This is a genomic window from Pelotomaculum propionicicum (genome assembly GCF_004369225.1).
Lineage (GTDB): Bacteria > Bacillota > Desulfotomaculia > Desulfotomaculales > Pelotomaculaceae > Pelotomaculum_B > Pelotomaculum_B propionicicum.
This window is the reverse complement of sequence record NZ_QFFZ01000010.1, coordinates 1-57,671: the sequence shown is the minus strand read 5'-3', so window position 1 is coordinate 57,671 and position 57,671 is coordinate 1. Positions and strand designations below refer to the sequence as shown.

General features: G+C 51.3%; 56 protein-coding genes, 1 pseudogene and 3 riboswitches (1 of these 60 running past the window's edge). Of the genes and pseudogenes, 34 read left to right on the top strand and 23 right to left on the bottom strand.

All coding sequences use genetic code 11. The features are described 5' to 3' along the window. From Pmgp_RS06625 to Pmgp_RS06610, 4 genes are all read left to right on the top strand, one after another. Positions 1-3,286: the 3' portion of an acyl-CoA dehydratase activase gene (locus tag Pmgp_RS06625; protein ID WP_134213189.1), read on the top strand. It extends 1,082 nt beyond the left edge of the window; only the last 3,286 of its 4,368 coding nucleotides appear in the window; its start codon lies beyond the left edge, outside the window; the stop codon is at positions 3,284-3,286. Between the two features lie 33 nt (positions 3,287-3,319). Next, on the top strand, positions 3,320-4,111 hold the full coding sequence (locus Pmgp_RS06620) for an enoyl-CoA hydratase/isomerase family protein (protein WP_134213188.1): 792 nt from the start codon (positions 3,320-3,322) through the stop codon (positions 4,109-4,111). 77 nt (positions 4,112-4,188) lie between these two features. Further along, the gene (locus Pmgp_RS06615) at positions 4,189-5,097 is read left to right on the top strand and encodes a PLP-dependent cysteine synthase family protein (protein ID WP_134213187.1); all 909 of its coding nucleotides are present in this window, start codon (positions 4,189-4,191) and stop codon (positions 5,095-5,097) included. A gap of 264 nt (positions 5,098-5,361) precedes the next feature. Next, positions 5,362-5,556: a hypothetical protein gene (locus tag Pmgp_RS06610; RefSeq protein ID WP_134213186.1), complete on the top strand. Its 195-nt coding sequence runs from the start codon at positions 5,362-5,364 to the stop codon at positions 5,554-5,556. 81 nt (positions 5,557-5,637) lie between these two features. Here Pmgp_RS06610 and Pmgp_RS06605 read toward each other — a convergent pair whose 3' ends face one another. Beyond that, positions 5,638-5,889: a DUF1540 domain-containing protein gene (locus Pmgp_RS06605; protein ID WP_134213185.1), complete on the bottom strand. Its 252-nt coding sequence runs from the start codon at positions 5,887-5,889 to the stop codon at positions 5,638-5,640. Between the two features lie 131 nt (positions 5,890-6,020). On the opposite strand from Pmgp_RS06605, the gene Pmgp_RS06600 reads away from it, so the two are divergent. After that, complete coding sequence (locus Pmgp_RS06600) at positions 6,021-7,244, top strand: M48 family metallopeptidase (RefSeq protein ID WP_134213184.1); 1,224 nt, start codon at positions 6,021-6,023, stop codon at positions 7,242-7,244. 486 nt (positions 7,245-7,730) lie between these two features. On the opposite strand, the gene Pmgp_RS06590 is transcribed toward Pmgp_RS06600, so the two are convergent. Then, positions 7,731-8,024, bottom strand: a complete 294-nt coding sequence (locus Pmgp_RS06590; RefSeq protein WP_134213182.1) for an AbrB/MazE/SpoVT family DNA-binding domain-containing protein — start codon at positions 8,022-8,024, stop codon at positions 7,731-7,733. Between the two features lie 191 nt (positions 8,025-8,215). On the opposite strand from Pmgp_RS06590, the pseudogene Pmgp_RS06585 reads away from it, so the two are divergent. From Pmgp_RS06585 to Pmgp_RS06570, 4 genes and pseudogenes are all read left to right on the top strand, one after another. Next, positions 8,216-8,371, top strand: a pseudogene (locus Pmgp_RS06585) (NAD-dependent epimerase/dehydratase family protein); the annotation flags it as partial. 53 nt (positions 8,372-8,424) lie between these two features. Beyond that, positions 8,425-9,246, top strand: coding sequence for a DUF3788 domain-containing protein (locus Pmgp_RS20670; RefSeq protein ID WP_345789129.1), 822 nt, complete (start codon positions 8,425-8,427; stop codon positions 9,244-9,246). Between the two features lie 214 nt (positions 9,247-9,460). Then, positions 9,461-10,159: a methyltransferase family protein gene (locus Pmgp_RS06575; protein WP_134213180.1), complete on the top strand. Its 699-nt coding sequence runs from the start codon at positions 9,461-9,463 to the stop codon at positions 10,157-10,159. A gap of 25 nt (positions 10,160-10,184) precedes the next feature. Further along, positions 10,185-11,042 carry a DUF6544 family protein gene (locus Pmgp_RS06570; RefSeq protein WP_134213179.1) on the top strand — a complete coding sequence of 286 codons (858 nt, stop codon included), beginning with the start codon at positions 10,185-10,187 and terminating at the stop codon, positions 11,040-11,042. Positions 11,043-11,192: 150 nt separating this feature from the next. Here Pmgp_RS06570 and Pmgp_RS06565 read toward each other — a convergent pair whose 3' ends face one another. Then, complete coding sequence (locus Pmgp_RS06565; protein WP_134213178.1) at positions 11,193-11,630, bottom strand: DUF4912 domain-containing protein; 438 nt, start codon at positions 11,628-11,630, stop codon at positions 11,193-11,195. Between the two features lie 271 nt (positions 11,631-11,901). On the opposite strand from Pmgp_RS06565, the gene Pmgp_RS06560 reads away from it, so the two are divergent. Together Pmgp_RS06560 and Pmgp_RS06555 are read left to right on the top strand one after the other, a co-directional pair. Then, entirely contained in the window at positions 11,902-13,299 is a 1,398-nt protein-coding gene (locus Pmgp_RS06560) for an MFS transporter (RefSeq protein ID WP_134213177.1), read from the top strand. 89 nt (positions 13,300-13,388) lie between these two features. Then, positions 13,389-13,562, top strand: coding sequence for an IclR family transcriptional regulator domain-containing protein (locus Pmgp_RS06555; protein WP_134213176.1), 174 nt, complete (start codon positions 13,389-13,391; stop codon positions 13,560-13,562). A gap of 334 nt (positions 13,563-13,896) precedes the next feature. On the opposite strand, the gene Pmgp_RS06550 is transcribed toward Pmgp_RS06555, so the two are convergent. From Pmgp_RS06550 to Pmgp_RS06475, 16 genes are all read right to left on the bottom strand, one after another. After that, positions 13,897-15,255, bottom strand: coding sequence for a cobyrinic acid a,c-diamide synthase CobB (locus Pmgp_RS06550; protein WP_134213175.1), 1,359 nt, complete (start codon positions 15,253-15,255; stop codon positions 13,897-13,899). Between the two features lie 31 nt (positions 15,256-15,286). Next, the gene (locus Pmgp_RS06545) at positions 15,287-16,021 is read right to left on the bottom strand and encodes an ABC transporter permease (RefSeq protein WP_134213174.1); all 735 of its coding nucleotides are present in this window, start codon (positions 16,019-16,021) and stop codon (positions 15,287-15,289) included. Continuing rightward, positions 16,022-16,861: an ABC transporter ATP-binding protein gene (locus Pmgp_RS06540; protein ID WP_134213212.1), complete on the bottom strand. Its 840-nt coding sequence runs from the start codon at positions 16,859-16,861 to the stop codon at positions 16,022-16,024. Further along, a complete protein-coding gene (gene cobI, locus Pmgp_RS06535) occupies positions 16,854-17,576 on the bottom strand; it encodes a precorrin-2 C(20)-methyltransferase (RefSeq protein WP_134213173.1) in 723 nt (240 codons plus the stop codon). The genes Pmgp_RS06540 and cobI (Pmgp_RS06535) overlap by 8 nt, the downstream gene beginning before the upstream one ends. Positions 17,577-17,594: 18 nt before the next feature. Continuing rightward, positions 17,595-18,539 (bottom strand): ABC transporter substrate-binding protein, encoded by a 945-nt coding sequence (locus tag Pmgp_RS06530; protein WP_134213172.1) that lies wholly within the window; start codon positions 18,537-18,539, stop codon positions 17,595-17,597. A 15-nt stretch (positions 18,540-18,554) separates the two neighbouring features. Then, a complete protein-coding gene (locus tag Pmgp_RS06525; RefSeq protein WP_205077963.1) occupies positions 18,555-19,349 on the bottom strand; it encodes an ABC transporter ATP-binding protein in 795 nt (264 codons plus the stop codon). A 9-nt stretch (positions 19,350-19,358) separates the two neighbouring features. Continuing rightward, complete coding sequence (locus Pmgp_RS06520; protein ID WP_134213171.1) at positions 19,359-20,426, bottom strand: FecCD family ABC transporter permease; 1,068 nt, start codon at positions 20,424-20,426, stop codon at positions 19,359-19,361. Positions 20,427-20,439: 13 nt separating this feature from the next. Beyond that, positions 20,440-21,687: a sirohydrochlorin cobaltochelatase gene (locus tag Pmgp_RS06515; RefSeq protein WP_192902822.1), complete on the bottom strand. Its 1,248-nt coding sequence runs from the start codon at positions 21,685-21,687 to the stop codon at positions 20,440-20,442. Between the two features lie 107 nt (positions 21,688-21,794). Beyond that, positions 21,795-22,048: riboswitch (cobalamin riboswitch) on the bottom strand. A gap of 128 nt (positions 22,049-22,176) precedes the next feature. Continuing rightward, positions 22,177-22,953: a precorrin-6A reductase gene (cobK, locus tag Pmgp_RS06510; protein WP_134213170.1), complete on the bottom strand. Its 777-nt coding sequence runs from the start codon at positions 22,951-22,953 to the stop codon at positions 22,177-22,179. Then, positions 22,950-23,669, bottom strand: a complete 720-nt coding sequence (cobJ, locus tag Pmgp_RS06505) for a precorrin-3B C(17)-methyltransferase (protein ID WP_192902829.1) — start codon at positions 23,667-23,669, stop codon at positions 22,950-22,952. Before cobJ ends, cobK begins: the two co-directional genes overlap by 4 nt. Then, positions 23,636-24,433, bottom strand: a complete 798-nt coding sequence (locus Pmgp_RS06500) for a cobalamin biosynthesis protein (RefSeq protein ID WP_134213168.1) — start codon at positions 24,431-24,433, stop codon at positions 23,636-23,638. The genes cobJ and Pmgp_RS06500 overlap by 34 nt, the downstream gene beginning before the upstream one ends. Beyond that, positions 24,420-25,163: a precorrin-4 C(11)-methyltransferase gene (gene cobM / locus Pmgp_RS06495; protein ID WP_134213167.1), complete on the bottom strand. Its 744-nt coding sequence runs from the start codon at positions 25,161-25,163 to the stop codon at positions 24,420-24,422. Before cobM ends, Pmgp_RS06500 begins: the two co-directional genes overlap by 14 nt. Then, positions 25,160-25,882 carry a precorrin-2 C(20)-methyltransferase gene (gene cobI / locus Pmgp_RS06490; RefSeq protein ID WP_192902821.1) on the bottom strand — a complete coding sequence of 241 codons (723 nt, stop codon included), beginning with the start codon at positions 25,880-25,882 and terminating at the stop codon, positions 25,160-25,162. Before cobI (Pmgp_RS06490) ends, cobM begins: the two co-directional genes overlap by 4 nt. Next, positions 25,879-26,502 carry a precorrin-6y C5,15-methyltransferase (decarboxylating) subunit CbiE gene (gene cbiE, locus Pmgp_RS06485; protein WP_134213165.1) on the bottom strand — a complete coding sequence of 208 codons (624 nt, stop codon included), beginning with the start codon at positions 26,500-26,502 and terminating at the stop codon, positions 25,879-25,881. The genes cobI (Pmgp_RS06490) and cbiE overlap by 4 nt, the downstream gene beginning before the upstream one ends. A 7-nt stretch (positions 26,503-26,509) precedes the next feature. Continuing rightward, positions 26,510-27,580 (bottom strand): cobalt-precorrin-5B (C(1))-methyltransferase CbiD, encoded by a 1,071-nt coding sequence (gene cbiD / locus Pmgp_RS06480; RefSeq protein ID WP_134213164.1) that lies wholly within the window; start codon positions 27,578-27,580, stop codon positions 26,510-26,512. Further along, positions 27,581-28,207, bottom strand: coding sequence for a precorrin-8X methylmutase (locus Pmgp_RS06475; protein ID WP_134213163.1), 627 nt, complete (start codon positions 28,205-28,207; stop codon positions 27,581-27,583). A gap of 117 nt (positions 28,208-28,324) precedes the next feature. Next, a riboswitch (cobalamin riboswitch) is annotated at positions 28,325-28,520 on the bottom strand. Positions 28,521-28,683: 163 nt separating this feature from the next. On the opposite strand from Pmgp_RS06475, the gene Pmgp_RS06470 reads away from it, so the two are divergent. From Pmgp_RS06470 to ade, 8 genes are all read left to right on the top strand, one after another. Then, positions 28,684-29,640, top strand: coding sequence for a thiamine pyrophosphate-dependent dehydrogenase E1 component subunit alpha (locus Pmgp_RS06470; protein WP_134213162.1), 957 nt, complete (start codon positions 28,684-28,686; stop codon positions 29,638-29,640). Between the two features lie 16 nt (positions 29,641-29,656). Further along, complete coding sequence (locus Pmgp_RS06465; RefSeq protein ID WP_134213161.1) at positions 29,657-30,637, top strand: alpha-ketoacid dehydrogenase subunit beta; 981 nt, start codon at positions 29,657-29,659, stop codon at positions 30,635-30,637. A gap of 93 nt (positions 30,638-30,730) precedes the next feature. Further along, positions 30,731-30,835, top strand: a riboswitch (TPP riboswitch). Positions 30,836-30,999: 164 nt separating this feature from the next. Then, entirely contained in the window at positions 31,000-31,284 is a 285-nt protein-coding gene (locus Pmgp_RS06460) for a thiamine-binding protein (RefSeq protein WP_427910016.1), read from the top strand. Beyond that, complete coding sequence (locus tag Pmgp_RS06455; RefSeq protein ID WP_134213160.1) at positions 31,259-32,026, top strand: ABC transporter permease; 768 nt, start codon at positions 31,259-31,261, stop codon at positions 32,024-32,026. The genes Pmgp_RS06460 and Pmgp_RS06455 overlap by 26 nt, the downstream gene beginning before the upstream one ends. A 42-nt stretch (positions 32,027-32,068) precedes the next feature. Continuing rightward, the gene (locus Pmgp_RS06450) at positions 32,069-33,067 is read left to right on the top strand and encodes an ABC transporter substrate-binding protein (RefSeq protein ID WP_134213159.1); all 999 of its coding nucleotides are present in this window, start codon (positions 32,069-32,071) and stop codon (positions 33,065-33,067) included. Positions 33,068-33,073: 6 nt separating this feature from the next. Then, on the top strand, positions 33,074-33,814 hold the full coding sequence (locus Pmgp_RS06445) for an ABC transporter ATP-binding protein (protein ID WP_192902820.1): 741 nt from the start codon (positions 33,074-33,076) through the stop codon (positions 33,812-33,814). A 54-nt stretch (positions 33,815-33,868) separates the two neighbouring features. Beyond that, the gene (locus tag Pmgp_RS06440) at positions 33,869-34,513 is read left to right on the top strand and encodes a thiamine diphosphokinase (protein ID WP_134213157.1); all 645 of its coding nucleotides are present in this window, start codon (positions 33,869-33,871) and stop codon (positions 34,511-34,513) included. Between the two features lie 98 nt (positions 34,514-34,611). Beyond that, positions 34,612-36,321 carry an adenine deaminase gene (ade, locus tag Pmgp_RS06435; protein ID WP_134213209.1) on the top strand — a complete coding sequence of 570 codons (1,710 nt, stop codon included), beginning with the start codon at positions 34,612-34,614 and terminating at the stop codon, positions 36,319-36,321. Positions 36,322-36,366: 45 nt separating this feature from the next. Here ade and Pmgp_RS06430 read toward each other — a convergent pair whose 3' ends face one another. The 3 genes from Pmgp_RS06430 to Pmgp_RS06420 all read right to left on the bottom strand — a co-directional run bounded on the left by Pmgp_RS06430 (position 36,367) and on the right by Pmgp_RS06420 (position 40,312). Next, on the bottom strand, positions 36,367-38,676 hold the full coding sequence (locus Pmgp_RS06430) for a copper amine oxidase N-terminal domain-containing protein (RefSeq protein ID WP_192902819.1): 2,310 nt from the start codon (positions 38,674-38,676) through the stop codon (positions 36,367-36,369). 140 nt (positions 38,677-38,816) lie between these two features. After that, positions 38,817-39,302, bottom strand: a complete 486-nt coding sequence (locus Pmgp_RS06425) for a hypothetical protein (protein WP_134213155.1) — start codon at positions 39,300-39,302, stop codon at positions 38,817-38,819. Positions 39,303-39,481: 179 nt separating this feature from the next. Next, positions 39,482-40,312, bottom strand: a complete 831-nt coding sequence (locus Pmgp_RS06420; RefSeq protein ID WP_134213154.1) for an SIR2 family NAD-dependent protein deacylase — start codon at positions 40,310-40,312, stop codon at positions 39,482-39,484. Between the two features lie 189 nt (positions 40,313-40,501). Between Pmgp_RS06420 and Pmgp_RS06415 the strand changes: the two genes are divergently transcribed. From Pmgp_RS06415 to Pmgp_RS06400, 4 genes are read left to right on the top strand one after another with little or no spacing between them, the layout of a single operon-like run. Beyond that, a complete protein-coding gene (locus tag Pmgp_RS06415) occupies positions 40,502-41,485 on the top strand; it encodes an ABC transporter substrate-binding protein (RefSeq protein ID WP_134213153.1) in 984 nt (327 codons plus the stop codon). Continuing rightward, positions 41,460-42,212, top strand: coding sequence for an ABC transporter permease (locus Pmgp_RS06410; RefSeq protein ID WP_134213152.1), 753 nt, complete (start codon positions 41,460-41,462; stop codon positions 42,210-42,212). Before Pmgp_RS06415 ends, Pmgp_RS06410 begins: the two co-directional genes overlap by 26 nt. Before the next feature lie 4 nt (positions 42,213-42,216). Beyond that, positions 42,217-42,951, top strand: coding sequence for an ABC transporter ATP-binding protein (locus Pmgp_RS06405; protein WP_134213151.1), 735 nt, complete (start codon positions 42,217-42,219; stop codon positions 42,949-42,951). Positions 42,952-42,984: 33 nt separating this feature from the next. Continuing rightward, the gene (locus tag Pmgp_RS06400) at positions 42,985-43,308 is read left to right on the top strand and encodes a cupin domain-containing protein (protein WP_134213150.1); all 324 of its coding nucleotides are present in this window, start codon (positions 42,985-42,987) and stop codon (positions 43,306-43,308) included. A gap of 15 nt (positions 43,309-43,323) precedes the next feature. Here Pmgp_RS06400 and Pmgp_RS06395 read toward each other — a convergent pair whose 3' ends face one another. Then, positions 43,324-43,746 carry a gamma-glutamylcyclotransferase family protein gene (locus Pmgp_RS06395; protein ID WP_134213149.1) on the bottom strand — a complete coding sequence of 141 codons (423 nt, stop codon included), beginning with the start codon at positions 43,744-43,746 and terminating at the stop codon, positions 43,324-43,326. A 219-nt stretch (positions 43,747-43,965) separates the two neighbouring features. On the opposite strand from Pmgp_RS06395, the gene Pmgp_RS06390 reads away from it, so the two are divergent. The 11 genes from Pmgp_RS06390 to Pmgp_RS06330 all read left to right on the top strand — a co-directional run. Then, a complete protein-coding gene (locus Pmgp_RS06390; RefSeq protein ID WP_134213148.1) occupies positions 43,966-44,766 on the top strand; it encodes a GGDEF domain-containing protein in 801 nt (266 codons plus the stop codon). 436 nt (positions 44,767-45,202) lie between these two features. Continuing rightward, positions 45,203-45,541, top strand: coding sequence for a DUF763 domain-containing protein (locus tag Pmgp_RS20215; protein ID WP_243119751.1), 339 nt, complete (start codon positions 45,203-45,205; stop codon positions 45,539-45,541). Next, positions 45,520-46,011 (top strand): rubrerythrin family protein, encoded by a 492-nt coding sequence (locus Pmgp_RS06375; protein ID WP_134213146.1) that lies wholly within the window; start codon positions 45,520-45,522, stop codon positions 46,009-46,011. Before Pmgp_RS20215 ends, Pmgp_RS06375 begins: the two co-directional genes overlap by 22 nt. A gap of 218 nt (positions 46,012-46,229) precedes the next feature. Beyond that, positions 46,230-48,164: a PAS domain-containing sensor histidine kinase gene (locus tag Pmgp_RS06370; protein ID WP_134213145.1), complete on the top strand. Its 1,935-nt coding sequence runs from the start codon at positions 46,230-46,232 to the stop codon at positions 48,162-48,164. A gap of 19 nt (positions 48,165-48,183) precedes the next feature. Next, entirely contained in the window at positions 48,184-49,638 is a 1,455-nt protein-coding gene (locus Pmgp_RS06365) for a sigma-54-dependent transcriptional regulator (protein ID WP_134213144.1), read from the top strand. Positions 49,639-50,277: 639 nt separating this feature from the next. Beyond that, positions 50,278-50,748 carry a response regulator gene (locus tag Pmgp_RS06355; protein ID WP_134213142.1) on the top strand — a complete coding sequence of 157 codons (471 nt, stop codon included), beginning with the start codon at positions 50,278-50,280 and terminating at the stop codon, positions 50,746-50,748. A gap of 95 nt (positions 50,749-50,843) precedes the next feature. Beyond that, the gene (locus tag Pmgp_RS06350; RefSeq protein ID WP_134213141.1) at positions 50,844-53,141 is read left to right on the top strand and encodes a chemotaxis protein CheA; all 2,298 of its coding nucleotides are present in this window, start codon (positions 50,844-50,846) and stop codon (positions 53,139-53,141) included. Positions 53,142-53,311: 170 nt separating this feature from the next. Further along, the gene (locus tag Pmgp_RS06345) at positions 53,312-53,818 is read left to right on the top strand and encodes a chemotaxis protein CheW (protein ID WP_192902818.1); all 507 of its coding nucleotides are present in this window, start codon (positions 53,312-53,314) and stop codon (positions 53,816-53,818) included. Positions 53,819-53,859: 41 nt separating this feature from the next. Beyond that, complete coding sequence (locus Pmgp_RS06340; protein WP_134213140.1) at positions 53,860-54,474, top strand: CheR family methyltransferase; 615 nt, start codon at positions 53,860-53,862, stop codon at positions 54,472-54,474. Beyond that, on the top strand, positions 54,471-55,070 hold the full coding sequence (locus tag Pmgp_RS06335) for an MBL fold metallo-hydrolase (RefSeq protein ID WP_134213139.1): 600 nt from the start codon (positions 54,471-54,473) through the stop codon (positions 55,068-55,070). The genes Pmgp_RS06340 and Pmgp_RS06335 overlap by 4 nt, the downstream gene beginning before the upstream one ends. Positions 55,071-55,096: 26 nt before the next feature. After that, the coding region (locus Pmgp_RS06330) for a PAS domain-containing protein (RefSeq protein ID WP_134213138.1) at positions 55,097-57,671 on the top strand (2,575 nt) is incomplete at its 3' end.

The window sequence follows — 57,671 nt, the reverse complement described above, 5'->3', positions numbered from 1 at the left end:
TGTGACCGGGTCCGGCAGGCAGATCGCCGGCCTGCACGCCCTGACTCCGGCGGTGATAAATGAGATTATCGCCCACGCGGCTGCCGCAGTCTATTTCGATCCCCTGGTGGACACCATTTTTGAAATTGGGGGGCAGGATGCCAAGTACACTTATATAACTAACGGAGTGGCCTCCGACTACGCCATGAACGAGGCCTGCTCCGCGGGAACAGGTTCTTTTCTGGAAGAGGCCGCGCGGGAGTCTCTTTATATCAGCACTGAAGAAATAGGGGACATCGCCCTGACCAGCGACAGGCCTCTTAACTTCAGCGACCAGTGCGCAGCTTTTATCAGCAGCGATATTAAAAGCGCCATCCAGGAAGGGGCTGAAGTGCGTGACCTGGCCGCGGGGCTGGTCTACTCTATCTGCCTGAATTACATTAACAGGGTCAAGGGGAACCGGGCAGTGGGGCGGAAGGTTTTCATGCAGGGAGGGGTTTGCTACAACAAAGCCGTACCGGCGGCGATGGCCGCGCTGACCGGCAAGGACATCATTGTGCCGCCGGAGCCGGGGCTTATGGGTGCTTTCGGGGTGGCGCTGGAAGTGAAGAACAAGCTCGCGCTGGGGCTGCTGAAGCCCGCGTCGTATGATCTGGAAGAGCTGGCGGCGCGTGATATTTCTTACGGTGAGCCTTTTACCTGCGCCGGGGGCAAAGAAAAGTGCGACCGTAAATGCTCTATCAACAGGATTAAAATACTGGGGAAGTTTTACCCGTTTGGCGGCGCCTGCAACAAATACGTCAACCTGGTCAGGGAGCAAAAGGAGCCCGATCTTGAGAAGTTTGACCTGGTCAACCTGCGGGAAAGACTGGTGTTTAAAAAATTCGGGACTGAAAGGGGCAAGCGCCTGCTGCCGCCCAATCACAAAACTGTGGCGCTGAACAATTCCCTGCTGACAAACACGCTTTTTCCCCTTTACTATAACTTTTTTACCGCCCTGGGCTTTGACCTGCTGCTGGGCGAGGATATTGACGCGGTCGGCGTGGAGAGAAGAGGCGCGGAATTCTGTTATCCCGTCGAGATCGCGCACGGTTCGCTGATGGGTTTACTCAAGAAAAATCCCGATGTCTTTTTCCTGCCGCACGTTGGCTCGCTCCCTGTGGAGAAGGGTATTGACACCAGTGTCACCTGCCCTTTTGTCCAGTCTGAACCATACTACCTGCAGACGGCCTTTGATGAGTTGAAAGGCAAGCTGCTGCTGACGCCGGTGTTTAATTTCGCCGGTGGTTACGAGCAGGAGCAGGGCAGTTTTGTTAATATCGGCAGGCAGTTGGGGGTTAGCGCGAAAGCGGCGAAAGAAGCTTTCAGCCTGGCCGTACAGGCCCAAAGGGATTTTCATGACGAGTGCAAAAGAATTGGCCTGGCGTTTTTAGAGGATCTTGCCAAGCATCCGGAGGAAACTGCTGTGGCGCTTTTTGGGCGGCCGTATAACGCCTTTACTAAGAAAGCCAACATGGGCATCCCGCAGAAGTTTGCTACCAGGGGCTACCGGATTATTCCCTATGATTTTTTACCCTACGGGGATGAGGATACTTTTGAAAATATGTTCTGGGCGCAGGGTCAGATGAACCTTAAAGCAGCCAGGTTTGTCAGCCGCCACCCGCAGCTTTTTGCCACCTACATCACAAATTTCAGCTGTGGCCCGGACTCCTTTATTGTCAGCTTCTTCAGGGACATTATGGGCGATAAGCCTTCTCTGACCCTGGAACTGGACAGCCACTCGGCGGATGCCGGCCTGGATACACGGGTGGAGGCTTTCCTCGATGTTGTCAAAAGCTATATTGAAACCGGCAGGAGAGAAAAGGCCGCCGGGCAGGAAAAATTTAAGCCGGCATCGGTGGTTACTGACGGCGACAAAACCTGGGTGGTGGACTCTGGGGGGAAAAGGTACTCCTTAAATAACCCCAGAGTGCATGTGCTCATGCCGTCGATGGGGGACCTCGGCTCAAAGCTGCTGGCCGCTTCCCTAAGACATTTCGGCATCAACACCACAGCAGTGCCCGCCCCCGCGTCCAGGGAGCTGAAAATCGGTAAAGGCTACGCTTCCTGCAAGGAATGCCTGCCGCTGATTCTAACCGTGGGCAGCCTGTTTGACTACCTTGAAAAGAGGGAGAACGGGGATGAGCTTCTGGTCTACTTTATGCCCACATCCTCCGGGCCCTGCAGGTTTGGGCAGTACAACGTGCTTATTAAAAGCCTGATTGAGAAGATGAAGCTGAAGGATGTGACCCAAATCTCGCTGACCTGTGAGAACAGCTATGCGGGACTGGGCACAGGCTTTACCATAAGAGCCTGGCAGGCTGTGATTATCGGTGATGTGCTTGAGGAAATCTACAGCGCCATCCTCACAATCGCCAGGGATAAAGACAGTGCCCTCGGTGTTTTCAATGATGTTTGCGCCAGGATCATCCGCAGTGTGGAAAAAGACGATTGGAAAGGACTCAAGGAAAACCTCAGGGAAGCCGCGCGTACTTTGCAGACCATCAAAAAGGAACGGCCTCTGGCACAAACACCCAAGGCGGCTCTGGTCGGAGAGATCTACGTGCGCAGGGACGGGTTTTCCAGACAGTACCTGGTTGAAAGACTGGCTGGCAGGGGCATCATGGTCAAGACCGCGCCTATAGCGGAGTGGGTGTACTTTTGTGATTACCTGATGAAAAATAATCTTAATGCCGGCAGCAATAAAAAAGGTTTTATCGGCAGCTACATTGAACAATTTTTCAAAAATATGTATGAAAGGACTATAAAAGGGATATTCTCGCACTCCGGCCTGTATGAGGCGCACATGGTTGATGTGGAGAAAATGATCGATAATGTTTCAGCCCTGATCTCGCCGAAGCTAACGGTGGAAACAATACTGACCGCCGGCGCGGCAGTCACGGAAGTGGTCGAAGAGGTAGCCGGGGTTATTTCAATCGGCCCGTTTGGCTGTATGCCCAGCAGAATCGCTGAAGCAGTGCTTAACGCTAAAATGAGCGAAACAAAAATAGCCACTGCCGGAGACAGAGAGCTGGTGGCCAGGGTGATGCAGCGCTGCCCGTCACTGCCGTTTCTGGCCGTTGAAACAGACGGCAACGCTTTTCCCCAGGTTATTGAAGCCAAACTGGAGATATTCTGCCTCCAGGTGAAAAGGCTGCACGACCGGATCCAGGAAGTAAAAGCAAAAGGCGCGTATGGAAAAGTTGCCGGAGCCGAAAGGATAGGGGAGTGCCAGGGCATATTAAACAACCTGCGCAAAGCCAGGTAGAGCAGAGATTATAAAAAGGGAGAGGGTGATCAGTTGTCTTTTAAAGATATTCTTTTTACCAGGCAGGACGCTGTCGCTACTATTACCATGAACCGTCCGGCCAATTTCAACGCTCTGAATCTCAGCCTGTCCGAGGAACTGAACGCTGCGCTGGAAATGTGCGGCAGGGACCATGAGATCAGGGTGGTTGTGCTTACCGGCAGCGGCAAAGCTTTCTGCTCCGGCGGTGATATCAAGTATTTTGAGCAGTTTGCCGGCTCGCAGCCGGACGAGCCTGTCTACCGCCTGCTGGACCCCCTGCACCGCGTCGTTCTGAACATCCGCCAGATGCCCAAGCCGGTGCTGGCCAGCATCAACGGAGCGGTCGGCGGCGCCGGCATGTCGCTGGCGCTTTCCTGCGACCTGCGCATCTGTTCCTCCCAGGTCAAGTTTAAACAGGCTTATACCAGCCTGGGCCTGGCGCCTGACGTCGGCTGGTGCCTCTGGACAGGTTTGCTGGCGGGTTTCAGTAAGGCCTGTGAGATGATTTTCCTCGACCCGGTTTATGACGCCGGGCAGGCCATGGCTATGAACCTTGTGCACAAAGTTGTGGAGCCGGAAGCCCTGGCGGAGGAGACGCGCCAGTGGGCTGAGCGTCTGGCTGCAGGGGCTACGCGCTCTTATGCCGTAGCCAAGGCCGGATTGAACCACGCGCTGCTCACATTATTGGAGCGCCAGCTTGAGGTCGAGCGCCAGGGTGTGCTGGAAGCTGCGCGTTCCGGTGACTATCAGGAGGGATTGAGCGCTTTTTTGGCCAAGCGCAAACCGGCTTTTAAAGGGGTTTAGGTTAATTTTTCTGGAGCCTGGTGAAAAAATACGATATAATAACCGTATTAACTGACCAGACTACTGGAGGAGAAAACATGGATATATTTTCTGCCATTGGCAACACACCGCTCGTGGAATTAAAGAATCTCACCAACGGGAGCAAGGTAAGGGTTTTCGGCAAGCTTGAAGGAAATAACCCGGGTGGCTCAATCAAGGACCGTCCCGCCTACTATATGATTAAAAAAGCCGAGGAGTCCGGCGAGCTGGTTAAAGGCAAGGTCATACTGGAGCCGACCTCCGGCAACACCGGGATTGCCATAGCGATGATAGGCGCGGCCAAAGGGTATGCTGTGAAACTGGTTATGCCGGGCTGTGTAAGCACGGAGAGAAGCCGCATTCTGGAAGCTTTCGGAGCGGAGGTAGTCCTCACTCCTGCGTGTGAAGGGACAGACGGCTCGATCAGGGAAGCGCACCGGATTATTGAAGAAGAGCCGGAAAAGTATTATATGCCCAACCAGTTTACGAATATAAACAACACCCTTTCTCACTACGAGACCACCGGTCCGGAGATCTTTGCGCAGACCGAAGGGGAGATCGACGTTTTTGTCGCGGGAATGGGCACAACCGGGACGCTGATGGGGACAGGCCTCTTCCTGAAAGAAAAAAAACCGCAGATAAAAATCATCGGGGTCGAGCCTTGCAGAGGACATGCCATCCAGGGGCTGAAAAATATGGAGGAAGCGATAGTCCCGAAAATCTACCACCCGGAGCAGATGGATGAGAAGGTCAACATAGAGGATGACGAGGCTTATGAGACGGCCAGGCTGCTGGCTACCAAAGAAGGTATTTTCGTGGGCATGTCCAGCGGCGCGGCAGTGGCCGCGGCATTGCGCGAAGCCAAGAAGATGGTTTCCGGCACCATAGTGGCCATCCTGCCGGACCGCGGTGACCGCTATCTGAGCACAACCCTGTTCAGGTCAATCTGCGCCAAATGCTCCCCCTAGAAAAAATTGACATAGGCAATAAGACGTAGGTCGTAGGTATGCATGATTGTGTCATGGGTCAAAGACCCATGAGGAATTCAGGATAAACCTACGGCTTACGGCCTACTACCTACGACTGAAACTGTAAGTGTAAAACTGGGACATTCCTGTGGGGATGTCTCTTTTTAATGTAAACTCTCCCCTCCTTTCCTGTCGAAATAAACTATAATATTTGTCAAGGAATAACCCCTTTTTTACTGAATACTTCCAGTAAAAAGTAGGGGGGTGTTTCACATCAGCATAGAGGTTGAGGAAATTTTCTGCGGGAGGGTGGAGCGCATGGTTAATGTGTACACCAGGAGAAGGCCTGTAAAAGAGCCGGGCAGGGTTTGGCTGGATATTACCCGCCTCTGTGTCAACCAGAGCTGTCAGTACTATGACGACGAAGAAGAATGCCCTCTGGAAAGAAAACATGGCTGATTCCCGGGGCAGGCCGGCGTAAGCTCCGCTGGATATATCAAGATCAGGACCCGGCTGTAGGCCGGCCGGGTCCAGGAAGGTTTAAGACATTTTTTTGACACTGTCAGCGTTAATATCTTTTGACCCCTTGGCAACGTAAGTTTTGCAGCAGGTTGCCATACAGGAACCGGCTGTGGCGGGAGTCAGCTGTTTAGCCATGGTCGCGTCAATATGGTCAAGATGTTGGCTGCCGAACTCGTCCGTAGATACAAGTATTTCGTTGGCTTGACACTTGTTGCCCTGGATCCAGTAATGGCAGTCGTTGACGATACAGTGAATGTGCTGTTGATTCATCAACTTTATTTCACCCTTTCATTTTATTTTTGCTGCGTTAATATTTTGTTCTGTTGATAAGCAAATTATTAGATAGCTCAATCTTTAACTTTTTGTTATATTTTTAAAAAAAGGAATTGGAGGTCATACAATTGCAGCCGCGCTTCAATATTATCTGGTTGATTCTGATTACCGGGGCAGGTGTGCTTGGCTTGCTGTATCTCTGGTACACTCTTTTCCCCGGCCGGGTTGCTGCCGACACCTTGCTGTATTTCAGCGCGGAGCAGGTTGAGCGCGGCAGGCAGTACAGCAGGGCCATTCGCCTTGTCTATATCTTCTCTGTTTTCGCGCAGGCCGCGTTCCTGGTCTGGTTTATTTACTCAGGCCGGGCTTCTTCTCTTGCCCGCTGGTCGGAACAAACCGCCGGGGGGTTCTGGACCGGCCTTTTGCTGTTTTTTCTGATGCTCTGGCTGTTTCTGCAGCTTGTAAACCTGCCCTTCACACTTTTCAGCAGCTACTTTTGGCAGCACTGGTGGGGCTTTTCCACCCAGACCATGGGAGCCTGGTGGGTCGATTATGTTAAGGAAAGCGTTATCAGCCTGGTTCTGTCCGCTGCAGGTGTGCTTATCCTTTTCCGGCTGATGGGCCGCTGGCCCAACACCTGGTGGCTGGCCGCCGCCGCCTTTCTTTCAGTCTGGATTTTAATTCAGACTTTTCTCTGGCCTGTGGTTGTCGCTCCGCTATTCAACCGCTTTACCCCGGCCACTGATCCCGCCGTGACTTCCATGGTAAGGGATCTGGCTGATAAAGCAAGGCTGCCTGTGGATGAGGTGCTGATTATGGACGCCAGCAGCCGCACCACCAGAACCAACGCTTATTACGCGGGTTTGGGCAGCACCAAAAGGATCGTGCTGTATGACACTCTGTTAAAAACATACCCGCTGGATGAAGTGAAAGCGGTGGTCGCCCATGAAATGGCGCACTGGCTGAAAGGCCACATTATTAAAGGCTTGATCCTGGGTATCCTGGGCAATTTCATCCTCTGGGTATTTTTGTTCTGGCTGCTGCGGGAGACTGTGCCGCTCCTGACACGCAACCCGGCAGCCTGGGCGGTGATCCTGCTGTTCTTTTTGCTCACTTCTTTCGCCGGCAGCCCCCTGCAGAACTATATCTCCCGGCGTATGGAAACAGAAGCCGACCGCACCTCCGTGGCGCTGACCAGAGACGTACCGGCCGCTGTGCGCCTGGAGGTAGACCTGGCTGTCAGCAACCTGACCGACGTGGCGCCGGCTCCCTTTGTGCAGTGGTTTGGATACAGCCACCCGCCGGCAGCGGTACGGATTAAAACGGTGGAGCAGGCCGGTGAAGCATTGTAAAAAATCCATACCATACTCCCCCACACATGGTCTATACTTCCACCGTAGCTGCCCACGAATTACTCGTGACTTTCCCTTAATAACTTTATTGAGTCACAAAAAAGTCAACTTGGTGGAAAGACAGGCATTAAAATAGCTGAAGGAAATGCTAGTAATGCACGTAAACGTTATATGACAGTCGGAGCCTAAAAAAGAAAAAGTAGCATCTCTGCTACTTTGGAGGAAATACTTCATTGTGAGTACCAATGATATAGAAAGTATTAATCTGGTCTTGCCCATCTGAAGTAATCTCAATAATTATGCGTATCGACATATTAACACTTATCTCGAAAAAGCTATTTGTACCCTGGATTTTCTTATAACGGAGTGAAGGGTGGCCGGGTTCTGACATAAATAATTCAATAGCTTTTACAGCCTGCTTAAAAGAATTATTATCAAGAGACTTAAATTGTTTATCAAATTTACGGGTTGAACGGAACCGTTTGGTCATTGCTCAATACCGTCCAGAAATTCTTTAACAGTCTTAAATTCCCTGGTATTTCCCGATTTAATATCTTCCTTGGCATCCAATAAATCCCTTTGTGTTCTATCAGCCCAAAAATAAGCCTGACTGGAAGGCACAAGTTTCATTGGTTCAATGATAATCTTATTGTCGACCAAACTGATATCAAGAACATCGCCTTCATTAATGTTTAAGGAATCACGGATATCTCTTGGAATACTAATCAGATTACGCTTTTGAACAAAAATCTTATGTGAAAAAGTTTGAGTTTCAGACATAAAAACCACCTCAAGCATATTGTGCTTACAGTATATACGTAATTACGTAAAAAAGCAATAGCTTAAAGACAAATAAAAAAATATCGCTCCGACCATAAAATAACAGATTATTCCCAACACTTAGCCAAGATGGAAGTGGTCGGGACGCATGAATACACGGAACGTTAGACGCCTTTCCGGAGGTGGGAGAGATGAATGTTTTAATTTTTGGCGGGACTGGTTTTATCGGGAGAAACCTGACTGAAGAACTGCTTGCCAGCGGGTATCAGGTGTTCGTTGTGACGAGGAATAGACAAAGAACCGCCAACAGCCTGGGAAGTAAAGTAAAGGTAATAGAGTGGGACAATAATTTCATTTTTTGGAAAAAGCTTTTAACAGAAAATTTGATGCGATTGTATGCTTGAGTAATGCTATTAACGAGGAAGAAGTTGACCCCGTGGAAGCACTGAACAGTATGCAGAGAGTGCTGAATAACAATGGTATAATCATCTTTGATCAGGGCCAAACCGATTTCACCATGAAAAATCCCCCGAAATACTTTCCCGAAGTAAACGACAGGGATTTTTCCAGATTATTCACTATGTCATATGAAGAAAAGATCATGACAGTAAATATTTTTGATTTTCTTCATAAGGAAAATCAATATGATTTTAGACACAGTGAATTTAAAATATGGCTGAGAATGATGTCCGATTGGGAAAAGATTATGGAACAAACGAAATTGAACGCCACCTTTTACGGTAATTGGGATTTTGAACCGTATAACGAGAGGAGAATGCCTGTGCAGTGGAGTGAGTTGTATCACAGCGATAAAATGCCTTCCTTTGAGGATATTGAGCGCTATGTCGGCAAAGGAGCGCCGCTGTGGCGGGAACTACTTTCATATATTGAAAACGCATATCAGGTCCGGCCCAAAATGAATTACAGCAAATGCGCCGCTCAGCCTGGCTGGAATATTAAATACCAAAAAAGCGGCAAGTCGCTTTGCACACTTTATCCAATGGAAGACTACTTTATCGCGCTTGTAGTTGTAGGTGCGAAAGAGGAAAAAGAGGTGGAATTGTCGCTCTCAATGTTTACACCTTATGTAGCCGGCTTATACCGGCGCACACCTTTTTCCTGCGGGGGCCGCTGGCTGATGATTGACGTTAAAGAGAAGGCTGTGCTGAATGATGTTGAAAGTCTAATAAATATTAGAGTAAAGCCCAAGGTAAAAATTTAGCGCAAACAAGGAGACAAGGGGACACAGAAGCAGCTTTTCCCCTGCTCTGAAAATAATCATCCGGGGGTGGATAAAATGTGGACCAGGAAACTTTTTAATCTGCATGAAAGCATAGGGTACAGTCAGGAATGTCCCTATGATTTTTGCTTCTTTTCAATGAATATAACTTAGTAATGAGTGGAAGCTTATGAGTTAAAAAAGCGGGGGACTCATTATGGCTGAAACCAACAGCATGACTTTAGGCAGAATAATTTTCACCCTTGTCTATATCCTGCTTTTCCCGGCGCTGCTGCTTTTGCTTTCCGGGGACTGGCTCTGGGTGGAGGGCTGGATTTTCAGCGTCTGGTTTGCGGTACTTTGTTTTTCAACTATCATCCACCTGTACCGCCACGACCCCGCCCTGCTGGCGGAAAGGTACAAAAAACCCGGAACAGGCAACCAGAAAGGATGGGACAGGTATGTTGTTGCCGGCCTTTTATTAGGTTTTATAGCCTGGATTGTGATCATGCCGCTGGATGCGAAAAGATACGGGTGGACAGTGTACCTCCCGCTGTGGGTCAAAGTTTTAGGGTTTATTGCATTATTACTTTCATTTTTCTTTTTCTACCGGTCGTATGCCGACAATACCTTTGTGTCGGCACTGGTCAGGATCCAGGCTGAGCGCAAGCAGCGAGTGGTGTCGACAGGAGTTTACAGTATAGTACGGCATCCCATGTATCTAGGGGGGATACTGCTTTTTATCGGAGCGCCGCTGCTGCTGGGTTCGCTGTATGGTTTGATTATCGGCCTGGCCATGTTTTTTCTTTTAGCGGGCAGGATTTTAGGTGAGGAAAAAATGCTGGTAGATGAACTGGAAGGGTACGAGGATTATAAGAAGAAAGTAAGGTACAGGTTGTTTCCCTATATATGGTGAATACAAATGATAGAGAGGTTGATCTATGTCCAGGGTAGCTGTGATAATCGTTGGTATTCTTGCTGTTTTAATAATTTTGTTTTTTGTAGTGTCAGCTGCGGCAAGCAGCCTGTTCAACCGGCAGGTGAAAAAAGAAGTAAAAGAGCTCTTCGAAAATAACCCGGAGCATAAAAAGGAGATTGTTACAAAAGCGGATCTGGCAGGGCTGCCGCAGTGCGTGCAAAAATGGCTGGAACGGTCACAGGTTATAGGCAAGGAAAGAGCAAATACTGTGCGCCTGAAACAAAGGGGGTTGATGAGGCTTAAAGAAGATCAGCCCTGGATGCCTGTTGAGGCAGAACAGTATTTTACCGTAGATGAGCCGGGATTTATCTGGAAAGCCAGAGTCAGGATGAATCCACTTATTTACTTTGCGGGAAAAGACAAGTATGATCAGGGCAAAGGGGAAATGAATATAAAGGTGCTTTCCCTAATACCTGTGGTAAATGCCAGGGGAAATGAAATGGATCAGGGCGCCCTGCTGAGATATCTTGCGGAAATGGCCTGGTTTCCAAGTGCGGCTTTAAACAGCTATCTCAAATGGGAAGAAATAGACGCCAATTCGGCCAGGGTGACTATGAGCTACCAGGGCGTGACAGATTCCGGGATTTACACTTTTGACGACAATGGTGATATTGTCAGCTTTTTCGCCAGGCGGTACAGGGAAGAAAATGGCCGGTATATCCTGACTGACTGGGGAGGGGTCACAAAAGGTTATAATGAGTTTAACGGCGTCAGGATTTCTTCCCAAACGGATGTAATCTGGAAGTTGGAGACAGGAGATTTCACCTGGTTTCAATGCGAGATTACCGACATTGAATACAATAAACCACTTTTATACTAATTTCAATGAAACATCAACCGGTTGAATAATGAATAATGTACGAGGGGGCATTATATTGTCTACTTCAATGAAAGTAATAGCGGCTATAGCATTTATTCTATCGGCCGTTCTTTTTATGCTTTCTTATGTAAGCCGCATGCAATAAACAATCTATTTTTTGTAAAACTCTCCTGAGCTATAACTTGTCCATGCACCTTCCCGGGTGGTGTATCCGCCGGCGCCCCAGAAGCCGGAAGTGACGGGGCTGCCAACCGCGAGGGTGGGGCGCTCCGCCGGAGCCGATACTTTATTTGAATAAATCACGGGATAAACCCCGTCATCCCCGTCTATTATAACTATATCGCAATAATAATCGAGGCCCGGCTCCACACCGGTGATGTAAAAGCTGTCCCAGGCAGGTTTTATGTCAAAGGAGCGGTAAACACCCAGGTTTACCACATTTAACCTCAGCTGCAGTTTTTTTTTGGCCGCCAGGGCCGCTCTCTGGTTTGGCGAAAGATCCCAGTAAACATAGAGAGTACGCGGTGTCTGCACCATCAAAACAAGTGTGTTGTCATTATAATTTGAAGGCAAGGAGATTGGCGTCATTTTTATCACCTTTACCTTTCTATAAAATCATTACATCACTTTTCATATAAAGATTACCAACATATTAAATATAATCCATATATATTAAAATTATATTTCAGAATTATTAAACATTTATTATCTTTTGGATCTTAAATTAACTTTGATTTCAAAACAATGTTCATACATAAAAAGGAGATACTTGTTTTTTAAAGAAGTTTGTATAAACAGGGTGTTTATCAACCCTGGGGAAGAGATCCAAGCAACTACTTTTGGCTCTGGAGGTAAAGCAATGAACCAAGACCCTGCGATTAAAAAGTACACCTTGATTACAGTAATGGTGGCCTCTTTTTCGACCCCTTTCATGGGCAGCGCCATTAACCTGGCCATTCCCACCATTGGGCGGGAGTTTAACAGCAATGCGTTGTTGCTTAGCTGGGTGGTCAGCAGCTACCTTCTGGCCACTGCCGCCTTTCTGCTGCCCTTCGGCAGGCTGGCCGATATCGCCGGCAGAAAAAAAATCTTCATTTTAGGTGTGATAATTTTCACCCTCTCATCCCTGCTCTGCGGGGCGGCCTGGTCGGTTCAGGCTCTGATCGGCTTCAGAGTTCTGCAGGGGATCGGGTCTTCCATGACTTTTGGCACAGGTATGGCTATTTTAACTTCAGTTTTCCCCCCCCAGGAGAGGGGCAGGGTATTGGGTTTCAATGTCGCCACAGTATATACCGGCCTTTCGCTGGGGCCTGTCCTGGGCGGCGCGATGAACCAGCATTTGGGCTGGGAATCCATATTCTTTCTTAACACAGCCATTGGTTTGGCCACGTATCTGTTTGCCACCAGGATCAAGGGAGAATGGGCTGACGCCAGGGGAGAGAGCTTCGATAAAACCGGCTCTGTCCTTTATATGTTCGGGTTGGTTGCCTTCCTGTACGCGTTCTCATCAATCGCCACATCTGTCTGGGCCAAATATATCCTGTTCTTCGGCCTGGTTTTATTAGTCCTGTTTGTCAGACAGGAAATGAAATGCAGGCACCCTCTAATAAACATTAGCCTCTTTAAAGAAAATGTCACCTTTGCCTTATCGAACCTGGCGGCGTTGATTAATTACAGCGCTACCTTCGCTATAACTTTTCTGCTGTCCATGTACCTGCAGGTGGTTATGGAATACAGCTCACAGTCCGCGGGAATGATCCTGCTCTCCCAGCCGGTTATGATGGCGCTGCTGTCACCCTTCGCGGGGTCGCTTTCCGACCGTGTCGAACCAAGGATAGTTTCTTCCTGGGGGATGGGTTTAACCGCCCTGGGGTTGTTTTTCCTGGGCTTTATCGCCAGGAGCACGCCGCTGTGGCTGGTGATAATTAACCTGATGGTGCTTGGCACCGGTTTCGCGCTGTTCTCCTCTCCCAATATGAACGCCATTATGGGATCGGTTGAAAAAAGGTTTTACGGTGTGGCCTCCTCCACCAGCGGCACCATGCGGCTGATCGGCCAGGCGGTCAGTGTCGCCATAGCCACATTGATCATAGACTTATATGTCGGCAGCGCTCAATTGGGTCCGGCTACCGCCGATTTGCTGCAAAAAAGTGTCAACGTGGCGTTTATTGTTTTCGCTGTCACCTGTGTCGGCGGTATTTTCGCCTCCCTGGCCAGGGGCAATATAAACACCGGCGCAAGACAGGCGGGTAAATAAAGCAGGGGAAAATGAGCCGGTAAGTTTTATGATGTTTTTTGTATAACATAAACCATAATTCAAACTTATAGATTGCATGAATACCAACCATGAAGGGTGTGGTAGGTATCTCCTGCCCTATACGGGATTATTTGACAGACGGAGAGGTGGCGGCGCTCAGCATTTTCCTGCCCGAATTCAGGTTTAAGCCCGAACAGCTGCCGGAGCTCGTAACAAAACTGAAAGAAGCCTCCAAAAAAATATTTCTATTGCTGGAAGGATGATATTTTCATAAGCCAGTCAGTTGTAAATAATGTAAAAAAAGCCCGCATTAACAAAACAATGCAGGCTTTAGTTTTTTTAAGAATTTAGTATATCTATTAACCTTCTGAATGACTTAATGAGACTTTTCACCGCTGATTTCTTCCAGCGTTTTATTCCTTGTTTCCCGGCCCAGCACCATGACAACAAGAGACCCAAACAAAAGGACTGCCATTATTTCAACAATTGTATGCATAATATTGGATACCGTAATACAATATAATACTCTATTTAAAAAACAAAAGAGCAGGTAAGCAGCACCCGCTCTTTTAATGATTTATAGTACAATTACTCCCTTCAGCCGGTGGCGCCAAGGCACCGGTCGAGAAAATGGCGGGCCAGGCCGGGGTAGCCCCAGAAGTCGATGTGGGCGTAGGCGGCCAACGTGTTCGCCCGGCGGTAGCCGCAGTGCCACTGCCGCCCGGAGAAGGCCGATTTCACCAGGTAGGTGGTGGGGTAGGTAATGCCATCAATCAGGGAATGATGAAACTCATGTCCCCGCGCCGTTTGTCCCTCTTTACCCAGTACATTCTCCCCGGTAAACTCTATATCAACATAACCGAATCGCTGCAGGCGGTCGGTCATAATGGTATGCCCGTCAAAAAAGCCGGCCATGGGGTGCTTCTCCCCGTTTTTCACGGTAATGGACTCAGTCAGGTACATGAACCCCCCGCATTCGGCGTAGCAGTGCAGACCTCCTTTAAGCCTGCGCGTGATATCTTCCAGAAGGCTTTTGTTTGCCGCCAGGGCCCCGGCAAAGACCTCGGGAAAGCCGCCGCCCAGGTAGAGCCCGCCGATATTTTCCGGCAAGCTGGCGTCCTTCATGGGGCTGAAGTGATGGAGTTCCGCCCCCAGCGCCGCTAATATTTCCAGGGTGCCGCGGTAGTAAAAGCTGAAAGACTCATCCCGTGCCACCGCGATTTTGACGGGCCTGCCTTTGGCAAAGGCCAGGGGACTGGCAGGCGGCAGGGAGCCGGCTGTGTGACCCAGCTTAATAACCTGGTCGAGATCGATCCATTCCTGTACCAGCCCGGCAGCTTTTTCTATAATCTCCGCGTGTCTTTCCATTTCTTCGGCCGGCAGCAGCCCCAGGTGGCGGCTGGGCAGCACGACTGATTTGTCGCGCGGCAAAAATCCCAGCGCCGGAACACCTGTATAAGCCTGTACCGCTTCTTTTACAAGTTTATAATGGTGTTCGCTGCCGACATTGTTAACTATCACCCCGGCCAGGCGCAGGTCCTGGTCGAAAGACTTGTAGCCCAGCACCTGGGCCGCGGCGCTGGTAGACATGCCTCCCGCGTCAATAATCAGGATTACCGGGGTGTTTAGCAGCTTGGCCATTGCGGCGGTGCTGCCTTCGGGAGTGGAGCCTATACCGTCGTAAAGGCCCATTACACCCTCGATAACGCCAAAATCCATGCCCTCCATACCGTGCCTGAACAACTGCAGGATATGCTGGGGCGGCATCATCCAGAAGTCAAGGTTATATGACATCCTGCCGGCTGCGACGGCATGGTAGCCTGTATCGATGTAGTCCGGCCCCACTTTGAAAGGCTGCACTCTGAGCCCCTTTTTACGCAGAGCCGCCAGCAGGCCGGCGGCAACCGTGGTCTTGCCCGCCCCGCTGTGCGTTCCGGCGATAACAAGCCTGTTCATGACTGCTTAGACCTCTTTTCTTATTGCATAATTATTCAACTTTATAGCAGGCCCTGATCCCCCAAAAAATAAAAACGGCTAAATATCCCAGTTGAACCGCCAGTGATAGCCACGGCAGTTCACCTCCCGTGGCGACTGCCCGGAGTCCCTGGCTGGCCGGGGTCAGGGGCAGCAGCTTAATAATCTGCGAAAAGGGGAACGGCAACCTGTCAACCGAAAAAAAAGTGCCGCAGACAAAAATCATCGGGGTTATCACGAAATTGTTAAACCTGGTCATATCGGGGTGGGACTTGATTTTCAACGCGGCCAGGTAACCCAGGCTGGAGAAGACCAGGCAGTTTAAGCACAAAACGGTGACAAACCAGGAGTTAAAGTTGAAGTTAGCCCCGAAAAGCAGTGATATGACCAGTATAATAGCAGCGGCATAAAGCCCCCTGGCTGCTCCCGCCAGAATTTTGCCTGCCGTCAGGGAGTAAACGGTAATGGGCGCGACAAGATATTCCTCCAGAGTTTTGTCGTAAAGACGGGCGATGGAAAGGGGGGTGGCGACGGCGTTGAAGCTGGCGTTCATTGTACTTAAAGCAATTACGCCGGGCACTATAAAGTCAATGTAAGCTACCCCGCCCAAATTTACAGTTTTGCCCAGGCCCCAGCCGAAGGCCACCAGGTACAGCAGCGGCGCTACCATCGAGCCGGTGGTAATAGTCCACCACCTGCGTTTAAAAAAGAGGTACTCCCTCCATAATACGGCTTTCAGCCCGGACATTTAGGCGCCCACTCTTTCCTCAGTAAGTTTAACGAAAACATCCTCCAGTTTAGCCTGGCGGATGGTGAATTCATAACGCAGTGAAGCGGCGAAGCTGAGCGCTTCCTGCCGTGAGCCAAAGAAGTGCAGGGTGGTCTGTTCATCACGGAATTGCTCCACGACCACCGGTCCCACCAACTGCCTTAACTCCTCCGGCGAGCCGTCCATGATTAACCGCCCCTTTTTTAATAAACCGATGCGGTTGCAGAGGCTTTCCGCTTCTTCCAGGTAGTGGGTGGTAAGTAATATAGTGATGCCCCTGGCGTTCAGGCTTTTAATCAAATCCCATACTTTTCTCCTTATAAACACGTCGAGGCCCACGGTGGGCTCGTCCAGCAGCAGTATCTTCGGGTTATGCATGAGTGCCCGTGCGATTAACACCTTCCGTTTCATACCGCCGGACAAGGTGTTCACTATAGCGCCGGCTTTTTCTTCAAGGTCGGCAAAGGCCAGCAATTCTTCGATCTTTTTCCTGGTTTGAGCTGGCGGTATGTTGTAAAGCATGGCGTGCAGGCGCAGATTTTCAATCACGGTCAGTTCCGGTTCGAGGTTTATGTGCTGGGGCACCAGTCCCACCTCGGCCTTGAAACGCACGTCATTGCGGTGAACAAGACAGCCGTTCACAATAATACTGCCTTCCGTGGGCATGGTTAAAGCGGTAAGCATCCTGATCACGGTTGTTTTACCGGCTCCGTTTGGCCCCAGCAAGCCGAAAAACTCTCCGGCCTTGATCTGCAAATTAAGCTTGTTTACGGAAATTGTTTGCTTGTAAACCTTGGTGACATGGTCAAGTTTAATCATTGCCGGCACTTCCGCTTGCCCGCTTTCTGGCTAGAATGGTCGAAAGGTAATTGGGCTTCTTATCTTCGCTATAATTCAGGTTATAAATGATTTCTTCATCTTTGAACCCACACCTGCTTACCATGGCCGCATTATCGGCTAAACTGGATTTTTTAAGCTGGGCGATGATTTGTTTAAAATTCTTGTAGACCTTCAGCAGAACCAGGTTGTCGGTATAGGACAGCGCCTTCTCTATTTTTTCTTCCTCCAAGGTGGCGGGCACTATGCTCAGGATATCGTTGCCTTCGGCCAGGGGGAACCCAAGCCGGCTTGCGGCGGCGCAAAAGGAGGTGACGCCTGGAATGGTCTCTATCTTCAAGCCATTTCCCTCCAAAAGCCTGTACACATAGATATAGGTACTGTAAATCATGGGGTCGCCTAGGGTAAGGAAGGCTACATTTTTGCCTTCGTTGAGAAAGGACAGTATGATGTTTTTATTGTGCTCCCAGGCGACGGACAGGGAGCCCTGTTCGAAAACCATGGGAAAAACCAGTTCCAGCACCTGTGTGTCCTGGCGGATAAAGGAACTGGCGATAGAAAGGGCGCTGCTGTTTTGCTTTTTCTCAGTGCGGGGAGCGATAATCACGTCTACTTCCCGCAGTATTTTTACCGCTTTGAGTGTAATTAGTTCGGGATCCCCGGGCCCGACTCCAATGCCGTAAAATGTACCTTGCATAATGCCCTCCACCTTTAGTTAATTATACTTAAAGCGCTCTGGATATAAAATTTGTCCGACCAGAGTGATGCCGTCCAACAATCTCATGGTGGGGCGCGATATCACTGCTTCATCCACCAGGTAAACCTGGCGGCTATTTATCGCCTTGATAACCTGGTAACCCGGCCGCAGGTATATCTCTTCCACCCTGGACTTGTTCATTTCACCCTTTTGAACTATGTAAACGTCAATATCCCGGCCGTTGGCTACAAGCCGCTCCAGCCCATACGGGGCAATAGTGCTGCCCTGTTTCACCGCTTTAGCGTCAGCCGCCACGTTGACCGCCCCGGCTTTGGCCAGCACAAAAGCGGCGTTGGAATCAGGCGTGCACGTCATGATGTCACTGTTAGTTTCCAGGAAAACTTTCTTTCGTTCCTGCAGGGGAATCCCGGCCACTAATTCGTCAGCCTTCTTCAGACGGGCATTAAACTCTTCCACCAGCGCGCCGGCTTCCTTTTCTCTTCCTGTCAGCTGGCCCAACTTTTTCAGGTATAGTAGAAATTGGTCAACGTTCTCCGGGTATAAAACCGCGACAGGAATACCAGCCGCCTCTATTTTTCTTATGAAGTCCGGGTAATTATTAGCTATGAAAGTCCGGGCCAGTACCAGGTCCGGCCTGACCGCTATAATCTTTTCGGCGTCTCCCCGAAAGCTGTACGACGGTTTTGCCAGGGCGGCAGGCGGGAAGGACTCGCTGTCCGACACCCCGATAATTTCCTCATTCAGCCCCAGGGAATAAAGGTTTTCAGTATGCGCGGCGTAAAGCGACACAATCCTTTGCGCGGGCGCTTTAAGCCTGACCTCCTTACCCAAGTCGTCAACTACTACAATGGAGTCTGTTGCGGCATTAGGGGCTCTGGCGCAGCCGGTCAAAATTCCGATCAAGAAGATTATGAGGGGAAAAAGTATCATTCGGGTCCTCATCAGTCGCTTCTCCTTTCACCTGAGATCTGGGAGCAGGGCCAGGTTGTACCTGCCGGTAACCGCATGCTTTCTTATCTCTACTTCGACATTGAAAACCCTGTTGATCACTTCTTCATTAAAGACAACGGCTGTGGGACCTTCACAAGCCACCCGGCCTTTATCTAAATAAATCATATAGTCACAAAACATACCGGCGAAGTTTAAATCATGCAGCGCGGCAATTACCGTTACGCCTTGCTTAGCGTTCAACCTTTTAATAAGTTTAAGCAATTCAATCTTGTGGCTGATATCCAGGTTTGACGTAGCCTCGTCCAAAAACAACACTTGCGGGGTTTGGGCCAGCGCACGGGCCAGGATCACCCGCTGCCGCTCCCCCCCGCTCAAATTGGTAATAACCTTGCCGGCATAATCTAAAACCCCGCAATTTTCCATACAGGTATAAACTATCTCCAAATCCTCGTCACTGGGCCTGCCCAAACGGCCAAGATGGGGTTTGCGCCCCATCATTACAACTTCCAGCACAGTAAAAGGAAAGTTGATGGCGTAGTCCTGTGGTACCACTGCGAAACTGCGGGCGATTTGCCCGCGGTTGTATGAACCTAGTTCGCGGCCGTTCCATAAAACCCGGCCGGAGGATGGCTTTAGCACGCCGCACATAACACTGATCAAGGTGGTCTTGCCGCTGCCGTTAGGGCCTAAAATGCCGTAAAAACCTCCCTCCCGGATGCTCAGGCTTACGGCCTGGAGGGCAGGGGTCTTGCCGTAGTACAGGTTCAAATTCTCGGTTTGCATCAGAACCGCTTTTTCCAAGAGTACCCCCTAAAAAATCTGCCTTTTGGCTTTGATTCTAAAAATATAGCAGAAAAACGGGCCGCCCAGCAGTGTGGTCAGCACACCCACCGGGATCTCCGCCGCCAGCAGGTTTCGGGCAATGGTATCTGCTCCAACCAGCAGCAACGCCCCGCCAAGCGCTGACACCGGAATCAGGAACCTGTGGTCGGGTCCGACCAGCATCCGCATCAAGTGGGGAACGATCAATCCCACAAAACCGATTATCCCGGAAATTGAGACACAGGCGGCGGTAACCAGGGAGGAAGTGACCAGTAGAATGGTAATAACTTTGCTGTCATCGACACCTAACTGCCTGGCGGACTTGCTGCCCAGGCTCAGGATATTCAGGTCGTCCGCGTAATAGCAACAGATAACAAGGCCTGCTAAAACCACAGGCAGGCACAAAAAAACGTGATGCCATCCCCGTGAGGCAAAGCTGCCCATCAGCCAGAAGACAATTGACCCCACCCCTTCGCCGGCCAGGCTCTTAAGAAAACTGATCGCGGCTGACAGTATGGCGCTCACAATAACCCCGGAGAGGATCAGGTTGGTGACTGCCATAGTACCGTTAACCACGGCCAGGCCGTATACCGCTCCCAGCGCCAGAAGCGCTCCCGCGAAGGCAAGCAGGGGCACGGTCAGCAGGCCCAGGCCGCCTGGCAGGAAGATACCAAAAAACATGGCCAGCGTAGCCCCGAAAGCCGCTCCAGTGGATATGCCCAGGGTATAGGGATCGGCCAGGGGGTTCATCAAAAGTCCCTGGAAGACCGCGCCGGCGGTTGCCAGACCGGCCCCCACCAGGACGGCGGCCAGGATCCTGGGCAGCCGGATATCCAGGATTATCGCCCGGTGTATTTCGTCAATTCCGGCCGGAGTGGAGCCGTTAGAGGTAATAGATGTCAAAATGATCCTGGCTATTTCCCAGGGCGGTAATTTAATAACCCCCAGGCTGGTAAAAATTAAACAGCCTGCAACCAGGAGAAGTATTAGTAATAATAAAACAAGCAGTCTTTGTTTTTCTTTTTCTCTATGGGCCAGGATTATTTCACGCCGCATGTGGACCTTTCATTCACTTCTTGTTTATTTTTATGTTGCCGTTCAAATCCCAGTTGACTGAATAGCCCAGGTGTTCATTTAAAAAGGACAGCGGGAGCATAAGCGAGCCGTTAACCAGCTGGCACTCATTCTCCATGACGACTTCAGCGCCGTTAACTGAAACATAAGCGCTGTCTTGCCGGAAGGACAGCGCAAGGCCGGTTTTCTCTGCAATGACCGTTCCTTTGTCTTCTGCCCATGAAACAGTACAGCCCATGGCCTCAAAGATAGGCCTCAGCTGTGCCATAATGAAACCATCACCAGCCCGCGGGGGCTCGCTGAATTTAATTTTTTCACCGTTGACCCGCACTTCCGCATCCTTGACGGCTTCTTCTTCAAGCTCCGCCATGGCCGCGGCCAGGTGTGCGACGAAAATATTCACTATAGCCCTGTTTTCCAGCAGACCCTTCAGGTAGCCCTCGGTTTCGTAACCGCTTTTATTTAGCTGGGATTTCCAGGAGTCTTCCTCATCACCGTACAGGTCGTTTACGGCATGGTCGCCCGCTATGTTCATCAGGGGCATCAAAGTGACTTTTTTTGTTCCGGATGCCGCCAGGTCTTCTTTGACTTCCTCCAGGGTTGGGTAGCCTTCAACTGTACCCAAAAATACATTTTTATACATGTGCCGTAAAATATCGTTCAGCTTCCCGTAAGCAGAATCGGCAGGGTGTTTGCTGCCATGTCCCATCAGGATTACGGCGTTGGTCCCGGTATCGGCCGGAAATTGGGCAGCGAGGGCTTTTGCGGTGTTCACATAGTCTTCGTGTTGGTAGAGGAGCGGTCTGCCCAGGGAAATTTTTCTGGGGCCAAATTTCCCCGCGTCAGGCGCCAAAAAGTTGTCGAGCACATCCATTAGGTCGTTGTATTCCTGGCCTGCGAAAATATGGTCCGACTGCACCACAATTCTATCGTATCCTTCTGCTTTTAACTTGGACAGCGCGGTAAAGGGATCATCAATCAACCGGCCGTCTCTGGCGGCCAGCTTATCCCTGATTATTTTTGAAGTGTAGGCCCAGCGCACTTCCACCCCCGGAAAAGCAGCTTGCACAGCCTGCTCCAGGTTGTTGTAAGCAGGCATCGCCGATGGAACGCTTGTCCCGAAGGTAACCAGCAGAATGGCCTTATTGTCTTTTTCGTTCTGGCCGGCTGCCGCCGGTATGGCGCAAAGTAATCCCAGAGATAGAAATATTATACTAACAGCAAGCCTTTTAATCCTTTTCATAAATATCTCCTCCTTTTTTTAACCTAGGGTAGTTCCAGACATAACTTAAGGAGGAAATATTAATTTCACAAGACACAAAATCCAACACCCCCTTATCCGCGTAAGGTCTTACGTTGGGGAAAACGGCAGGTTTCCTGGCTCCGGTTCATCGCTGCCTCACGCCTTCCCAGGTCCAAACCCAGTGGCATTGATAGGATTGGGAACATCCTTTGGTTGATGGTAGGGCTGCAAATCATAAAAAGATGTTTCCACTTTCCTTAGTGAGGCGGCTAACCGTTACAGTGGCGGGACCGCGCCGGATTTGCACCGGCTTCCCTTTTAATCCCATCTTTGAGACGGAACCTTTTTCCTGTTTAAAAAAATAGATTTCCCGACTGGCGCATAGGTTTAATAGCTGCATAAAAAATGCGTAAAATTGTTTCCTGGATTAATTATGTTTTGTCAATCAATAATTCCCATGAACTTTCTCGATTCTATGTAAGTATTCCGTCAGCTTTCTTTTCCTTTTCCCAAAACACCGAGAGATGCCAGCAGGGTTTGGGGGGTCCAAAATATCTCGCCGCGAGCGGGTTCCGGCCGCTTCAGCACGGCTACCCGGCAGCCGCAGGCCAGAGCCGCCTCCAGTTTGGCGGTATACCCTCCCGCTTCACCTGAATCTTTCGTTATCAGCAGATCGATGCGCAGGTCCCGGATAATCGCCTCGTTTAGCTGCCTGGAAAAGGGACCCTCCATGGCGATAATGTGCGAGGGTTTGAGGCCCAATCTTAGCGCGGCGGCAAGCGATTCCTCGGCGGGCAGTATCCTGACGTACAACCTTTGCAGATCGAGAAAGCCTGCCAGGACGCCCAATCCTTTTATGCCCGTGGCCACCAGGATTCTCCCGAAATTTTGTTGAGCGGCCCATGCGCCTAAATCAGTGAGGGAGTCAAAAAAAGTGATGTCTTGTTCTGCCCCGTAAGAATTTGTGGGTCGCTCCAGCCTGACCAGCCGTATGCCGGCCTCCGCGGCCGCGGCTGACAGCTCGTTTCTTAATGCCACGGCAAAGGGGTGGGCGGCGTCAACAACCACGCTGACAGGATACTCAGCCAGCAGCCGTCCGAAAGTGCTGTCATTAAAAGGACCTTTTAGCACCTGGCCTGCTACTTTAGCTGACGCTTCCCGGTACCCGTATTCTGTAGCCACGGTCATTATGTAAGGTTCGGCTGCCTGATCCAGTAACCTGGCGATTGCGACGGCCTCGCTTGTGCCACCTACCAGCAGGATCAAAGCAGGTACCCCCTTGGTGTGATCATACGGCCGCTTTTGACCCGTGTCCTGGAATTTCCAACGATAACCGTAGTCAACATATCTGGCTCGTGCTCGTCTAGTTGCTCTAAAAAGGTTAGCTTAACCGACTCTCCCGCCCGCCCGGCTTTGTTGACCATACCGACGGGAGTGTTAGGCTGACGGTGCTTTTTCAAAACAGCGACGGCCTGTTCCCAGGGATCACGCCTGCTGTTGCTGCGCGGGTTGTATAGCACAATGACAAAATCAGCTGCGGCCGCGGCTTCCACCCGCTTCAAAATATCAGGCAGAGGAGTGAGCAGGTCGCTGAGTGAGATGGTGGCGTAGTCCTGCATCAGCGGCGCGCCGAGCAGGGCAGCGGCGGTGTTGGCGGCGGGAATGCCCGGAATAATCTCCAACTGCGCCACCTGGCCTGTTGCTTCCAGTACTTCCAGAACAAGTCCGGCCATGCCGTACACCCCGGCGTCGCCGCTTGAGACGACAGCTACCTTAAGGCCGCGCCTGGCAGCTTCAGCCGCGTATTTGACGCGGTCCACCTCGTGGGTCATACCGGTTGTGTACATTTCCTGGCCGTGGTAGCAGCTCATTTTTTGTACCAGCTGCAAGTAGGTGGTATAGCCTACCAGCAGGTCAGCCTCGCTTATGGCGCGGGCGGCGCGCCGGGTCAGGTCATCTTCGCCGCCGGGGCCGATGCCCACAATGGATAGTCTTCCCGGGCGACCGCCACCGTTACCGGGCCTACAATCGTTCTGGGCAGTATGATTTGCGGATTTTTCAGGGACAACAGGGCACATTGCTCAGAAACCCCCTTGAGTGAAAAGTGGCGTATGGCAGCCTGCGACGGGGCGGAAACACCTTCAACCCGCGCTAACTGCTCTGCGGCAAAGAAGCGGAATAAAACACCTAGCCCGGCCGCAGCCTGACGGATGCTATGATCATGCCATTTAAACAAAGCGGTGGACAGAAATTTTACCTGGTCCGGAGACAGGCCACACTTCTCCAGGCAGGTCCGGACCGCGTATTCTATATCCCGCCCGGTTGCCTGCCTGCGGTAGCCTACTCCCACGGCAGCTGTCCGGCCTGCTTCGGTCCCGGTGGTGATAACCGGTTCTCCCCCGGTTAGTGCGGCAACTTCACAGGCCAGCTGGTTGGCGCCGCCCTCATGCCCGCCTGCCAGGCTGACAGCGTACCGCCCGTACCTGTCCATTACAACCACCGCCGGGTCGGTGTGTTTGGAGCGCAGCAGGGGACCCACTGTCCGGGTGGCGATACCGGTAGCCATCACCATGATCAGAGCCTTGCTGTGGTCAAAAACCTGCTTGATTATCTCTGAGAGGCCGGGAGTGCGGCCAGGCTGTGCTACGATCAGGTCCGCGTCCAGGCTCTTGGCCAGTGTCTGGGCCAGGGTCAGCCCGGGTCCGGGCAGGGCCACAACCAGCATGTGCCGGTTACCTGTAGCCATGTTTGAAATCCCCGTGGTAAAGCAGTGATCTGCGTCCGCTGCTGGTCAGGGCTTCACCCACCAGGATCAGCGCGGTGCGGTTAATCCCGGCTTTACGAACTTTTTCGGCAATGTCAGCCAGGTTGCCGCGGATGAAACTTTCATCCGGCCAGGTAACCCTGTAAGCTACCACTACCGGTGTTGTGGGTGGCAGGGACTTGATCAGTTGACAGGTTACCTTTTCGATCTCCTGGACGCTTAAAAATATGGCGAGGCTGCTCTGATGCCTGGCCAAAGAGTCCAGGCTCTCGCCGGCCGGCACCGGGGTCCTGCCCTCCACCCGGCTGAAGATCAGCGTCTGGGTGCCGTCAGGCACCGTGTATTCAACGCCCAGTCGGGCAGCCGCGGCAAAGGCCGAGCTGACCCCGGGCACTATCTCCCAGGCCAGGTTGAGCTCCTCGCATAATTCAACCTGTTCTCTGACAGCGCCGTACAGCGAAGGGTCGCCGGTGTGCAGTCTGGCCACATCCAGCTGCCGTTCCCGCGCTGAAATTAATATGGCGCGGATATCTTCCAGGGTTAAACCGGAAGAATCATGGGTTTCGGCTGTAGCCGGCGCGAAAGCCAGATGTTCGGGGGATACCAGTGACCCGGCATAAATCACCACCTGGCTGCGGGCCAAAATCTCACGGCCTCTTACCGTAATCAGATCAACTGCTCCAGGACCGGCTCCGATAAAATATACCTTCATGGTTTTATCCCGGCCTTTCTTACAATCAGTACACTGAGGTATCCGTCAACCCCTTCCGGCAGCCGGTCCAGGTCCCGGCAAAGGTACTGGCCGGGAGTGCCCACCCGTGAGGCGAAAACCGCCGCCCGGTCAGGAAATTCTTCGTTTACAAACGCCATTAGTTCTTTCAGCCGGTTGCCTATTTTCATAAACACCACCGTGTCGCTTTCCCGGACCAGGCCGCGCACTCTTGACAGCGGGCCGTCAGGCAGCGGTATAACCGCCAGCAGTTCTTCGCCGCAGACCATGGGAAAGTTCTCCGCCGCAGCGGCAGCGGCGAACGAGGTGACACCGGGTATGGTAGTTACGCACTCAGGCGGGATTTTTCCCGCGAGCTGCTGCAGGATGTAATTAAAAGTGCTGTAGGTAAGAGCGTCGCCCAGGGTCAGGAACACAACTTTTTCCCCTTTTTCGACCAGAGCGGCAACCTCGTCCGCAACTTCCCGCCAGCAGGCGGCCAGGCTGTCTGGTTCCCTGGTCATGGGGAAGCCGTAAACTCTAAGCCTGGTTTCGTCGACCCATTCTTTCACTATTTGCAGGGCGGCGCTCTCCTCCCGGCTTGAGGCCAGCGGCGCCATGATTACAGTGGCTTCCTTGAGTGCTTCCAGTGCTTTCAGGGTCAGCAGGCCGGGATCTCCCGGACCCACTCCTATCCCCCATAAATGCCCTCTTTTGTTCACGGCCGCCTCCTGTCTATGATGCAAACTGCGTGGCTGCTCATTTTTTCTTGGGCCAGCTCGCAGACTATTCCGCTCCATATTTTTTGGTTTTCAGAGCCTATATCACAGGCCACGTGGCAGGCGCGCCCAGGTTCAACCACTGCCAGCAGCTCACGCGCTATTCTCCCGGGCGGGTGGTCCGGACCGCATAATATCGCCAGCGGTTCGGCTCCTTGCCCTGCCGCGGCGATTAATTCCGGTGTCAGGGGGCGGCTGTGCAGTGAGTAAAAGCGCATGTCCTGCCACGACAGGTTAAACAGGGCGCAGGCGGCCTGCACGCTGCTTATGCCGGGCATAAACTGCAGTACCCAGTGAGCGGGCAGTACCTGGCGCAATGTGGCGGCCAGGCTGTAAAACCCGGTGTCCCCGCTTACCAGCACGGCTATTCTGTCGGCCGTCTGCTTTGCCAGCAGCCCGGCTATTTCCTCGGCTCTGGCGGATGGAAGCTGCAGTCGGTTTGCCGCCTGCGGGAAAAGCCGCAGGAGCTTGGCCGGGCCGGCTACGACCTCTGCACTTTCCACCGCCCGGCAGGCCTGCAAGGTCAGATAGCCGGCTCCGCCGGGACCGCACCCGATGATCATTATTATTTTAGATGATTCCAGAGGCGCCGACCTCCCGGCCCTTTAAGTCACAAAGCCAGACCGCCAGGTTTTTTATTCCGTAACGTCTGCAAGCTGCCTGAACAATTGCCGCGGCAACTTTATCAAACAATACTTTTCTTTCCGGTGGCTCAAGAAGGCTAATAATACCTTCCACCGTAACCGGGCCTGCCCCGGAAGAATCAAAAGTTGTTTTTAAACCTGCAGCCCTGGCCATATTCATGACTATGCCGGCCGCTGAAGGAGATACGGCGGAATCGGTGCAAAAATGGTCCTCTATGAGCTTGCCCAGTTTGCCGGGATGTCCCGCCAGCACCAGCCGCTCAAAATTCAGTTTGACTGCCCGTTCCAGCATGTCTCCGGCGAAATTGGACATCTCCACCACCGCCAGGGGGTGCGGCTTGAACCGCTCCAGCACAGCCTTGCGGCCGATATTGCCCGGCACCAGAAAGACCCCGGTCATCCCGTTGGCCCTGGCCACGTCAAGAGCCGGCAGCAGGGAGCAAAGCAGGGCTTCTTTGGACATGGGGCGGACAATGCCGGTGGTGCCCAAAATAGAAATACCGCCAATTATGCCCAGGCGCGGGTTGAAGGTGCGCCTGGCCAGCTCCGCCCCGCGGGGCACCGCTATCTCGACTTCCAGTCCGCCCTGCGGCGGCATATATTCTGAAACGGCCTGCCGGATCATGCGGCGCGGCGCCGGGTTAATCGCCGGCTGACCGACTGGGACCTGCAGGCCGGCCAAAGTCACTATACCGACACCGGTGCCTCCTTTAATGGCGCAGCCTGCCGCTTCAGTGCGCCGGACGGTCGCAATGATTTCCGCGCCGTTGGTGATATCGGGGTCAGAGCCGGCGTCCTTGACAACAGTGGCGCGGGCCATCTCACCCTGGCAAAACAATTCAGAGATGCTTACCGGTATAGTTGTCCCCGCAGGCAGCCGGACCATCACTTCCCGGACCCTGTCCCCCAGGGCCAAAGCTCTGGCTGCGGCGGCCGCGGCGGCTGCGGCGCAGGTGCCGGTGGTAATTCCTGTCCGGTTTTGCACCAGGCTGTCCATCTAACCCCTAAGGGCCAGTTTCATTAGAGCGTTCAGGGCGGCCGCGGCCAGGGGGCTGCCTCCCCTGGTGCCGGCGCAGCTGATATATGGCAGGCCGGAAGCTGCCAGGGCTTCTTTTGATTCAGCCGCCCCCACGAAGCCCACAGGTATGCCTATAACCAGGCCGGGCCTGGTGATCCCTTTTTCAGCCAGCTCGAGTATCTTCCATAAAGCGGTAGGGGCGTTGCCTATGACAGCCAGACCCCCATTAATAATTTCCCTGGCCAGCCAGACTGCGGCCTCCGCCCGGGTCCAACCCTTTTGTCCGGACAGTTTCAAGACCTCCGGGCAGTGAATGCGGGTATGTACTTCGAGAGACAGTTCTTTTTGCAGGGACGGTGAGATCCCTGCCGCCACCATACTCACATCGGCAAATATAGGGACCCGTTCTTTGATCAGCCGCACCCCGGTTTCCACCGCCCCGGGGGAAAAGCGGATACTGCCCGCTATGCCGAAGTCACCGGATGCGTGGACACAGCGGCAGACTATTTCCTTCTCCCCGTCGCCAAACCCTGATAAATCCACTCCGGCGTCTATAATAGCCAGGCTTTTTGACATGATCGCCTGGGGGGCTATTTGTTCATACATCCGGTTATCCCCTTTCGGAAGAAACTATACTAAAAAATAAAACCATCCTCTTTTTTCGAGAGGATGGCATTCCCTTTCTTCATACCACCAATTTTACCTGGTTACCACGCCATGCAAAACCATCACCGAAACCTGGCAGGTTTTCTGGCTTGCGGTTCTTCCTACTAACCCTCCTTCCCAACTTTCGTCAGTGGACACATGGGCTTTCGTCCCCGCTTACAGCGACGGGTTCGCGGCTGATTTGCACAGCCTTCCCTTTTACCCCCTTTAGCGGTTGAATAGCAACCGGGGCACCAGATTTCTTATTCTTTTTCATAACATTAGCATATCTTGACTAGGTTGTAAAGGTTTATAAATGCAGTATGTCTTGCCTTTTTGCTGCTATTTTTATTTTCGCTAGGCCTACAAGGTATTAACTAAAACGCGTGGTATCTTAATATTAGGCAAAAAGCCCGCTTCGGGGAGGGAAGCAGTTTATGGAAAACAAGAAAAAGATCGAGTTGTACCGCAGCATGCTGTTAATCAGACATTTTGAGGAGAAGCTTACCGAGCTGTGCAGGATCGAACGGAAGCTGCCCGGGATGGTCATCCTCTGCACCGGTCAGGAAGCGGTTGCCGCCGGAACCTGCGCCGCTCTTGAAAAAGATGACGTGATTATCAGCAATCACCGCAGCCATGGCCACCTGCTGGCCAAAGGGGCCGAACCCAACACAGTCATGGCGGAAATCTTCGGGAAAAAGACAGGCTGCAATAAAGGGAAAAGCGGCACTCTGCACATAGCCGTACCGGAAGTGAACGCCCTTTGTACCACAACCGTGGTGGGCGGCGGCATTCCTATCGCAGTGGGGACCGCCTTTGCCCAGCAGTATAAGAAAAGAAGGCAGGTAACAGTCTGCTTTTTCGGCAATGGTGCGGCGGACGAAGGGAGTTTTCATGAATCTCTGAACATGGCTGCCCTCTGGAACCTGCCTGTTATTTTTGTCTGTGAAAACAATGTCTATTCGGGCGCCCAGCGTATGGAGGAGCACACTAAGGTGAAGGACATAGCGGCCCGCGCGGCAGGTTATGCCATGCCGGGGGTAGTGGTGGACGGCAACGACGCAGAAGCTGTGTTTAAGGCCACGACTGAGGCCAGGCTGCGTTGCCTGGCCGGCGAGGGGCCGACCCTGATTGAGTGCAAGACTTACCGCTGGCGCGGCCACGGTGAGGCCGACCACCAGGCCTACCAGCCAAAAGATGAAATAGCGCGGTGGATGGAGCGCTGCCCGGTTAAGAAGATCGAGCGGGAACTGCTTGCGGCTGGTGCAATATCCAATCAGGAAATATCAGAACTGGAAGAGTCGATTGCCAAAATAGTGGAAGACGCAGTCCGCTTCGCGGAGGAAAGCCCCTGGCCGGCTCCCCTGGAAGCGCTGGACGACGTCTACGTGTAAGGAAAGGAGAACAGCCATGCAGCAGATTACAATGGGACAAGCCGTTCGCCAGGCCCTGGCTGAAGAGATGCAGAGGGACCCAAATGTTTTCCTTGCCGGCGAAGGCATAGGAGTGGGTATCCACGAGTCACCAGTAATGCCGACTTTCGGACTCCTGCGGGAGTTTGGACCGGACCGGGTAAAGGACACCCCTGTTTCCGAGGCGGCTATCGCCGGGTTGGCGGTAGGAGCTTCAGTGCTGGGCTTAAGGCCGGTGGTGGAAGTGATGTTCAACCCGTTCTTTACTTTGGCCTCAGACCAGATTGTCAACCACGCCGCCAAACTGCGCTACCTGTCCGGCGGCAAAAGCTCCTTTCCCATGGTGGTCAGGGTCAAGACCGGGGCTGGTTTTGGCGCCGGCTGCCAGCACTCGCACAACCTTGAAGCATGGGCCGCGCATTGTCCGGGGCTGAAAGTTGTCATGCCCGGCACCGCCGCGGACGCTAAGGGCCTTTTAAAGTCAGCCATCCGTGATGACAACCCGGTGGTGTTCATTGAAGATATGGGGCTTTACTTCTTTCCCACGCCTGTGCCGGAGGGTGAGTATACCATCCCCATTGGTGTCGCGGATATCAAAAGGCCGGGGCGTGACGTGACCGTGGTTACCTGGTCCAAGATGCTTGGTGTTGCCTTTAAAGCAGCCGCCATCCTGAGCAAAGAGGGTATAGAAGTTGAAATTCTTGATTTGCGGACGCTCCTCCCTCTGGACAAAGAAGCCATCATTACATCCCTCAAAAAAACTGGGCGGCTGGTGATCCTGCACGAGGCCACGCGAACCGGTGGTTTTGGCGGTGAAATTGCAGCCCTGGCGGTCGATGAGGCTTTCAGTTACCTCAAAGCCCCGGTTAAAAGGGTAACCGGGCCGGATATTCCGGTTCCTTTCAGCCCGCCGCTGGAACAGTTTTATATTCCGGATGAGCATCAGCTGGTTGAAGCGGTCAAATCAGTCGTTCTTTAAAGGGCGTCAGTGTTTTTAATTAAATAATATTGCAAAATTATGTCAAAGCATATATTCTATAGGCAGGTGCTTTAACTGTTAAAACGACAATATAATACCGTACAGGGGAGCTGAAGAAATTCGGCTGAGAAAGAACTTGTTCTGACCCACTGACCTGATCTGGGTAATGCCAGCGTAGGGATGAAGAGTATGCGTAAGTTTGCGCATCAAGGCCTTTATTCCCAGCGGATGAAGGCCTTTTAGCTTAACCTGGAAATTATGCAGCTAACCGATGAACATAAACAAATTGACAATAAATCCTGTCAATGTGTTTAAGAGCCAGGCGCCCAGCTACCGAAGATAGAAGATTAGAGGTGAAAATTATGATCTGTAATGTCAGCCTGCAGGTAGTTCCCAATGTTCCTGAAGAGGACCTGTACCCGGTCGTGGACAAGGTGATCGATATGATCAGGGAGTCCGGGGTCAAATATATTGTCGGTCCTATGGAGACAACTATGGAAGGAGAACTGCGCTTTTTGCTGGAGATAGTTGCAAAGGCGCAGGAAATCTGCCTGGAAAACGGGGCTACGCGGATTATTTCGGTGGTAAAGATAGACTATAAGGCCGGTGGTGTCACAATTGATGAAAAAGTACATAAATACTGCTGATCGTATTGTACCGGTTGTTTTTATTCTTATACTCCTGGTGCTGTGGGAGTATCTTGTAAAGCTAAAATCCATCCCGGATTGGATCCTGCCGGGGCCGTTGCAAATTGTGCGCACACTTGCGGAAAACGCGCCATTAATAGCGAGGCACGCCCAGAGCACTTTGCTTGAGTGCCTGGCGGGCTTTATCGTGGCTATAGTTTTTTCTTTTGTCGTTGCTTTTTTGATGGATGAAATCGCATTATTCAAGAATGCTGTCTACCCTTTAATTGTAGCCTCACAGACAATACCCATCATTTCAGTCGCCCCGCTCTTTATCATCTGGTTCGGTTACGGGATGCTTCCTAAGATCATTGTTGTGGTCCTGGTTTGTTTCTTCCCAATTGCAATAAGCCTGCTGGGTGGTCTGGCGGCGGTCGACAGTGACTATCTTGAGCTTTTCAGGTCGATGCAGGCCAAGAGGCTTCATGTTTTTCGCATGGTCAAACTGCCGCTGGCTATGCCCGCCTTTTTTTCCGGTCTCAGGATTTCCGCGGCCTACAGTGTCATGGGCGCGGTGATAGGTGAATGGCTGGGGGCAAAACAAGGCCTGGGCACTTATATGACACTATCCCAGCGTTCGTTTCAGGTCGACCGCGTTTTCGCGGCCATCCTGGCGGTCACGGTTTTAAGCGCCGCGCTGTTTGCGCTGGTAAGTTTTATTGAAAGGATCGTAATTCCGTGGAACAGGTTTACCGAAAAGTAAGAGCTTATATATAGATTGTATTTTTAGAGGGGGATTGTATTTATGAGAAAATGTTTATTTGCTGTCGTGTTGTTGTGGTCTTTGCTGCTTCTTTTAACAGGCTGCAATGCCGCAAAAGAGACCGGGCCAAAACAGGAGCAGCTCAAAAAGGTCACGGTGCTTCTTGACTGGACGCCTAATACCAACCACACCGGGGTATACGTGGCGCAGAAGCGCGGCTACTACAAGGAACAGGGACTTGATGTGGAAATCATCCAGCCCAGCGAAGGGGGCGCCGCCCAGTTGGTGGCGGCAGGCCAGGGCGATTTTGGTTTCAGCTATCAGGAGGAAGTTACTATCGCGCGCACTACCGGTGTGCCGGTAAAGGCTCTGGCGGCGGTTATTCAGCACAATACTTCAGGATTCGCCTCGCCGGTGGAGAAGGGCATCAAGAGCCCCAAAGATTTTGAGGGCAAAAAATATGGGGGTTGGGGTTCGCCAGCCGAGGAGGAAATGATCAAAGCGCTGATGAATCAGGAAAAGGCCGACTTCAAAAAAGTTGCTATGATCAACATAGGGACAGCGGACTTCTTTGCCAGCATTAAAAAAGATGTTGATTTTACCTGGATCTTCTGGGGATGGACAGGCATAGAATCGGAACAAAGGGGTATCCCCCTCAACTTCATTCGCCTCAGGGATTATAACGATGCGCTTGATTTCTACACGCCACTGCTGATTGCCAGTGATGAGACTGTGAAAAACAACCCGGCGCTGGTTGCCGCATTTATGAAAGCGACAGCCAAAGGGTATGCCGATTGTATCCGCGAGCCGAAGGAAACCGGCCAGGTCCTGCTGGACAGTGTTCCCGAGCTGAACAAGGACCTGGTGCTGGCCAGCCAGGCTTATCTGGCCAGGGAATACAAGGCTGACGCCCCGGTATGGGGCCAAATGACCGAGTCGAGGTGGCAGAAATATGCTGACTGGATGTACGGCCAGGGCCTTATTGAAAAACCACTTGACTACCAACAGGCCTTTACTAATGAATTTTTGCCCAAGGAGTAAATAATATTGCCGGAGATAGTGGTTGAGGGGATCAGCAAAACCCTGGGCGGCCTGCTGACCCTGGGAGAAATAAATGTAAATGCCGCCGACAAAGATTTCGTCGGCATCCTTGGTCCGAGCGGCTGCGGCAAGAGCACGCTCTTTAACATCATCTCAGGGTTGATGCGCCCGGACCAAGGGTGTGTTTTCATTGACGGCCATGATGTCACGGGCAAAACCGGCCGGGTCAGTTACATGCGTCAGAAGGATTTGCTGCTGCCTTCCCTTAACATCCTTGAAAACGTCAGCATTCCGCTGGTACTGAAAGGCCTGCCCAGGAAAAAGGCCTGTGACCAGGCCTTAGAGCATTTTAAACAATTTGGCCTGGCCGGTTTTGAAAAATATTATCCCAGGCAGCTGTCCGGCGGTATGCGGCAGAGGGCGGCAATGCTGAGGACTTATCTTTTTTCAAGCGACATCCTGCTGCTGGACGAGCCCTTCGCTTCTTTAGACGCAATAACCAAAAGAAAAATGCAGTCCTGGCTGATTGATGTGTTTAACCAGATCAACCCGACTGTAATGTTCATAACCCATGATGTGGACGAGGCTCTTTACCTGTGCGACAGGATATATGTGCTGTCGGAATGTCCCACAGTCGTTAAGCTTGAGATTAAAATCCCTTTCTGCAGGCCGTCACATGGACGAACGATCGTTGACCCGGTATATGGGGTGATCCGTGACGCGGTAATGGAAGCTCTGGCCATCTAAAAGGTATAATCAATGTTTGTTTGGGTAAAATCCCGGCAGCGGGAGGTTTTTGAGATGAAGTTTTTGGTTATTACCAACGGCGCATACGGTAACCTGGACTGGTACAGAAGCAGGGTCGGCCTTTTTGAAAGGCTGATCTGTGTTGACGGCGGCGCCGGGCGGGCACGTGAGCTGGGCATCATACCGCATTGGATAGTGGGTGATATGGACTCCATAAGTGAACCTGACCGCAAGTTCATGGAAGACGCTGGGGTTTGCTTTGAAGTGCACCCGCCGGAGAAAGACTTTACCGATACGCAGCTGGCCCTGGAGCTTGCTGCAAGGGAGGGCGGCAGGAATATAGTCGTATGGGGCGGCACCGGTTCAAGGCTGGACCACAACCTCTCCAATATTTTCAGCGCGTCTTTTTTTCTGGAGCGGGGCATCGATATTGTCTTTGATTCTCCAGATATGACGGTGTACCTGGTTAAAAAACAACTTGTTATCCCCGGCAGCCCCGGGGATACGGTATCACTTATAGCCATGGGCAGCAGGGTATCGGGGGTGGACCTGCACGGGTTCAAATATCCTCTGAATAAAGCTACTCTTGAGGGCAACTGGCAGTGGGCAGTTTCCAACATTATAACCCAAGCCGAACCGGTTGTCCGGCTGGATTCCGGTATCCTTGCCGTTTTTCACTATAAAACGCCGGTTCCCTAGGTAGACACAGGGTATGTCCCCAACTTATTTTGAGCCAGCTCCAAATTGAGCCTGGATGGCGAATTGCGGAAAAATTGCACAGGGGAAAGGTGCCGCAGATGTGTATTGAAAGCGTAATTGATGTGGCCAGGGGTAAAGCACCGGCCGATATCTTATTAAAAGACGCCCTGGTGGTAAACGTTTTTACCGGTGAGATCCTGAAACAAAGTGTGGCGGTTAAGGATGGTGTCGTCGCCGGAGTTGGTTATTATGACCGGGGTGAAGAGACCTTTGATCTAGCGGGGAGATACCTTATTCCAGGCTTGATCGACGCCCACATCCATATTGAAAGCTCCATGCTTACACCGGCCGCTTTTGCCGCGGAAGTTGTGCCGCACGGTGTAACGACGGTTGTAGCTGACCCGCATGAGATTGTCAATGTGGCCGGCCTGGCCGGACTTGATTATATGATTAAGGCTTCAAGCGGTCTGCCGTTGGATATATTTTATATGATGCCTTCCTGTGTGCCGGCAACTAACCTGGAAACTGCAGGCGCCTCGGTCAGCAAGGTGGAGATAGATTCTTTTTTCAAAAAGCACCCCCGTTCCCCGGGTCTTGCTGAAATGATGAATTACCCGGGTGTCTGCCTGAAAGACCAGGCCGTTTTGGGTAAGATCAGGGCTGCCCGCGAGAGCCGGCTTGTGATTGACGGCCATGCGCCGCAGCTGAGCGGCAGGGATCTCAACGCCTATATTAGTACCGGTATAACCAGCGAACACGAGAGTGTCAGCGCTGCGGAAGCGCTGGAAAAACTTCGCCTGGGCATGAAAATCATTATGCGGGAGGGGTCTGCCGCCAGGAACCTTATTTCGATTCTTCCTATCGTTACTGAGAAGAACTGTCCCAACATACTATTTGGCTGCGATGACCGCAGTCCTGCTGATCTGGTTAATGAAGGGGAAATTGACTTCGTTTTGCGTAAAGCGGTCTCATATGGCCTGGATCCGGTTATGGCCGTGCAAATGGCTACAATCAACCCGGCCCGGCATTATAACCTGCCCGGGTTAGGGGCGGTGGCGCCGGGTTACCGGGCTGACCTGGTTGTTTTACCCAACCTGGCCGATTTCCAGGCGGAAATGGTTTTTAAAGAAGGGGTGTTGGTCGCCCGGGACAACAAACTCCTTGCCGGCCTGCCCGCGCCTGAGGACAAAAGTGTGCGCAATACAGTCTGCCTGCCTGAGTTGAGAGGCCGCTTTGAATTGGATGTTCCTGCCGGCAAAAATCTGGCCAGGGTGATAGAGGTGTTGCCGGACCAGATTCTCACCAGGTGTGTTTTTGTGAGGCCGGCTGAACTTACTGCTGCGCATGATATCGCCAGGGTGGCGGTGGTGGAGCGGCACGGTAAAAACGGCAACGTGGCTGTGGGCCTAGTCAGAGGTTTCAGGTTGGAAAACGGCGCAATCGCTTCTACCGTGGCGCATGACAGCCATAACCTGATTATTGTTGGCCAGTCCGCCGGGGACATGGAACTGGCCGCTAGGACAATTGCCGCAACAGGCGGCGGGCTGGCTGCCGTGTCCGGCGGGAAAGTGCTGGCCGCGTTGCCCCTGCCGCTGGCCGGTTTGATATCCGACCAGGACGCCCGCAATGTGGCGGCGCAGCACGCGGAGCTGCACAAGGCCGCAAAAAAACTGGGTTGTACCCTGCCATCGCCTTTTATGACCATGTCTTTTCTCGCACTTCCGGTCATACCAGAATTAAGAATTACTGACATGGGATTGGTGGATGCAAACCATTTTCAGCTGGTGGATTTGTGGGTGCGGGAATAAATGAAACCCCCGAATTGTCGGGGGTTCTTAGCTTTTTTCAGTTTTTTATATAACGATCTTTATCATCTGGTTTGGCGCATCCCAGTCTACAGTGGCGCCAAAAGCGGTAGCAACTGCTCTTATCGGCAGCATAATCCGGTCGTTATAAAGCTGTGGGGCAACGTCGATTTCCACCCGGGTGTCATTTTTATAAATAGCATTTTCTCCCAGGGTGACTCTGAGGGTTGTGCCTTTAAAGATTAACAGGGCGGTCTGCTTTTCGCTGTCCCAGAAAATATTTTCAGACGGGATACCCAGGGCGATACCGGTAAAACGGAGTGGTATGAAGGTCCTGTCTGAATCTATATAAGGGGAGACATCCATCATAAAAACATCACCATTTACCCGATAAGTCCCGTCACCGATGAAAAATAAAATATTCCTGGCTTCAGGGGTAGTGCCCGGGGTAGTGCCCGGGGTGGTGCCCGGGGTGGTGCCCGGGGTGGTGCCCGGAGTAGTGCCCGGAGTGGTGCCCGGAGTAGTGCCCGGAGTAGTGCCCGGAGTGGTGCCCGGAGTAGTGCCCGGAGTAGTGCCCGGAGTGGTGCCCGGAGTAGTGCCCGGAGTTTGACCGATCACCGCATTAACTACGCTTCCTGCCCAGTCATGAAAAGGGAATAACGGAGTATTTCCCTGATTTACTTCATTTACCGCCGGTCCTCCAACATCTATTTTTATGTCGCCATCTGCCGCAAGGTTTCCAATGTCATAATAAATTTCACTTATAAAGATCGTTCCGGGTGATGAACTGGATGTATTAATTGGTATTATCAGGCGTTGGTTGTTGTCTGATGGGAAATAAGGCTCGCCAATGTCTAAATTGCCGTTTGTTACCTGTACGTTTGGGGAATGTGTAAGGGTAACGTTACTCGGAAAATCAACCCACAATTCTTTAGCTAAAAATATACGCCCAGCGGCTTCCTTAATCTCAATATCCCCGGCTTTTTGTTCTCTGGCGCCCAGGACCAGCGAAGGCTTAGATAAGGCGTTAAGGGTTACGGGGGCCATTATAGTTCCCACTGATGATTCTGCCGAGATACCTGCTGAACCACTCACGGTTATCTTTAACTCACCCTGCGGGGCATCTGCCTGTAAATTTACTTTAGCATCCTTGATAATAATTTTTCCCGGATCATTTTGACTGGCCGTGGTAATAGAAAATTTTACCTGGTTTCCATTGTTTCCCGTTGGAAACGCCTGACCATTATCGGTGTTTGTCGACAACTCACTGACACCTTCAACCTGGACGGTGGGGTATACGTCCCACTTTGCCCAGGAGGGGAGAGATAGTAAAACCGTCCTGCCTTCAAGTAAGGCACCAGGCGCCAGTTCTGTAATGGTTATGTCAGTGATTTTTTGGCCCTTTAAACCGCTATAAAGCGTTTTTAACGTACCTGCCGTAACAGTGTATTTTTGCAGGTCAAAAGTCCCTACTGTTAAGGAACTATTATTAACACTGGCATCACCGTCAACTGTAACGATGACACTTCCGGGTGCCGCTTGATTCTCATCAACTTCAACATCACATTCTATCCGTAATTGTCCTGCAATAGACGACCCGGCTCCTTCAGCGGGCTCTACCCGCATCACCGACTGCCCATACCTGGGGTCACTGGTAAAAGTAGGATCTTTGAGCTCAATATCACGCAGACCCAGTCCAGGGTTGATTACAACTGTGCCGGGAACCCAGGTAAAGCCGCTGGGAAGGGTTAGTTCTAGCCATTTAAAGGCCCCCGGCATATTCTCTGTTACGACAATTGGTCCGATTGTATTATTGCCTGAATTAAAAGAGGTGGTTCTCTCCATAGTAAGACTTAAACTCTTGGCTGACACGTAGGCGATAGTGGGGTCAGGGGCGCCTGCTGAAAAAGCTGAGTTGCCGCTACGATCAACTCTCAGGGTTACAGCGCCGGAAATACCTTTCGGAACGTAAATTCTGTTGATGTAAATTAGGATTTGAGGTACTTTGCCATCACCGCCGGAGGGTTTTTTAACTGCCAGTTCAAAGCCGCGAAAGTTGCTGGGATCTGATGAACTTGGATCAAGAGGGGTAATAGTGACGACTTCTGACGTGCTGCTGTTAAATCCTTGTCCTACGCTGACTACAACGTCAATGGATTGCGTGTTAACGCCGTCATCTGATAAATCATATGTTTTAAAATAGAAGCCTGCCGGCAACCGGAACTCAGCGCGATCTACCTGACTGTCACCGTTAAAAGTGGTTGTTGTTGTTCCTACAATAGTTACTACGCTACCGACTTTCTGAAAACCACCATCAGGTATAGTAGGGCTGGTTGAATAGTATGTGGTGGTAGCCATTGCTGGACTTGCCAACATAATAAAACCTAAAAAACAAATTAAACTTGTTAAAACTCTCACAATTTTCACTGTTCATCTCTCCACATATATTAAAATTAGTGGTGCTATTTGTTAAGTATTTGTTTATATCCATGGTGCTTTTACATTGGTCCCACTACTGATGACATGTGCCCGCACCATTCAGCCGTTTCCTTAAAAACGTCTTGCAGTAAAAACCTGTAAATTGAGTCCGCCAGTGCTTGGAGCTGTTCCTGCGGGGTGAGCGGCCCGTCACTTACACGGTAGATTTCCCAGGCAGGTGTGACGACCTGGCCTTGAATGGTGCTGCCGATAGTAAAACTAATATTTTCTCCTTTAATTACCTGTAAATTGAATAAATCGGCCAGTTCACCGGGGATAACAGGTGTTTGTTCAGAGCTGCCAGTCAGTATCAATACTTTGGGCAGTAGTTTACTGATCAGTTGCCAGGTGATCACGCCTGCCTTGAAGTCACAGATAAAAATCACATCCGGTCTCAGCTCCGGGTAATCCAAGCTTGTTTCATCAACCAGCTTAAAACCGGCATCTTCCCAAACTTTTAAATCCTCCTCGGTGCACCCGGGGGTAAAAATTACAAAACGCCGCATGATACCTCCCCCAAGAATATTTCTGCTCGTTGCAAAACTTTGGATACTAAAAAATGAAGAATACTTAACATATAGCCTTTCTCTCCTGCTGTCTGCTAAAGGCCTAAACCGCAGTTATCTGGAATTTTATCTCAGGAGGTTAACTTATAAATTCTACATAAATCTAAAATATCCTTTTCTTATTCCGACAAAGCATGGTCTATCCCCTGCAGTGCCTGCAGCGCCGTACATGGTATTGAAATATGAGGATTTGGAATATGCGGCTCACGGGGGTTAATCCTGATCACAATGGTCAGACGCTGGCCGCCCAGGTGTTCACTCATCCTGCGGATAGTTGAAACAGCGGCGCCGGCGCCCATCTCGATTACCGCCAGGCGGTCATTCCTGTGCTGGTTAAGGAAACGAATAAAGTTGGTGTTCTGGCGGTCAGTCCGCAGGCTCAGCCAGGAATAGTCCCCGAACATGAGTATATTCGGCCTGGCCACAGCGCCGCAGTGAGGGCAGCGCGGGATATACTGCGCCCGCATGTCGGAGTGGTTCACAGGCACAATCTCATCGTTGGGCCAGATGTCATCGCAGCACGGTGTCAGGCACTGCAGGTAGTTGATGGAACCGTGCACCTCATATATTTTTTCTTCGGCAAAGCCCGCTTTTTGAAAATGTCCGTCCACGTTGGAGGTGACTACAAAATAATCGAGTTTTAGTCTGTCAATCCATGCAAGCAGCAATTGGTAACCGGCGTGCGGTTCGGCAGCGTGGTAGAGGGCGGCGCGGTGGCCGTAAAACCCCCAGCCGAACGCCGGGTCCATGGCAAAGTGAGAAGGGTTGGCTGCTTCGACAAAGCTTATGCCCAAACGTTCGTACAAGGGGTAGGCTTTCCAGAAGCCCTTGTCGCCGCGGAAATCCGGCAAACCGGAGTCCACCCCCATACCCGCTCCGGTGTTTATCACCACAGCCCTGGCATTTTTTATAACCTCCGCTGATTCTTTAAACCTTTCCAGCAACTCCATATTTTTTCTCCTTTATTATTTGACTTGTTTTTCATGTATTTAGTTCAATACGACCAAAGAAATCCTTTCTTGAAATGAACAATTTTTTTATAATCGCGGTCAAAAAAAGGAAAAAAGAAATATATGAAGAAATTTGATTTTTTAATAACTCAAAGTTGCAAGTAAAATTAGAAAAGAGGGGTGGATTAAGTGCGAGAGGTAAGAAGCCTGGTTTTAACGCTTTTGGCAGTGGTTTTGCTGGTGTCAGGATGCACGGCGAAGGATGCGAATGTCAAAAAGCAGGCAGCCGCGGCACCTGAAAAAATTGTGGTGCAGGCGCCTCTGGCGCCACCCACGGCGCCGCTGTACAAAATTTTAAAAGACGGTCAGGTGAACGGAGTAAAAGTTGAGCTTATTGTTTACAAGTCCGTGGAGGAAGCAACCACCCGTGTGGTGAAAGGCGAAGCCGATTTAACCGTGCTGCCGGTCAACGTGGCGGCCAAGCTCTACAACAAGCAGGCCGACATTTCGCTGGCCAATGTCAGCACCTGGGGCATCTTGTCTCTGGTAACCACGGACAAGCAGGTGCAAAACTGGCAGGATCTCAAGGGCAAAGAGCTTTATGTAGGCGCCCAGGGTTCAACCCCGGACGTACTGACCCAGTATTTTATCCATAAGAACAACATCCAGGCAAGTGAGGTCAAGCTGGCTTACCTCAGTTCCCCCGAGATTGCGCAGCTGATGATCAACGGTATAGTTAAATACGCGGTCCTGCCCGAGCCCCAGACAACCCAGGTGCTGATGAAAAACAGCGAGGCTGTGGTAGCCAGGGATTTCTATACCGACTGGCAGGCGTTTGAAGGCGGCGCCGCCCGCCTGCCCCAGGCCGGAATGGTAGTCCGGAACGAATTTGCCCGCACCTATCCCAAAGCGTTAAGCGATTTTCAAAACGCCTATAAGAACGCCATGGAGTGGACTGTGGCGAGTCCCGCCGAGGCCGCTCCCCTGGTGGAGTCCAACATGAGCATGCCTGCCGCTGTTTTTGTCAAGAGTATGGAGCGCACCCACCTGACTTTTGCCACTGGTGCGCAGGCAAAGGGCGATGTGAACACATATCTGGCCAGACTGCTGGACATTTCACCGGAAATGGTGGGGGGTAAACTGCCTGATGAAAAGTTCTTCCTCACTGACTAGGGGCCTGGCGCCCCTTTTCGGTCTGGTCATATTTATAGCCTTATGGCAGGTTGCCTCAGGCTTTTACAACCACGTGATACTGCCTTCCCCCTCAGAGGTGGCCCGTTCCGTGGCTTCGCTGACCATCGACGGCCGGCTGTGGGAGCACGCCAGGCAGTCCATTATACGCGGCCTGACGGGATTCGGCCTGGCGGTAGCCGCCGGTGTGCCGCTGGGCTTGTTAATAGGGGTCAGCCCCCTGCTCTCAAATATTTTCAGGCCGCTGGTTGTAACCCTGCAGGTGGTCCCGCTGATCTCCTGGCTGCTGCTGGCCATGATCTGGCTTGGTTTCAGCCAGGTTCCCGCTTTTGTGGTTTTCGTAACCACCCTGCCTCTGATTACCATCAATACCGTCCAGGGAGTAAAAAACATTGACCTGCAGCTGATGCAGATGTCTGTTGTCTTTCGTATCAGCCGGCCGCGTGTCTTCAGGGAAATTTACCTGCCTCAGGTGCTGCCTTACCTGTTGGCCGGCGTTTCCACGGCGCTGGGCACTACCTGGAAAGCTGTGGCTATGGCGGAGTTCCTGAGTGTTTCACAGGGGATTGGCGCCAGGATGGCTTTGGCGCGGATAAACCTGGAGACTGCGGACCTCTTTGCCTGGACTTTTATTTTGATCGGGCTCGGCCTGATTACAGACAGGCTGCTTACTTACCTGGTTGACAAAAGACTGCGCCATTGGATGTGATCGCATGATCAAGCTGGATCGAGTAGGAAAAACCCTGGGCCGGACCAGGGTTTTAAGTGATTTTTCACTTTGCGTTGAGAAGGGTAAAATAACCTGTATCATAGGTCCTTCCGGCTGCGGCAAGACCACGCTGCTGCAGCTGATGGCGGGTTTGGAACAGCCGGACACCGGCAGGATTACCGGAACGGAGGAAGCGCGGGTCAGCTATGTCTTTCAGGAGCCCAGGCTGCTGCTCTGGAAAACCGTTGCCCAAAACATTGCCTTTGTGCTGCAGGATGTGGTGACACCGGCCAGGCGGCAGGAACTGATTAAGGAATACCTGTCCATGGTGGGGCTTTATGAATACAGGGACAGCTATCCCAAAGCTTTAAGCGGCGGCATGAAACAGCGTCTGGCCTTATGCCGGGCCTTTGCCTACCCGCATGACTTCTTGCTCATGGATGAGCCCTTCAAGTCGCTGGACACGCCGCTGCGCCTGGGCCTGGTGCGGCAGGTGGCCAGGATCTGGCAGGCCAACCCGCAGACTGTGGTCCTGGTAACGCACGATATCATGGATGCGCTGCTGCTCGGGCATAGGGTTATCGTCCTGTCAGCCAGGCCGGCCGCGATACTGGACGATATAAGAATAGACGTGCCGCTGGCGCAAAGAAACGTTGTCCAGGAACCACTGCCGGGTTATCACGCCAGGATGCTGGCAGTGCTGGAAGCGGAAAACAAAAAATCTTTTCCCAACCTTTAAAACCAAGTAAAAATCTTGCTGAGGAGTTGTGAGATGGAAGTAGTCAGGATGTCGGAAGTACCAACGTTTGCCACGCCGCTGGGTTTTTTGGCCAGAAAGCTGCTTGATCAGCCGGCTTTCTTGATTATGAACCTGCTTTTGCAGCCGGGTGAAACAGTAGAAAAACACGTCATGCCGGATGACGCGTTTTTCTATGTGGTTAAAGGCAGCGGTGTAATCATGATCGGCGAGGAAGATACAAACGCCGGTGAAACGGACATAGTTTTCAGCCCGAAAAACACGCCACGCGGCCTTCGGGCCATGCCGGACAGAGAATTTCACGTGCTTATAGTGAGAAGCCCTATTTCAGCGGGATAACCCGCTGACAGAAGCTTATTTGTTTTCCCGCAAAAACCTGGCCCAGTCGCCGTCGGGAATGACCTCGCCATTCTCCTTGAGCCACTGTGCTTTGGAAGGCGGCCACATGTAGAGGTGTGCTTTCACCGTTTGGCCGGACTCCAGCAGTTCCACATCCCGGATTTCCCGGACCAGCAGGCTCTGGCTTTCAACGTCGGTGAATTTTTCAATTTCATCGATTTCCGGCAGGATTACCTTGAGGTCCCTGGTTTCATACAGGACGCCTTTGATCTCTCCTTCGCCGTCCAGAATAACAGGATACCCGTCGCCCGGGACAAGATACATGACACCTTTGGCCCTGGCCTCATAAACTTTGGGCTTGTGAGGTTCAATAAAACGTTTGTAGTTTTTCAGGCCGGGCAGCAGGGTGCCGTACACAAAAAGATTGTTCAGGTACATAAAACACCACCCTTTCTTTTTTAAATGTTATGAAAGAGCCGTTTTAATATATTTATTTTCTTTATTAAGTTATTTTCCCCTTTTTTTGTTTTCTAAATTTTTTTAATCCCTAAAACATCTCATAAAAAGGTACGATTACTTAATTGTACCTTTAATTTATTGTTTTGCCATCTGTGAACATACATAGCATATAATGGATAAGAAAGGAACCTTTTTAAAGTGGTTGATTACGAGTGTCATGTGGTCGAAATATTATGTAAAGGCAGCCGCGGGATTATTTATCTGGCAGTACTGGTCTGGATGATCTGGTTTAACTGGACTCATCACCCGAATTTAAAGAAAACCAAATGGTTGATTTTTACGGGGATTCCAATATCTTTGCTGGGTTTTATAATCAGCCTCTATGGAGAATCATGCCACCTGCCGGTTTTTGTCAAAGAGGTTATAGGGGAAATAATCCTGTCCAATATAGGAATTGCCCTCATTTTAGGCTGCCTTATTTCGCTGGTGACGGAAATAAGCCGTATCTCCCGCCGCCACAAGCAGGAAGCGGAAACCGACCCTCTCACCGGGCTTTATAACCGGCGGGCTTTTGTACTAGAGGCGGACCGTATTCTGAAAAATGCCAGGGACGGCGACGGTACGCCTTCGGTAGCCATTCTGGACATAGACAACATGAAACAGATTAACGATTCCAGGGGGCACCAGTATGGGGACGAGATATTAAAAAAAGTGGCGCTGGTAATAAAAAACAGTATCCGCGCCTGGGATGTGGCGGTTCGTTACGGGGGCGACGAATTTGCCGTTTTATTTCCTGATAAAGGGCCGGAAAAAGAGGTCCTGAAAACGCGCCTGGCTAACAATTTGGCTGGGATCAGCGGTGAAACAGAGAATCTTAATTTGACCCTTTCTCTAGGGTTGGGCCAGTTCCCCGTGGACGGGCGCAATTTGGATGAACTGCTCAGCATTGCTGATGCCAGGATGTATGAGGAAAAGAAGGAAAAAGGTTACAAAGATTAAAAACAATACTTGCCCGGATAATACTAAGTCCATGGTGTTGAAACAAGCTGCTCCATTGCGTAGCGTCGCAAGTGAACTCAGCGAAGCTGAAGTTGCGAAATTGGATTCGCGGGACAGAGGCCAGGGGACACACCTCTGTTTGGGGCATTACTTAGAGGCCGAGGTATGTCCCCAACGTATTTCGCGAAAGCCTAAACTGAGCCAGGACGGCGAATTGAAGGCGGTCCAATTTCGCCCGAAGCGAGCTGGTAGTTCACTCGACGCGGAGCAGAGGAGCCAAGCGGGTTTCAACACCATGGACGGCTTTGTCAACAACCTGAACTGGTATGCATTATTGTCAGCCTGCGATGCAGGAGCGGCAGGCCGGCTTGTTATTGCACAGAACTTATGTTCTGTGTATAATTATTTATAGGGAAGTTTAAACTGAGGTGATCTTTTGAGAACGGGTATAGCCAACCTGCCGCTGCACGGCCACCATTGCCCGCGCTGGCTGTTTGAACGGATGGTCAAACTAAGCTCCGCCATAGTTGAGGCGATAGTAGAAGAATACGGCGCCTATGAAGTCCTTGCCCGCCTGGCCGACCCTTTCTGGTTCCAGGCGCTGGGCTGTGTGGTCGGGTTTGACTGGCACTCATCTATCAGGGCAACAGTAGTGCGCGGAAAAACAACAATTAATAAAATCTTAAGGAAATATATTGCATTTATTAATAAAATAATTGGTATAATTAAATACAAAAACACGGGAGGGAAAACATGGATACAGAAAAGAATTTAAAGACTTCAATTGCCGGCGAGTCACAAGCAAACCGCAAGTACGCCGCTTTTGCCAAAAAGGCGGATGAAGAAGGTTACCCGGCAGTGGCAAAATTATTCAGAGCCGCGTCCGAAGCCGAGGCCATTCATGCAGCCGCTCAGCTCAGGGCAATAGGTGCTGTAAAGTCTACCGCCGAAAATTTAAAAGCGGCCATTGAAGGTGAAACATACGAATTTACCCAGATGTACCCCGGGTTTATCGCTAAGGCTGAAGAAGAAGGGTCAAAACAGGCTAAGATTGCGTTTAATCAAGCCAACGAAGCGGAAAAGGTACATGCCGCTTTATATACAAAAGTACTTGATTCACTTGAAAGCAAACCCGAGGTTGAATTCTACCTGTGTACAGTTTGCGGCAACATAGTTGAAAACGAGGCCCCGGACAAATGCCGGATTTGTAATGCTCCGAAAAAGGCTTTTAAAAAGGTGGAATAAAATCTAATATCTTGTAAAAAGAGCCAAGTTAACTGTTTCTTGATTAATAAGAGCCGCCTCCTGACTCTAGATGGTCGCAAGGGGCGGTGTTTTTATTTCTTTATTAGAGAAAAATGTGCCATAATTAGGCATTTTGAAGAAGGAAGTCTAACTTTTCGCAAGAAGTTATTACTTTGACGTAACATTATATTGAATGACCGGGTTGTGGAGTGAAAAAGATGAAGGACGAGGACAAAACCAAGGACCAGTTGATTAATGAACTGGCCTTGCTCCGCATTAAAAACAGCCGTTTACTGGAAGATTCGAGGGGCCGGGAAAAACATTACCTTTCCATCGCCCAATCAGCCAGAAACGCAATTATTTCAGTTGACAGCGAGGGGCAAATAACTTTTTTTAACTATGCGGCTGAAAACATTTTTGGCTACATGTTTAAGGAAGTGATCGGCAAACCGGTTACCATGATCATGCCGGAACGGTTCCGGGCGGCTTACCACAACGGCATGGTCCAGTTCATTAAAACAGGGAAAACCAAAATTATCGGCAGAACTATTGAGCTGGTGGGACTTAAAAAGGACGGCCGCGAATTCCCCATCGAGATGTACATTTCAAGCTGGAAGTCGGGCAGGGAAACCTTTTTTACCAGCAACATCCGTGACATTACCGAGCGCAAGCAGGCTGAGGAGGAATTAAGGGCCGCCAAAGAACAGCTCGAATCATTTATAAATAATACCGCTGATGGTATAGCCATTTGGGATCTGGAAGGCAGCCTGCTCCAGAACAATAAAGCTTTTGAAGGGATATTTGGCTGGGCCGGCTCGGAAATAAGCGGCATTATGCAAATGGTCCCGGATTATTTAGTTGAAGAAGCCAAAAGGCACATGGAAAAAGTCGTTTCAGACGGGAAAGCGATAACCTATGAAACCGTAAGACAGAGAAAAGACAAGACCCTGCTTGACGCTATTGTGACCCTGACTCCAATCAGGGACAGCGCCAGAAATATTGTCGCACTGGCCAGCACCAGCAGGGACATTACTGAAAGGAAGCGGCAGGAGAATAAACTGAGGCTGGCGGCCAAGGTGTTTGAAAACACCATCGAAGGAATTATGCTTACCGATACTGATGGCCTCATAGAGTGGGTCAACCCCGCTTTTACCAGGATTACCGGGCAGAGAGAAGAGGATGTTATAAATAAGCAGTATTTGCTGGTACTTCAGGGCGCTGAAGAGGTTTTTAAAAAAATACATAAATCTTTACAATCCACCGGTCAGTGGCAGGGCGAGGACTGGCTCAGACACAAAAACGGAGAAGTTTTCCCGGTGTGGATTTCCATGAGCGCGATCAAGGATGAAAGCGGCGCGACGGTACAATATGTGAGCATGCTTAGAGATATTACCGAACAGGTGAAGATGAACAGGGAGAAACAGCGTCTGCAGGAACAGGCCGCCAGGGCGCAGAGACTGGCCTCACTGAGCACCATTTCAGCCGGTATCGCCCACGAAATCAACCAGCCGTTAAACACCATGAAAGTTATAGTTGACGGCATGCTGTACTGGCATAAAAGAGGCAGAATGCCGGAGCATGATAAGATCATAAAAAATCTGGAAAAAATTTCGGCCCAGGTTGGGCGGATTGATGAGATCATCAAGCATATGCGTTCACTTGTGGGCAGCGGCAACGCCACTGAATTTGAGCCGTGTAATTTAAATAAAGCTGTTGGCGACGCTCTCGGCTTGCTCGGCCGCCAGCTGACTTCTCACAAAATCAATGTGGTAAAAAAGCTTGCCAAAGACCTGCCGAAAGTGCTGGGCAACGCCCACAGGCTGGAAGAAGTGGTGATAAACCTGCTGGTAAACGCGATGCAGGCTCTGGATAAAGCCAATAATATCTCCGAGAAAGAAATTATCTGCCTGACCGGCGCAGCGGGGGAAAAGGTGATTCTGGAAATAAGTGATAACGCTACCGGTATCAGTGCCGAAATAATAGACAGCATCTTTGACCCTTTTTTTACCACCAAAGACACCGGCGAAGGAATGGGTCTCGGCCTGGCTATTGTCCAGACGCTGTTGTCCGGCTTCAGCGGGCAAATTGAGGCGTATAACAATGAAAGAGGCGGGGCTACTTTTAGAGTGGAATTACCGGTAATAAAATCCTGAAATTAAGGCGGTGCCGCCAGTGCAGATTCTGCTTGTCGATGATGATCAAGACAGTCGTACTTACGTTGGTGACTTTTTACGCGAGCTGGGCCACGATGTGGTGGTTAGTGAAGACGGGGAAGCCGCCCTTAAAACGTTTCAGGATGGATTTTTTCACCTGGTTATATCAGATATAAAGATGCCCAGGCTCTCCGGCATTGAACTGCTGCAAAAGCTCTCAGCCAGGCCGGACCGGGAGGATTTTGACGTGGTGCTTTTTACCGGCCACAGTGATGTTAACACCGCTGTTGAAGCACTCCGGGCAGGCGCTTATGATTACCTCCTAAAGCCGATCAACGTCGAAGAACTGGCCGCCGTTACTGAGCGCGCCGCGGAGCGCCAGGCCCTGCGCAGGGAAAACAGAGCGCTTAACGAGCAGTTTGAAGTGGTGGTCAAGGAAGCTACGGAGGAAACCAGGCATGAGCTTTCCCGTCTCCGTGAGGCTTACCTTAAATCAGTGGGGCTGGGTGAACTGGGGATTTTTTCGGAACCTATGAAAAAAGTTATACGGCAGGCCGAGAAACTGCAAGCCGACCGCTCCGTACCAGTTCTAATTTCCGGAGAAACGGGAACCGGCAAGGAGCTGATTGCCAGGTATATTCACTATCAATCAGGCGATGCCTCCACCCCCTTTATTGACCTGAACTGCGCCGCCCTGGCGCCCGGCTTGTTTGAAAGCGAGTTGTTCGGCTACGAGGCAGGAGCTTTTACAGGCGGCCAGGCCAGGGGGCAAAAAGGGAAACTGGATTTGGCCAGAGGCGGCACCATCTTCCTGGATGAGATTGCTGAGATTCCTGTTAGCATGCAGGCCAAGCTGCTGCGGGTAATCCAGGAAAAAGAGTATTACCGGGTGGGCGGGCTGAAAAAGTTGAAAACCGACACCCGCATTATTTGTGCCACCAATGTGGATGTCCGGGGCAAAATTGAGGAGGGGTCTTTCCGCCAGGACTTGTACTACCGCCTTAATGTCGGCCATATTCACCTGCCCCCGCTCAGGCAGCGCACCGATGATATACTGCCGCTGGCTCAAATGTTTTTGCTTGGTTTTGCCAGGGAGAAAAGAAAAAGCTTCAAGACCATCACCCATGAGGCTGCCGGTATGCTGCTCTCATATGACTGGCCCGGCAACGTGAGGGAACTCAAAAACACCATTGAGTGGGCGGTTTTAATGTGGGATGACCAGGAGTTGAAGCCCGGCCACCTGGAGATACTGACAGGCAATATCAAATCCAAACCGCAGGCTGCGGCCGGCATTGGAGTGATTGACCACGAGAATTTCTTTCTGCCGCCGCGCAGCCTGCCGCTGGAAGAATACTGCAACAATATCATTTTAAAAGCGCTGGAAAAGTTCAACGGCAATAAGACGCTCACCGCCAAATACCTTGGTATTTCCCGCCGCTCACTTTACTGCCGCCTCGAGCGCCTGGGTCTTTAATCTGACTATAGCAAAACCACCTGCCCAAGTGTACCTGCAGGTCCAGGTGTACGTATAGGTACACCGATACGTACAATATCACCAACAAAGCAGGTAGTATGTCAGACTGCTTTTTTTTGCAGCCTTTGAACAAAAGGTTGCTAAGTTTGTGGACAGAGCCGTCCATGGTGTTGAAACCCGCTTGGCTCCTCTGCTCCGCGTCGAGTGAACTAACAGCTCGCTTCGGGCGAAATTGGACCGCCCTCAATTCGCCATCCCGGCTCAGTTCAGGCTTTCGCGAAATACGTTGGGGACATACCTCGGCCTATAAGTAAGGCTGAAAACAGAGGTGTGTCCCCTGACCTCTGTCCCGCTCATCCAATTTCGCATCCTCAGCTTCGCTGAGTTCACTTTCGACGCTGCGCAATGGAGCAGCTTGTTTCAACACCATGGACTTAGTGTTATCTGTATAAGTCACCGGTCTATGCAACCTTAAACATAAGGTTGCTCTTTTAATTTCAGTCGCTTTTGAGTAACTGGCATGGGGTTTGCTAATAAATTTTTTTACCGCATCTGAGCTATTACCCATTTCCGGCCGCGAGAGGTACGGCCCGGGTTTTAAGCGACAGGGCGTCCCAATACAGTACACGGAGGATTTTTATGAACATCCTGTTAATAGATGATGACGCAGATTGCCTGGACGGGCTGGCTACCGTCCTGGAACCCGCCGGACACCAGTGCGATTTGTTTACTGTCCCCGAGCAGGCGCTGGAAGCTTACCAGCAAAAACAATTCGACGTGGTTGTCACAGATATGAAGATGCCCGGCCTGAGCGGGATCGATGTGCTGAAAAGAGTCCGGACCATTAACACTGAGGCAAGGGTAATCATTGCTACAGGCTACGGCGATGTGGAAACGGCCATTGCGGCCCTGAATTACGGGGCTTACGCTTTTTTCGGCAAGCCGATAGATTTTAATGATTTAATGGAGACTCTTGAAAAAATTGAGTGTGAATTAAAAGGGCAAAAGAAAGAGAAAATGGAGCTCGCGCGCCTGGCCATTGAGTATGCGCGTCTTAAACAAGCTTATGAGGATCTGCTAAAGCTATTAAAAGATAGATCCGAAAAATAAGAGACAGAAAATTAAAACAAGATTAAGGAAAAACAATTCACTTTTATTTATAAAGAAAAGAAAAACCGGTATTAGGTAATGAGGGGTGATTATTTTTGGCTAACGGCGACTATGAAGAGAAGCTGGAAATGGTTAAGTACTTCATAAACGATAGCCGCGAACTGCTAGATGACGTGGAGCCGCAGATTATAGCCATGGAAGAGAAAGCGCTTTCAACCGGAGAGATCGACGGTGTGATTTTAAACGCCATCTTCCGGCTGTTCCACTCGCTCAAAGGTTCAGCCTCCTTTCTGGACCTGCAGACCATTATCAGCGTAACTCACGAGGCGGAAACCTTGCTGGACATCTTCCGCAACGGGCAGGCTGCGGTAAAACCTGCCCACGTGGATTTGCTCATCCGCACCACCGACTTTATCCGCAACATCCTGGATGTGGTTGAGCAGCAGCTGAGTGACGAGGGCTATGAGGACAGCGCAGCCGTAATTGTTGATGACCTGCAGAAAACCATAGCAAATGTTATGGAAGGCGGGACAGAGGAAGAGGAAAATATAAACGCCGGCTGTGACCTGCCCGCAGCGGAAGAAGAACAGCCAGGCGATGAAGGTGAGTACATTCCTACCGGCAATCTTGACGATATGGGATTGGACATAACCCCCGAAATAATGAAACACTTTATTGAAGAGAGTATCGAGATCCTGGACGAGGCTGAAAGCGCGCTGCTGGCGCTGGAGAAAGCCCCCGGCGACAACGAGATTGCCAACCGGGCCTTTCGCGCCTTTCACAGTTTTAAAGGCAACTCGGGCTTTTTAGGCTATGCCGACTTGGAGGAAATCAGCCACCATGCCGAAAGCCTTTTAGGCCAGGCCAGGGATTTGCAAAAACCATGCGACCCGGTTGCCATCTCCTTCATGCTCATAGCCTTGGACATCCTGAGAGACGGCATCCGCCAGATCGACCTGGGTGTCACTCCCGAACTGTCCGGCAAAGCGGAAGTCTGCACCTACCTGGAAAAACTTGCCCGGGAGATGGCTCCCGCTGAAGACCAGGGGCTAAAGGAAAAAGAGCAGGCGGCCGCTCCTCCGGAAAAACCGGCCCAGCCGGAAGTCCGCCAGGAAAAAACAAGCCAGCCGGTTAAAGAGCCTAATGGGGAAGCTTCCGTAAAAAGTTCAGCTGAACAGGAAGCAGGCGACTCGAAGGAAAGACAACAGGTATCCGGCCAGCAGCAGGCCATTCGTGTAGACCTGGAAAAACTCGATAAACTGTTAGACCTGGTTGGCGAACTGGTTATCTCGGAAGCCATGGTTGCCAACAACCCCGACCTGAGAGGCCTGCAGCTGGACCGTTTCGAAAAAGCAGTGCTCCAGCTTGACAAAATAACCAGAGACATCCAGGAAGTAGCCATGTCCATGCGCATGATCCCTCTTAGCGGCACCTTCCGCAAGATGGTGCGGCTCGTGCGCGATTTGGCCCAGAAAGCCAATAAGAAAGTCACCCTTGAGATCACCGGTGAAGAGACCGAAGTGGACAAAACCATCATTGAACAGATCTCCGACCCGCTGGTGCACCTGATCCGCAACGCCGTGGACCACGGCATCGAGAGCGCTGAAGAGCGGCTGGCCGCCGGCAAGCCGGAGACCGGCAGAGTCAGTATCGAAGCCAAACACTCGGCCGGTGAAGTCTGGATCGTCGTGGAGGACGACGGCAAAGGCCTGGACCGCGACAGGATCTTCAATAAGGCGGTGGAGAAAGGGCTGCTGCGCAGCGAAGACCGTGATTTAAAAGATGAGGAAGTATTTAAGTTGATTTTTGAACCTGGATTTTCCACTGCGGAAAAAGTGTCAAGCATATCCGGACGGGGTGTCGGCATGGACGTTGTCAAGCGCAACATAGAAAAGCTGCGCGGCAAAGTGGACGTGCGCAGCCGGCCCGGTTCCGGCACCATGTTCGCCGTGCGCATACCACTTACCCTGGCTATTATCGAAGGCATGGTGGTAAAAGTAGGGCAGAACAGGTATACAATACCGATTAACTCCATCAAAGAATCGCTGCAGCCCAAAGAGGGGCAGATCACCCGTACCCCTGACAATCTAGAGCTGGTCAGCATCCGCGGTGAGCTTCTGCCGGTAATCAGGCTGCATGAACTATACCAGGTCAGTTCAAACTTTCGCCGCCTGACCGACGGTATCTTGATAGTGGTAGAAAACGAAGAAAAGAAATGCAGCCTTTTCGTGGACGAAGTGATCGGCCAGCAGCAGATTGTAATTAAAGGGCTGTCCAGTTACCTGGGCCACGTTAAGAGCATTTCCGGCTGCGCCATCCTGGGCGACGGAGACATCAGCATGATTCTTGATATAGACGATTTAATCAACTCAGTTGAGGGAGTACTTAATTAGAAGAAGACAGAATTCAGAATCCAGAATTCAAAGAATTAAAGAAAAGACTTATATAAAGAATCAAGCAAAGAGATTTAAAGAGACAACGAGACAGAAGTTATCCTTTATTCTAACTTCTGACTCCTGTCTCCTGTATTCCCAGATCACTATTATAACGGAGGTGAGACATAATGAGCTTAAAAGAGAGGCTGGACGCGGACCTGTTGGAGGACGAGTATGAGGAAGATGAAGATACCCAGGAGGATAAATTTCTGACCTTCATCTTGTGCCAGGAAGAGTATGGTATTGAAATCAGGCATGTTACGGAGATCATCGGTATCCAGAACATAACCGAGGTGCCCGACATGCCCCACTACATCAAGGGCGTAATCAACCTGCGGGGCAAGGTTATCCCGGTGATGGACGTACGCCTGCGCTTCGGGCTGGAAGAGCGGGAATACGACGACCGCACTTGTATCATTGTAATCAACATTGACGAGCAGTCAGTAGGGCTGATCGTCGACCGTGTATCAGAAGTTATGGATATTCCCAAGGGCGAGGTTGAGCCGCCGCCCAAGGTTAAAAGAGGCGAGAGCAGCCGTTTCATCCAGGGTATGGGCAAGGTCGGCGACCGCGTCAAGATCCTGCTCAACGCCCACCAGCTGCTGTTTGACTTTAACAAGGGGGAGGAAATGTAATGGCTGCAGGCTGACATGAAATGACGGGAGAATGAAGAGCAATGGCCTTTACTTATTTTTTTCGTGATATGCATACTCTGGAGCTGATTGTAAAACATGTTGTGCCGTCTGTAGCCGGGTTCAGCAAGATCCGGGTCTGGGACGCGGGCTGCGCCATGGGCCCGGAGCCTTATTCAATGGCCATAATGTTTGCTGAGAATATGGGGCGGTTTGCTTTTCGCAACTTCCGGATAGACGCGACGGATATCGACGGCAGCAACCTGTTTGGCAAGGTTATCTCAGACGGTTTGTACCCGGAGGACGACCTCAAGCGGATCCCGCGAGGCCTGTTTGAAAAGTACTTTCAGCCGGGAGAAAAGGCAGGCTATTACAAGATTGATGAAGTGATCAGGACCAAGGTGTTCTTCAGCAAGCACGACCTGCTTACACTAAAGCCTGTCGGGAGCGGTTTCAACTTGATCCTGTGCAAGAATGTGCTCCTGCACTTTCAGCCGGCTGAGCGGGTTGAAGTGATTAAAATGTTCCACGCGGCTTTGGCGCCCGGCGGGTACTTTGCCACAGAGCAAACCCAAAAAATGCCGCCTGAAACAGCTCACCTATTTAGACAGGTGGCGGCTGACGCCCAGTTATTTCAGAAAATTGAGGCAAAACAATGAAAGTAATCAGCCTCAGGTGCAACAGCAAAATATATTGCTGCAATTCCTACCTGGTACTGGGCAGCTGGAACCGTTTGGAAGATGTGAATACCCTGGTGGATATAGGCCCGGATGGTTATATCATCGAAGAAATCGGCAAGTCGTCCACAGGGGTGGGCAAAAAGCCGGTAGAGCAGGTGGTCCTGACGCACGGCCACTTTGACCACGCCGGCGGGCTTAAATACATAATTGAAAAGTATCAGCCGGTGGTATACGCGTTTACCAGGACGGAGGGAGTGAGCAGGATTGTTTCGGACGGCCAGGTCCTGCGCCTGGGAGACCGTGATTTCGAGGTCATACACACGCCCGGGCACTCCAACGACTCCATCTGTCTTTACTGCGCGGAGGATAAGACGCTGTTTTCCGGTGACACTCCGCTCAGGATCAGGACCCCGGGGGGATCATATTCCTGGGAATTCGTTAAATCCTTAGAGAAAATAGCCGGCCGTGCCGTAGAGGTTATTTTTTCCGGTCATGACGGCCGCATAACTGAGAACACAAGTGAAATAATCCTGGAAACACTCGTAAATGTAAAAAAAAGCCAGATTGTATCTTGAAATAATATTAAAGAGGAGGTAGAGCGGTGAAACTAAAAATCGGATCTAAAGTGACTACAGGTTTTTTGGTCGTCTTGCTGCTGATGTTAGTTATGGGTATTACCTCAATAGTTTCAACCAGGTCAGTAGCCAAAGGGATCAACACGATGGATGCGGTTAACGGGCGGCTGTCGCTACAGAAAGATATAGACAGCAACTTTAACGCTGCCGTTGCTGGTATACGCGGCTACATCGCTTACGGGACCACCAAGTTCAAAGATGAGTACAACAGCAATATGAAGCTGGTTTTGGATGCGGAAAAGAAACTGCTCGAAGTCAGCGCTCCGGATAAAAAACCTGAAGTGCAAAAATTAATTGAAGTGACCAACAGCTACAACCAGGGTATTACCAATGACTTGATGCCGGTCATTGAAAGGCAGTACAAGACTACAGACCCTGCCGTAATCCAGGCTGAGCAGCAAGAGGTTTCCAGGATCGCCGGGAATCTGGTGCCTGTAACCAACCAGCTCAAAGAAATTGTTAACAGCCTGGTCACCAGCAACCAAAAGGTGTTTGAGGATAACATCAAAGCCGCCAGCAGCGGCACCAGCAGTGTCATCTACACCATCCTAATCATAAGTGTCATTGCCCTGCTGCTTGGCCTGGCCTTAAGCTTCTTTATCACCAGATCAGTCAGCGGCATCATCAAGTCGCTGCTCACTGAAAGCGGCAGGCTGACTGAAGCGGCCAAAGCAGGCAAGCTGGACGCGCGGGGCGATGTGAACAAAATCGATCCTGAGTTTCAGGGGGTCATTCAGGGCATTAACGACACTCTGGACGCTGTAATCGGCCCGCTTAACGTGGCAGCGGAGTACATTGACCGGATCTCCAAAGGCGACACCCCGCCGAAAATAACCGATAATTACAATGGAGACTTTAACGAGATTAAAAACAACCTGAACATGTGCATCGACACGATCGGAGTACTTGTTGACGAGGTAGGAGTGGTAATCGGCGCCGGCAGTGAAGGGAAACTGGACCAGCGGGCCAACGCCGACCGGACGACCGGTGTCTGGCGCAAGATCTTGAGAGGTGTCAACAACGCCATGGACGGAGTGATCGGACCGCTGAACGTGGCGGCCGAATATGTGGACCGGATCGCCAAGGGAGAAATTCCCCCCCGCATAACCGAGGCCTACAACGGGGACTTCAATGAAATTAAGAACAACCTGAACACGCTTATTGACGTGACCGCCGAGAATAAAGAGCGGGTGGAGGAAATGCTGCGCATCAAGGGAGCTGTTGAAGCGTCCGCCGCGCCCATTGTCATCACCGACAAAAAAGGTGTCAAGCTCCTTTCTCAGAACAAGGCCTTCAACAGCCTTTTCGGGTACAACATCGACCAGATTAACGCCGCCGGCGGCCTGCCAGCGATATTTGTGGACGCGGCAACCGGGCGCGACTGCTGGAAGAGCATCATGAGCGGGAAAACCTGGCAGAACGAGCTTGAACTGCGCACGCGGGAAAACAAGATTATACCTTCTACAATGTGCGCTGACGCTGTAAAGAATGAAAAAGGTGAAATCATAGGCTGCTTCGGTGTGATCAACGACATCACCGAACAGAAAGTGGTTTTAAAAGCGGTGCGGGAACTGGTGGAAAAGGCCAAGGCAGGCGACCTCTCAGCCCGCGCCGATGTGGCCGCCAGCGGGGATTACAAAAACCTGGTGGACGGTATCAACCAGATGCTGGACGCGGTTATCGGGCCTTTGAACATGTCGGCGGAATATATCGACCGGATCGCCAAAGGCGACACGCCGCCTGAAATTACGGACGAGTACAAGGGCGACTTTAATGAAATAAAGAACAACCTGAACTCGCTGATTGGCACTATTCACACGCTGGTTGACGAAGTAGGCGTGGTAATCGGCGCCGGCAGCGAAGGGAAACTGGACCAGCGGGCCAACGCCGACAGGACGCAGGGTGTCTGGCGCAAGATCCTGAGGGGCGTTAACAACGCCATGGATGGGGTTATCGGGCCGCTCAACGTGGCGGCGGAATATGTGGACCGCATCGCCAAAGGCGACACGCCGCCTGAGATTACGGATGAGTACAAAGGTGACTTCAACGTAATCAAGAACAACCTTAACACCTGCATTGGCATGATTCATGTTCTGGTTGACGAAGTAGGCGTGGTAATCGGCGCCGGCAGCGAAGGGAAACTGGACCAGCGGGCTAACGCCGACAGGGCGCAGGGCGTCTGGCGCAAGATCCTGAGAGGTGTCAACAACGCCATGGACGGAGTCATCGCTCCGCTTAACGTGGCGGCTGAATATGTCGACCGTATTTCCAAGGGCGACATTCCGCCGAAGATTACCGATGAATACAAAGGCGACTTCAACGAAATTAAGAACAACCTCAACGGCTGCATCGACGCTATCGGCGGTTTGCTTAAGCAAGCGGAAGCGCTGATCACGGCGGTCAAGGAAGGCAAACTGGAGACACGCGGCAATGAGGCGGCCTTCAGCGGGGACTGGGGCAGACTGGTCGGCGGCATGAACGGATTGATAGAAGCAGTAAACGAGCCGATTGAGGAGTTGCTTGCTGTCTTGACCCGGATGG

Bases quoted from the DNA above. Each gene is read 5' to 3' on its own strand.
- Pmgp_RS06570 (WP_134213179.1), top strand. From the start codon at position 10,185: ATGTCCAGGGTAGCTGTGATAATCGTTGGTATTCTTGCTGTTTTAATA.
- Pmgp_RS06395 (WP_134213149.1), bottom strand. From the start codon at position 43,746: ATGTACCTGAACAATCTTTTTGTGTACGGCACCCTGCTGCCCGGCCTG.
- Pmgp_RS06460 (WP_427910016.1), top strand. From the start codon at position 31,000: ATGATCTGTAATGTCAGCCTGCAGGTAGTTCCCAATGTTCCTGAAGAG.
- Pmgp_RS06430 (WP_192902819.1), bottom strand. From the start codon at position 38,676: ATGGCTACCACCACATACTATTCAACCAGCCCTACTATACCTGATGGT.
- Pmgp_RS06540 (WP_134213212.1), bottom strand. From the start codon at position 16,861: ATGATTAAACTTGACCATGTCACCAAGGTTTACAAGCAAACAATTTCC.
- Pmgp_RS06500 (WP_134213168.1), bottom strand. From the start codon at position 24,433: ATGGCTACAGGTAACCGGCACATGCTGGTTGTGGCCCTGCCCGGACCC.
- Pmgp_RS06455 (WP_134213160.1), top strand. From the start codon at position 31,259: ATGAAAAAGTACATAAATACTGCTGATCGTATTGTACCGGTTGTTTTT.
- Pmgp_RS06530 (WP_134213172.1), bottom strand. From the start codon at position 18,539: ATGAGGACCCGAATGATACTTTTTCCCCTCATAATCTTCTTGATCGGA.
- cobI (WP_134213173.1), bottom strand. From the start codon at position 17,576: ATGCAAGGTACATTTTACGGCATTGGAGTCGGGCCCGGGGATCCCGAA.
- Pmgp_RS06615 (WP_134213187.1), top strand. From the start codon at position 4,189: ATGGATATATTTTCTGCCATTGGCAACACACCGCTCGTGGAATTAAAG.
- Pmgp_RS06475 (WP_134213163.1), bottom strand. From the start codon at position 28,207: ATGTATGAACAAATAGCCCCCCAGGCGATCATGTCAAAAAGCCTGGCT.
- Pmgp_RS06375 (WP_134213146.1), top strand. From the start codon at position 45,520: ATGGATACAGAAAAGAATTTAAAGACTTCAATTGCCGGCGAGTCACAA.
- Pmgp_RS06590 (WP_134213182.1), bottom strand. From the start codon at position 8,024: ATGTCTGAAACTCAAACTTTTTCACATAAGATTTTTGTTCAAAAGCGT.
- Pmgp_RS06340 (WP_134213140.1), top strand. From the start codon at position 53,860: ATGGCCTTTACTTATTTTTTTCGTGATATGCATACTCTGGAGCTGATT.
- Pmgp_RS06560 (WP_134213177.1), top strand. From the start codon at position 11,902: ATGAACCAAGACCCTGCGATTAAAAAGTACACCTTGATTACAGTAATG.
- Pmgp_RS06545 (WP_134213174.1), bottom strand. From the start codon at position 16,021: ATGTCCGGGCTGAAAGCCGTATTATGGAGGGAGTACCTCTTTTTTAAA.
- cbiE (WP_134213165.1), bottom strand. From the start codon at position 26,502: ATGATCATCGGGTGCGGTCCCGGCGGAGCCGGCTATCTGACCTTGCAG.
- Pmgp_RS06355 (WP_134213142.1), top strand. From the start codon at position 50,278: ATGAACATCCTGTTAATAGATGATGACGCAGATTGCCTGGACGGGCTG.
- Pmgp_RS06555 (WP_134213176.1), top strand. From the start codon at position 13,389: ATGAAGGGTGTGGTAGGTATCTCCTGCCCTATACGGGATTATTTGACA.
- Pmgp_RS06550 (WP_134213175.1), bottom strand. From the start codon at position 15,255: ATGAACAGGCTTGTTATCGCCGGAACGCACAGCGGGGCGGGCAAGACC.
- Pmgp_RS06520 (WP_134213171.1), bottom strand. From the start codon at position 20,426: ATGCGGCGTGAAATAATCCTGGCCCATAGAGAAAAAGAAAAACAAAGA.
- Pmgp_RS06405 (WP_134213151.1), top strand. From the start codon at position 42,217: ATGATCAAGCTGGATCGAGTAGGAAAAACCCTGGGCCGGACCAGGGTT.
- Pmgp_RS06410 (WP_134213152.1), top strand. From the start codon at position 41,460: ATGAAAAGTTCTTCCTCACTGACTAGGGGCCTGGCGCCCCTTTTCGGT.
- Pmgp_RS06425 (WP_134213155.1), bottom strand. From the start codon at position 39,302: ATGCGGCGTTTTGTAATTTTTACCCCCGGGTGCACCGAGGAGGATTTA.
- Pmgp_RS06440 (WP_134213157.1), top strand. From the start codon at position 33,869: ATGAAGTTTTTGGTTATTACCAACGGCGCATACGGTAACCTGGACTGG.
- Pmgp_RS06515 (WP_192902822.1), bottom strand. From the start codon at position 21,687: ATGAAAAGGATTAAAAGGCTTGCTGTTAGTATAATATTTCTATCTCTG.
- Pmgp_RS06420 (WP_134213154.1), bottom strand. From the start codon at position 40,312: ATGGAGTTGCTGGAAAGGTTTAAAGAATCAGCGGAGGTTATAAAAAAT.
- Pmgp_RS06400 (WP_134213150.1), top strand. From the start codon at position 42,985: ATGGAAGTAGTCAGGATGTCGGAAGTACCAACGTTTGCCACGCCGCTG.
- Pmgp_RS06470 (WP_134213162.1), top strand. From the start codon at position 28,684: ATGGAAAACAAGAAAAAGATCGAGTTGTACCGCAGCATGCTGTTAATC.
- Pmgp_RS06345 (WP_192902818.1), top strand. From the start codon at position 53,312: ATGAGCTTAAAAGAGAGGCTGGACGCGGACCTGTTGGAGGACGAGTAT.
- Pmgp_RS06465 (WP_134213161.1), top strand. From the start codon at position 29,657: ATGCAGCAGATTACAATGGGACAAGCCGTTCGCCAGGCCCTGGCTGAA.
- cobM (WP_134213167.1), bottom strand. From the start codon at position 25,163: ATGAAGGTATATTTTATCGGAGCCGGTCCTGGAGCAGTTGATCTGATT.
- Pmgp_RS06450 (WP_134213159.1), top strand. From the start codon at position 32,069: ATGAGAAAATGTTTATTTGCTGTCGTGTTGTTGTGGTCTTTGCTGCTT.
- cbiD (WP_134213164.1), bottom strand. From the start codon at position 27,580: ATGGACAGCCTGGTGCAAAACCGGACAGGAATTACCACCGGCACCTGC.
- Pmgp_RS06575 (WP_134213180.1), top strand. From the start codon at position 9,461: ATGGCTGAAACCAACAGCATGACTTTAGGCAGAATAATTTTCACCCTT.
- Pmgp_RS06335 (WP_134213139.1), top strand. From the start codon at position 54,471: ATGAAAGTAATCAGCCTCAGGTGCAACAGCAAAATATATTGCTGCAAT.
- Pmgp_RS06370 (WP_134213145.1), top strand. From the start codon at position 46,230: ATGAAGGACGAGGACAAAACCAAGGACCAGTTGATTAATGAACTGGCC.
- Pmgp_RS06605 (WP_134213185.1), bottom strand. From the start codon at position 5,889: ATGAATCAACAGCACATTCACTGTATCGTCAACGACTGCCATTACTGG.
- Pmgp_RS06565 (WP_134213178.1), bottom strand. From the start codon at position 11,630: ATGACGCCAATCTCCTTGCCTTCAAATTATAATGACAACACACTTGTT.
- ade (WP_134213209.1), top strand. From the start codon at position 34,612: ATGTGTATTGAAAGCGTAATTGATGTGGCCAGGGGTAAAGCACCGGCC.